This window comes from Cryobacterium sp. M91, assembly GCF_002929615.1.
In the GTDB taxonomy this organism is placed as follows: Bacteria; Actinomycetota; Actinomycetes; order Actinomycetales; family Microbacteriaceae; genus Cryobacterium; species Cryobacterium levicorallinum.
This window is the reverse complement of the sequence record NZ_PJJT01000073.1, coordinates 1-57,441: the sequence shown is the minus strand read 5'-3', so window position 1 is coordinate 57,441 and position 57,441 is coordinate 1. Positions and strand designations below refer to the sequence as shown.

The 57,441-nt window shown below is 65.3% G+C and carries 50 protein-coding genes and 3 pseudogenes; 25 read left to right on the top strand and 28 right to left on the bottom strand.

Annotation, left to right across the window (positions count from 1 at the left end):
- Positions 1-133: 133 nt before the first annotated feature.
- From CXY80_RS04185 to CXY80_RS04155, 7 genes are all read right to left on the bottom strand, one after another.
- Complete coding sequence (locus CXY80_RS04185) at positions 134-1,048, bottom strand: ECF transporter S component (RefSeq protein ID WP_146070674.1); 915 nt, start codon at positions 1,046-1,048, stop codon at positions 134-136.
- Positions 1,045-3,018, bottom strand: coding sequence for an ATP-binding cassette domain-containing protein (locus CXY80_RS04180; RefSeq protein ID WP_104131716.1), 1,974 nt, complete (start codon positions 3,016-3,018; stop codon positions 1,045-1,047). The genes CXY80_RS04185 and CXY80_RS04180 overlap by 4 nt, the downstream gene beginning before the upstream one ends.
- Positions 3,018-3,605 (bottom strand): hypothetical protein, encoded by a 588-nt coding sequence (locus CXY80_RS04175; protein WP_092452195.1) that lies wholly within the window; start codon positions 3,603-3,605, stop codon positions 3,018-3,020. The genes CXY80_RS04180 and CXY80_RS04175 overlap by 1 nt, the downstream gene beginning before the upstream one ends.
- Positions 3,606-3,625: 20 nt before the next feature.
- Positions 3,626-5,068: an O-acetylhomoserine aminocarboxypropyltransferase/cysteine synthase family protein gene (locus CXY80_RS04170; protein ID WP_233194957.1), complete on the bottom strand. Its 1,443-nt coding sequence runs from the start codon at positions 5,066-5,068 to the stop codon at positions 3,626-3,628.
- A complete protein-coding gene (locus tag CXY80_RS04165) occupies positions 5,068-6,240 on the bottom strand; it encodes a MalY/PatB family protein (protein ID WP_092452234.1) in 1,173 nt (390 codons plus the stop codon). The genes CXY80_RS04170 and CXY80_RS04165 overlap by 1 nt, the downstream gene beginning before the upstream one ends.
- Before the next feature lie 338 nt (positions 6,241-6,578).
- Positions 6,579-6,836 (bottom strand): hypothetical protein, encoded by a 258-nt coding sequence (locus CXY80_RS20030; protein WP_233194954.1) that lies wholly within the window; start codon positions 6,834-6,836, stop codon positions 6,579-6,581.
- Between the two features lie 184 nt (positions 6,837-7,020).
- Positions 7,021-7,440 (bottom strand): prevent-host-death protein, encoded by a 420-nt coding sequence (locus CXY80_RS04155; RefSeq protein ID WP_104131715.1) that lies wholly within the window; start codon positions 7,438-7,440, stop codon positions 7,021-7,023.
- 593 nt (positions 7,441-8,033) lie between these two features.
- Between CXY80_RS04155 and CXY80_RS04150 the strand changes: the two genes are divergently transcribed.
- Complete coding sequence (locus CXY80_RS04150; RefSeq protein ID WP_146070673.1) at positions 8,034-8,771, top strand: hypothetical protein; 738 nt, start codon at positions 8,034-8,036, stop codon at positions 8,769-8,771.
- Positions 8,772-8,840: 69 nt separating this feature from the next.
- Here CXY80_RS04150 and CXY80_RS04145 read toward each other — a convergent pair whose 3' ends face one another.
- Complete coding sequence (locus tag CXY80_RS04145) at positions 8,841-9,689, bottom strand: alpha/beta fold hydrolase (RefSeq protein WP_092452181.1); 849 nt, start codon at positions 9,687-9,689, stop codon at positions 8,841-8,843.
- A 229-nt stretch (positions 9,690-9,918) separates the two neighbouring features.
- Here CXY80_RS04145 and CXY80_RS20685 point away from each other — a divergent pair, with 229 nt between their 5' ends.
- From CXY80_RS20685 to CXY80_RS04095, 11 genes are all read left to right on the top strand, one after another.
- Positions 9,919-10,362, top strand: coding sequence for a hypothetical protein (locus CXY80_RS20685; RefSeq protein WP_369828623.1), 444 nt, complete (start codon positions 9,919-9,921; stop codon positions 10,360-10,362).
- A gap of 25 nt (positions 10,363-10,387) precedes the next feature.
- Complete coding sequence (locus CXY80_RS20680) at positions 10,388-10,669, top strand: ANTAR domain-containing protein (RefSeq protein ID WP_369828622.1); 282 nt, start codon at positions 10,388-10,390, stop codon at positions 10,667-10,669.
- A gap of 333 nt (positions 10,670-11,002) precedes the next feature.
- The gene (locus CXY80_RS04135; protein ID WP_104131713.1) at positions 11,003-13,234 is read left to right on the top strand and encodes a UvrD-helicase domain-containing protein; all 2,232 of its coding nucleotides are present in this window, start codon (positions 11,003-11,005) and stop codon (positions 13,232-13,234) included.
- Between the two features lie 221 nt (positions 13,235-13,455).
- The gene (locus CXY80_RS04130; protein ID WP_104131712.1) at positions 13,456-15,060 is read left to right on the top strand and encodes an HNH endonuclease signature motif containing protein; all 1,605 of its coding nucleotides are present in this window, start codon (positions 13,456-13,458) and stop codon (positions 15,058-15,060) included.
- Between the two features lie 62 nt (positions 15,061-15,122).
- Positions 15,123-17,234, top strand: coding sequence for an alpha/beta fold hydrolase (locus tag CXY80_RS04125; RefSeq protein WP_104131711.1), 2,112 nt, complete (start codon positions 15,123-15,125; stop codon positions 17,232-17,234).
- 58 nt (positions 17,235-17,292) lie between these two features.
- The gene (locus CXY80_RS04120) at positions 17,293-18,789 is read left to right on the top strand and encodes a DUF3375 family protein (RefSeq protein ID WP_158251564.1); all 1,497 of its coding nucleotides are present in this window, start codon (positions 17,293-17,295) and stop codon (positions 18,787-18,789) included.
- Positions 18,782-19,441 (top strand): DUF4194 domain-containing protein, encoded by a 660-nt coding sequence (locus CXY80_RS04115; protein WP_104131709.1) that lies wholly within the window; start codon positions 18,782-18,784, stop codon positions 19,439-19,441. The genes CXY80_RS04120 and CXY80_RS04115 overlap by 8 nt, the downstream gene beginning before the upstream one ends.
- Positions 19,438-22,806, top strand: a complete 3,369-nt coding sequence (locus CXY80_RS04110; RefSeq protein ID WP_104131708.1) for an ATP-binding protein — start codon at positions 19,438-19,440, stop codon at positions 22,804-22,806. The genes CXY80_RS04115 and CXY80_RS04110 overlap by 4 nt, the downstream gene beginning before the upstream one ends.
- A gap of 87 nt (positions 22,807-22,893) precedes the next feature.
- Positions 22,894-23,547, top strand: a complete 654-nt coding sequence (locus CXY80_RS04105) for a hypothetical protein (RefSeq protein ID WP_104131707.1) — start codon at positions 22,894-22,896, stop codon at positions 23,545-23,547.
- A 133-nt stretch (positions 23,548-23,680) separates the two neighbouring features.
- Positions 23,681-24,916, top strand: a complete 1,236-nt coding sequence (locus CXY80_RS04100) for an amidohydrolase (RefSeq protein ID WP_233194952.1) — start codon at positions 23,681-23,683, stop codon at positions 24,914-24,916.
- The gene (locus tag CXY80_RS04095; RefSeq protein WP_104131706.1) at positions 24,906-26,243 is read left to right on the top strand and encodes a DUF3100 domain-containing protein; all 1,338 of its coding nucleotides are present in this window, start codon (positions 24,906-24,908) and stop codon (positions 26,241-26,243) included. The genes CXY80_RS04100 and CXY80_RS04095 overlap by 11 nt, the downstream gene beginning before the upstream one ends.
- A gap of 15 nt (positions 26,244-26,258) precedes the next feature.
- On the opposite strand, the gene CXY80_RS04090 is transcribed toward CXY80_RS04095, so the two are convergent.
- The 3 genes from CXY80_RS04090 to CXY80_RS04080 form a co-directional block, all read right to left on the bottom strand.
- Entirely contained in the window at positions 26,259-26,780 is a 522-nt protein-coding gene (locus CXY80_RS04090; protein WP_104131705.1) for a UPF0158 family protein, read from the bottom strand.
- A 130-nt stretch (positions 26,781-26,910) separates the two neighbouring features.
- Positions 26,911-27,444 (bottom strand): GNAT family N-acetyltransferase, encoded by a 534-nt coding sequence (locus CXY80_RS04085; protein ID WP_092452148.1) that lies wholly within the window; start codon positions 27,442-27,444, stop codon positions 26,911-26,913.
- Between the two features lie 33 nt (positions 27,445-27,477).
- Positions 27,478-27,669 (bottom strand): hypothetical protein, encoded by a 192-nt coding sequence (locus CXY80_RS04080; protein WP_104131704.1) that lies wholly within the window; start codon positions 27,667-27,669, stop codon positions 27,478-27,480.
- Positions 27,670-27,733: 64 nt separating this feature from the next.
- On the opposite strand from CXY80_RS04080, the gene CXY80_RS20425 reads away from it, so the two are divergent.
- Positions 27,734-27,859 carry a hypothetical protein gene (locus tag CXY80_RS20425; protein WP_255411828.1) on the top strand — a complete coding sequence of 42 codons (126 nt, stop codon included), beginning with the start codon at positions 27,734-27,736 and terminating at the stop codon, positions 27,857-27,859.
- Complete coding sequence (locus CXY80_RS04075; protein ID WP_104131703.1) at positions 27,856-30,150, top strand: FdhF/YdeP family oxidoreductase; 2,295 nt, start codon at positions 27,856-27,858, stop codon at positions 30,148-30,150. Before CXY80_RS20425 ends, CXY80_RS04075 begins: the two co-directional genes overlap by 4 nt.
- 100 nt (positions 30,151-30,250) lie before the next feature.
- Here the strand turns inward: CXY80_RS04075 and CXY80_RS04070 are convergent, their stop codons facing one another.
- Positions 30,251-30,568: a DUF6457 domain-containing protein gene (locus CXY80_RS04070; protein WP_104131702.1), complete on the bottom strand. Its 318-nt coding sequence runs from the start codon at positions 30,566-30,568 to the stop codon at positions 30,251-30,253.
- Between the two features lie 99 nt (positions 30,569-30,667).
- Positions 30,668-31,156, bottom strand: a complete 489-nt coding sequence (locus CXY80_RS04065; RefSeq protein WP_104131701.1) for a DUF427 domain-containing protein — start codon at positions 31,154-31,156, stop codon at positions 30,668-30,670.
- A 272-nt stretch (positions 31,157-31,428) separates the two neighbouring features.
- On the opposite strand from CXY80_RS04065, the gene CXY80_RS04060 reads away from it, so the two are divergent.
- Positions 31,429-32,262: an aldo/keto reductase gene (locus CXY80_RS04060; RefSeq protein WP_104131700.1), complete on the top strand. Its 834-nt coding sequence runs from the start codon at positions 31,429-31,431 to the stop codon at positions 32,260-32,262.
- Positions 32,263-32,473: 211 nt separating this feature from the next.
- Positions 32,474-33,345 (top strand): annotated as a pseudogene (locus tag CXY80_RS04055) (DNA polymerase domain-containing protein).
- A gap of 10 nt (positions 33,346-33,355) precedes the next feature.
- Here CXY80_RS04055 and CXY80_RS04050 read toward each other — a convergent pair.
- Together CXY80_RS04050 and CXY80_RS04045 are read right to left on the bottom strand one after the other, a co-directional pair.
- Positions 33,356-34,357: a glutathione S-transferase family protein gene (locus CXY80_RS04050; protein WP_104131699.1), complete on the bottom strand. Its 1,002-nt coding sequence runs from the start codon at positions 34,355-34,357 to the stop codon at positions 33,356-33,358.
- A 29-nt stretch (positions 34,358-34,386) separates the two neighbouring features.
- Positions 34,387-34,701 carry a hypothetical protein gene (locus tag CXY80_RS04045; RefSeq protein ID WP_134444602.1) on the bottom strand — a complete coding sequence of 105 codons (315 nt, stop codon included), beginning with the start codon at positions 34,699-34,701 and terminating at the stop codon, positions 34,387-34,389.
- Positions 34,702-34,956: 255 nt separating this feature from the next.
- Here CXY80_RS04045 and CXY80_RS04040 point away from each other — a divergent pair, with 255 nt between their 5' ends.
- Complete coding sequence (locus tag CXY80_RS04040) at positions 34,957-35,760, top strand: DUF1206 domain-containing protein (protein ID WP_104131698.1); 804 nt, start codon at positions 34,957-34,959, stop codon at positions 35,758-35,760.
- A 27-nt stretch (positions 35,761-35,787) separates the two neighbouring features.
- Here the strand turns inward: CXY80_RS04040 and CXY80_RS20420 are convergent.
- The 3 genes and pseudogenes from CXY80_RS20420 to CXY80_RS04025 all read right to left on the bottom strand — a co-directional run.
- Positions 35,788-36,234 (bottom strand): annotated as a pseudogene (locus tag CXY80_RS20420) (phosphatase PAP2 family protein); the annotation flags it as partial.
- Positions 36,235-36,506: 272 nt separating this feature from the next.
- A complete protein-coding gene (locus CXY80_RS04030; RefSeq protein WP_233194948.1) occupies positions 36,507-37,214 on the bottom strand; it encodes a phosphatase PAP2 family protein in 708 nt (235 codons plus the stop codon).
- A gap of 70 nt (positions 37,215-37,284) precedes the next feature.
- Complete coding sequence (locus CXY80_RS04025) at positions 37,285-38,601, bottom strand: DNA polymerase ligase N-terminal domain-containing protein (RefSeq protein WP_104131697.1); 1,317 nt, start codon at positions 38,599-38,601, stop codon at positions 37,285-37,287.
- Between CXY80_RS04025 and CXY80_RS04020 the strand changes: the two genes are divergently transcribed.
- Complete coding sequence (locus CXY80_RS04020; RefSeq protein ID WP_369828620.1) at positions 38,591-39,337, top strand: Ku protein; 747 nt, start codon at positions 38,591-38,593, stop codon at positions 39,335-39,337. The genes CXY80_RS04025 and CXY80_RS04020 overlap by 11 nt on opposite strands.
- Positions 39,338-39,558: 221 nt before the next feature.
- Positions 39,559-40,029 carry a hypothetical protein gene (locus tag CXY80_RS04015; protein WP_104131696.1) on the top strand — a complete coding sequence of 157 codons (471 nt, stop codon included), beginning with the start codon at positions 39,559-39,561 and terminating at the stop codon, positions 40,027-40,029.
- Here CXY80_RS04015 and CXY80_RS19395 read toward each other — a convergent pair.
- From CXY80_RS19395 to CXY80_RS04000, 4 genes and pseudogenes are all read right to left on the bottom strand, one after another.
- On the bottom strand, positions 40,000-40,371 hold the full coding sequence (locus CXY80_RS19395; protein ID WP_233194947.1) for a hypothetical protein: 372 nt from the start codon (positions 40,369-40,371) through the stop codon (positions 40,000-40,002). The genes CXY80_RS04015 and CXY80_RS19395 overlap by 30 nt on opposite strands.
- 205 nt (positions 40,372-40,576) lie before the next feature.
- Positions 40,577-40,858 (bottom strand): annotated as a pseudogene (locus tag CXY80_RS20675) (M12 family metallopeptidase); the annotation flags it as partial.
- A 4-nt stretch (positions 40,859-40,862) separates the two neighbouring features.
- Positions 40,863-41,336: a M12 family metallopeptidase gene (locus CXY80_RS20020; RefSeq protein ID WP_233194946.1), complete on the bottom strand. Its 474-nt coding sequence runs from the start codon at positions 41,334-41,336 to the stop codon at positions 40,863-40,865.
- A gap of 147 nt (positions 41,337-41,483) precedes the next feature.
- Positions 41,484-43,046 (bottom strand): phosphotransferase, encoded by a 1,563-nt coding sequence (locus CXY80_RS04000; RefSeq protein WP_104131695.1) that lies wholly within the window; start codon positions 43,044-43,046, stop codon positions 41,484-41,486.
- A 243-nt stretch (positions 43,047-43,289) separates the two neighbouring features.
- On the opposite strand from CXY80_RS04000, the gene CXY80_RS03995 reads away from it, so the two are divergent.
- A complete protein-coding gene (locus tag CXY80_RS03995; protein ID WP_233194944.1) occupies positions 43,290-43,937 on the top strand; it encodes a GntR family transcriptional regulator in 648 nt (215 codons plus the stop codon).
- 87 nt (positions 43,938-44,024) lie between these two features.
- Here CXY80_RS03995 and CXY80_RS19390 read toward each other — a convergent pair whose 3' ends face one another.
- The 3 genes from CXY80_RS19390 to CXY80_RS03985 all read right to left on the bottom strand — a co-directional run bounded on the left by CXY80_RS19390 (position 44,025) and on the right by CXY80_RS03985 (position 45,841).
- The gene (locus CXY80_RS19390; protein ID WP_158251562.1) at positions 44,025-44,201 is read right to left on the bottom strand and encodes a hypothetical protein; all 177 of its coding nucleotides are present in this window, start codon (positions 44,199-44,201) and stop codon (positions 44,025-44,027) included.
- Between the two features lie 134 nt (positions 44,202-44,335).
- A complete protein-coding gene (locus CXY80_RS03990) occupies positions 44,336-44,839 on the bottom strand; it encodes a GNAT family N-acetyltransferase (protein WP_092452112.1) in 504 nt (167 codons plus the stop codon).
- Positions 44,840-44,884: 45 nt separating this feature from the next.
- Complete coding sequence (locus tag CXY80_RS03985) at positions 44,885-45,841, bottom strand: ornithine cyclodeaminase family protein (protein WP_233194943.1); 957 nt, start codon at positions 45,839-45,841, stop codon at positions 44,885-44,887.
- 106 nt (positions 45,842-45,947) lie between these two features.
- Between CXY80_RS03985 and CXY80_RS03980 the strand changes: the two genes are divergently transcribed.
- On the top strand, positions 45,948-47,666 hold the full coding sequence (locus tag CXY80_RS03980) for an AMP-binding protein (RefSeq protein ID WP_104131692.1): 1,719 nt from the start codon (positions 45,948-45,950) through the stop codon (positions 47,664-47,666).
- Positions 47,667-47,747: 81 nt separating this feature from the next.
- Entirely contained in the window at positions 47,748-48,272 is a 525-nt protein-coding gene (locus CXY80_RS19065; RefSeq protein WP_146070671.1) for a pyruvate formate lyase family protein, read from the top strand.
- Here the strand turns inward: CXY80_RS19065 and CXY80_RS03965 are convergent.
- Both CXY80_RS03965 and CXY80_RS03960 read right to left on the bottom strand, forming a co-directional pair.
- On the bottom strand, positions 48,269-49,123 hold the full coding sequence (locus CXY80_RS03965; protein WP_233194942.1) for a TIGR00645 family protein: 855 nt from the start codon (positions 49,121-49,123) through the stop codon (positions 48,269-48,271). The genes CXY80_RS19065 and CXY80_RS03965 overlap by 4 nt on opposite strands.
- 130 nt (positions 49,124-49,253) lie before the next feature.
- Positions 49,254-50,021 carry a BTAD domain-containing putative transcriptional regulator gene (locus CXY80_RS03960; RefSeq protein ID WP_104131690.1) on the bottom strand — a complete coding sequence of 256 codons (768 nt, stop codon included), beginning with the start codon at positions 50,019-50,021 and terminating at the stop codon, positions 49,254-49,256.
- Between the two features lie 236 nt (positions 50,022-50,257).
- On the opposite strand from CXY80_RS03960, the gene CXY80_RS03955 reads away from it, so the two are divergent.
- Complete coding sequence (locus tag CXY80_RS03955; RefSeq protein ID WP_104131689.1) at positions 50,258-51,115, top strand: caspase family protein; 858 nt, start codon at positions 50,258-50,260, stop codon at positions 51,113-51,115.
- Positions 51,116-51,142: 27 nt separating this feature from the next.
- On the opposite strand, the gene CXY80_RS03950 is transcribed toward CXY80_RS03955, so the two are convergent.
- Positions 51,143-52,945, bottom strand: a complete 1,803-nt coding sequence (locus tag CXY80_RS03950) for a hypothetical protein (protein ID WP_146070670.1) — start codon at positions 52,943-52,945, stop codon at positions 51,143-51,145.
- A 170-nt stretch (positions 52,946-53,115) separates the two neighbouring features.
- Here CXY80_RS03950 and CXY80_RS03945 point away from each other — a divergent pair, with 170 nt between their 5' ends.
- Both CXY80_RS03945 and CXY80_RS03940 read left to right on the top strand, forming a co-directional pair.
- On the top strand, positions 53,116-55,311 hold the full coding sequence (locus tag CXY80_RS03945; RefSeq protein WP_104131687.1) for a caspase family protein: 2,196 nt from the start codon (positions 53,116-53,118) through the stop codon (positions 55,309-55,311).
- 184 nt (positions 55,312-55,495) lie between these two features.
- Positions 55,496-57,172 carry a flotillin family protein gene (locus CXY80_RS03940; RefSeq protein ID WP_158251561.1) on the top strand — a complete coding sequence of 559 codons (1,677 nt, stop codon included), beginning with the start codon at positions 55,496-55,498 and terminating at the stop codon, positions 57,170-57,172.
- Positions 57,173-57,441: the final 269 nt, after the last annotated feature.

Below are 57,441 nucleotides of genomic sequence, written 5' to 3'. Positions count from 1 at the left end.
TGCGCGGGAGATCCGGCCGTGGGGTGGCTTCGGGGGCTCGCGCCACGCGGGAGCTGCGCCAGTGCGCGGGACTTGTAGCCTGGCCAGAACTCCCGCGCAGCGCGAAACGGATGCCTTCGAGCCAGAGAACGAGTCAGCGGGGGCCCAGGCGCGCGCGGCGCAGGGCAGCGAGAACGGCCGGGCCCACCAGGGAGATGCCGACCACAGTGGTGATGGCCCGCACGGTGTCCCAGGTGAGGGTTGACGTGACCAGGGAGTACAACGCGAACGAGGCGAGGTTCTGCCCGGCGTCGGCCCCGGCCGTGTAGGAGATGCCGGTACCGCTACCGACGGCGAACGGCCAGAACCAGAGGTTCATCATGAGGCCGAACAGGTACGACGAGACGACGCCGTAGACGGCCAGCAGCACGATTTCGAGGCTCCCACGCCAGCGCGTCCCTGTCGTGAGCCGCGATTGCGCGTTCAGCCTGGGGAGGTGCCAGCGCTGCGCGGGCTCGCCATACGCGGGTTGGCTTGGCGCTTGTGCGGTCGACGCCGGTTGGGTCCTGGGTGCGGTCGGGGTCGCTTTCGGCCAGTGCGGCAGCAGCCCTGCGCAGGCGCCGACCCAGCCGCAGGCGAACATCTGGAACGGGGTCCAGGGCCCGAAGCCGCCCCAGAGCAGGGAGGACACCGCGATGGTGAGCAGTCCGAGCAGAAAACCGAACCGCGCGCCGTAGACCCGTCCGGCCAGAATCAGCAGCACGAACACCGCCTCAACCCCGCCCATGCCGGCACCGGCGATTCGCACCGCGGCACCGACCGCGGCGAGCACACCGAGCAGCGCCACTGTTTTCGCCGTGTACATTTCCCGGTCGAGGGTGAGCGTGAGGGCCACGATGAGCGCCGGAATGAGCGCGAACGCCACGATCGGCACGGCGACCTGCGCGTCGGCCGGCACCGCCGCGACGAAGAACGGCCAGGCGAAGGCTGCGGCGGCGAGAACGCTGCCGCTGCCCAGAATCCACGACGTCCAGCGGATGCGCCGGCACGCGCTCACAATGACCGTCACGAGTGCACCTCGATAGGGACTTCGAGCCGGCCGGCTTCCATGCGCAGGATTCGGGTGGCGAGACCCCGCGCGAAGTCGTCGTCGTGGGTCGCGAAAATAACCGCAGCGCTGTGGCTCGCGGCCTTGAGCAAAGCGTCGCTCACCAGGGCACGCGACGTGAGGTCGAGGCCGCGAGTGGGTTCGTCGATGAGCAGCAGGGCGGGCCGGGCCGCGAGTTGAATGGCCATCACGAGGCAGAGGCGTTCGCCGGAAGAGAGGTCGCGTGGGTGGCGCTGCAGCAGGTGCGCGGCATCCGCGACGCCATCGAAACCCAGCAGCTGCGCAAATGTCTGTGCCGTATCGGCGCCAGCCAGAGTGCGGTTAGCCCGCCGACACTCCTCGGCCACGGTGATCGCAAACAATAGGTCATCGAAGTTCTCGGGCACCAGCGCCACGGCCTGCCGACGGGTTCGCCGCTTGAGGGAGTGCACGTCATGGCCGGCAACGGTGACGGTGTCGGCAGCCGTCGGCAACGCCATCGCCCGCAACAGGCTACTTTTACCGGCGCCGTTGCTACCCCGAAGCGCGATCAGCGCGCCGGCCTGCACCTTGAAGGACACGTCGTCGACGACCAGACTCGTTCGGTGTCGAACGCTCAGCCGGCGGATGCTTGCCAACAGCACAGCAGGCACGGTTCCGAAATCTCGCGACGCGACCGGCGTCGGCGTAAGAGTCTCGGCGGTCGACAGCGCCTGCATCTCACCGGCGGAGACCTCGTGCAGCTGGCTGCCTCGAATCTGGAGCCAGGCATCCGCTATCGAAGCGAACTCCTTCGTGTTGTGTTCGGCGATGACGACGCAGACGTCGGCCTCGTGGGCGAGCTGGCCAAGCACGGTGCAGACCCGATCTCGGGCGGCTCTATCGAGGTCGGCAAGCGGCTCGTCGACGAGCAACAGGATGGGGTGATTCACGATGGCCGCCGCGATTGCGACGAGGCTGGCCTCGCCCGCTGAGAGCCGCTCGATCGGTCGGTCGACCAAGTGTTCGATTTTCAGCCGAGCGGCGACCTGGAGAATGCGGGCGTGCACGATGGACGGGGTGACGTTGCGCACAGCCAGGGCGAAGCCGATCTCGTCGTGCACGGTTTCCGCCGTGAAGCCGAGCCGAACGTTTTGCGCTATGAGTCCGACGAAACCGGCCGTGTCACGCGGGGGAGTCGAGGCCCGATCGGCACCGCCAATGTTGACGGTGCCGGTCTGAACGCCGTCGTAGAAGTGCTGGAACAGCCCGCTCATGCTGTGCAGCAGGCTGGTTTTGCCTGACCCGGTCGCGCCGACGATAACGGTGAGAGTGCCGGGCTTGAGGGTAGCGTTGAGCTCGTCGAGGTGCCAGCCCGTCTTGTCAGGCGCAGCACCGAAGTTCAATCTGACATCCCGGAGCACCACCGGTTCCTCGCACACGCCGGTTACGACGCGGGTCGCCGCGAATCCGCGGGTTTCCATCGACGCGGCCAGCGCGAGCGCGCGCTCGATTGTCTGCTCGAAGATGGGCACGAGCAGCGACGCGATCGATCGTTCTCCGCGCAGGGAGCGGGCAACCCGCACGTGGCGCACGGATTCCAGCAGTGCCGGAAAGGTCGCCCAGGCGATGACGAGCGAACGAGAGATGGCGCGCAGCGGGCCGCGACCGGCACCGCGCGCAAACAGGGATTGCACATTGATGACCGCGTTCAGCAGGCCGAAGAACACGATGATGGCGGCAACCGGCAGTGCGCTGAGCGCGGCATTGCCGAGACCGACCAAGGTGATCGGGCCCAACAGCGTGATGTGGCTGAACGGCCCGTCGAGTCGGAGCCGGGGAAGCTCCAGGAGCACCGGGCCGGTGCCAGCGCCTGCGCCGCCGAAGACCACGCGGTAGACGACCCGCAGCAGCACGAAGCCCACCGCGAGCACGATTGCCGCGAGAAGCGGGGCCAGGCGCAGGCGAAACACTAGCTGCCGGGCGTCGGCGTTTCAGTGCCGGTCGTGTAGACGAGTCCCACTGACTGGCCGGGTTCGACCTCGAGCGTGCCGATGCCCTCCTGGGCGTACTCCCATTCGGCGTCGGGAGTGGCCTTCACCCAGAGCGCCCAGTAGGCGTAAGCCGGTGGCATCGAGGCGCAGCTCTCGGTGAAGGATTCCTGGCCCTCGACCACGACGGTTTCGTCGGCGGCCGGGCGGTCGTTGACGCGGCAGACGATGGCGTCGCCGTATTCGACGCTGCCCTCGGTCGTGGTGCCCGTCGTTGCGAGGGTCTCGCTCGCAGGGATGGCCTTGGTCGCGTCGACGCACTCGGTGATCGTGGCGGCGTCAAGCAGACCGAAGTCCACGACGACGGCGACGCCGGCACAGTCGGCCGAGGAAGCTTCAGCGGTCGCGGCAGGTGAGGCCGACGAGCCGGAATCAGCGGGAGCGCATCCGCTCAGTGCAGCGAGCAGAACGAGCGCGCCCAATGCAACTGAGGTGCGGGCAGCCGTGCTGCGGAAGCCCGTGTTGCGGGAGAAAATGGGCGCAGAAAAAATTGTTGCGTTGAGGTTCATTGGTTCAGATTACCTAGCGTTTAGAGGATGCCGGCGACTCGGTCGAGCCCCCCGCGGAGATCGAGCAGAAGGTCGTCGAGCGCTTCGATTCCGACTGACAGGCGCAGCATTCCGGCGGTGATGCCGAGGCGGGCGTTGAGGTCGGGGGCAAAGGAGGCGTGGGTGGTGGTCAGCGGATGCAGCACCATCGAGCGGGTGTCGCCGATACCGGTCATGCGGCTGAACACCCGCAGGCCGTTCGTGAAGGCGCGGGCACCCTCGATGCCGCCCCTGACCGTGACGGCGAAGACCGAGCCGGTGCGCCCGTTGTAGTACTGCTGCGCAATGTCGTGCAGGGGGCTGCTCGGCAGGCCGGCGTAGTCGACGACCTCGACCTCCGGCTGCTCTTCGAGCCAGTGCGCGATGGCACGGGAGTTGTCGACGTGGCGTTCCATGCGCAGCGACAGGGTTTCGATGCCCTGGTGCAGCAGAAACCCGTTGAACGGGGAGAGCGCCGGGCCGACGTCGTTGACCACGGCCTCGCGCACATACTGGGCGAAGGCGGCCGGGCCGAACCGGTCGAGCAGCGACGGCAGGCCGGGACGTAGCGAGTCGGTGAGCAGCGGGTAGCGGCGGGAACTCGCCGCCCAGTCGAAGGTACCGCCATCGACGATCGCGCCGGACACACCGGCGCCGTGGCCGCTGAGAAACTTGGTGGTCGAGTGCACGACAATGTCGGCGCCGTGCTCGAACGGGCGAATCAGGTACGGCGTGGCCACGGTGTTGTCGACGACGAGGGGGATGCCGTGGCGGCGGGCGACGGCGGCAATGCGGGCGATATCCACGACGTCGTTGCGCGGGTTGGGGATCGTTTCGGTGAAAATCGCCTTGGTCTCCGGGCGAATGACCGCGTCCCAGGCTTCGTCGGAGTCGGTGTCCCAAACGTAGTCGACCTCGATGCCCATGCGGCGAAAGCTGCGACCGAGCAGAATGCGGGTACCGCCGTAAATGCTCGCGGTCGACACGATGTGTTCGCCCGCTTCCGCCAAGGCGAACAGGGCGGCGCTGATCGCGGCCTGCCCGCTCGACACGGCGACACAGGCGGTGCCGCCCTCGAGCGAGGCGAGGCGCTGCTCGGCGACCGCGTTGGTGGGGTTGCCCTGCCGGGAGTAAATGGGTTCGCGGGAGCCACCGTTGAACCGGGCGGCGCCGTCGTCGAAGGAGTCGAAGACGTAGCCGGCGCTCAGGGTGAGCGGCGGAATGCGTGCGCCGCAGTTTTCGTCGGCGTATTCGCCGACGTGCACCTGGCGGGTGTCGAAGCTGAAGCCGTCCCAGTTGGTAATCGGGTCCACGACCTCACGAGCGTCAGAGTTCAGCGGTGACGACGTGAGTGAAGCGGATACTGGTGCTGGCGTAGCCATGGAACTTCCTGTTGCGTCGGTGTGGGTCGGGAGCGGGGCATCCGTTTGTGTAGAGGTGGTCATCAGGCCGCAGCCTCGGCCGACACTCGGGCGACGAGCGCCGCGATGCGGACGACGGCCTCGCGCAGAGTGTCGGGGGAGCAGGCCAGGTTGAGGCGGGCGAAGCCCTGACCGCCGAGGCCGAAGGACTCACCGCTGTTGAGGGCGACGCGGGCATCGTCGAGAATGCGCTGGTACGGATTGTCCCCGAGACCGACGTGGCGAAGATCCATCCAGGCAAGATAGCTGGCGCGCGGCCGGTGATAGATCACGGCGGGCAGGTGTTCGCGGAGTAGGGAATCCAGGAGAGCATCGTTGCTGACAATTTGGTCGATGGCAGTGTCGAGCCAGTCGGTACAACCGAACGCGGCGATATTCGCGTGCAGGCCGAGAATGCTGGTGCGACAGGCAACTTCCTCGGGCAGGCGGCCCAACAGCTCGTTGGTCGCATCATCGGCCGCGACCATGATGGCGCACTTGAGCCCGGCAATGTTCCAGCCCTTGCTCGCCGAGGTCACGGTCACCGCGCGCGCGCCGGCGGCCACGGCCAGCGGGGCGAACGGAGTGAAGATGGCGCCGGGGTAGGTGAGCGGGGCGTGGATCTCGTCGGAGATCACGAAGACGTCATAGTGGGCCGCGAGCCGTGCGAGCTCCTCGAGTGTGGCCCGCGCCCACACGATGCCGTGCGGGTTGTGCGGGTTGCACAGGAGGAAGGCATCGACGCCGGAAGCGAAACTGCGCTCCAGCGCCGCGAAGTCGAACAGCCAGGTGTCACCGTGCTCGATCAGGGGGGTCTCCACGACGTTACCGAGGGCCTCCTCCACCAGTTCGTAGAACGGCGGGTAGACCGGCGGGGTGATCGCGACGCGGCCGCCAACCGGCACGGCCAGGCGCAGGGCCTCGACGATGCCGACACTGACGTCCGTGGCGAGATGTACGTGGCTCGGGTCTACGTTCCAGCCCCAGCGGTTCAGGGCGAACGCGGCGAAGGCCGGAGCAAGCGGCCCAGGGCCGTCAAGGTAGCCGGTGTCGGAAGCCTGTACGCGCTCCACCAGGGTCGCGACGATCTCTGGTGCCAGGGGGTAATCCATCTCGGCAACGAACAAGGGAAGTACGTCGGCGGGAAACCGAGTCCACTTGATGCTGCTGCGCTCGCGCCGGATATGCTCCAGCGGTGCGGCCTTGATGACTGACATGACCACAGCATGTTCCTGCCGCCCCGAATTAGCGAACAGGTCCGTAAATATTCGACACATGAGAGCGGATGCCGCCGGTGTCCGCTCGCAGCGGCCAAGGGTGTTGTCACCCCTGATTAACGTCCGGGGTAGGCGATAGGAACCGACATGTCAAGCGCTCCGTAAGCCAACGGCTGACGGGACGTTTCTGTATGGCCAGACTGCGAGGATTCGCCGCGTCGGGATTGCGCGTCGGCTGACCTTCTGGTTCCCACCGACGGATGGACGGGTCGTAGTGGCCCTGTTCGCGGGCGAGAAGGCATCAACGGGAGACATGTTCTACGACGGTGTCGAATCACTCATGAACGGCTTTGGTAGCCGTAGCGCTGGGCCATCTTCTCGGCGAGCAGCTGCGCTGCTTCCACCGCGGTCAGTGCCAGGCTCTCGCTTTCGTCAACGCCGAGTTCGCGGAGCGCCCGAACGAGATACAGCGGTAATGGCTCCCTCTGGGTCACGGTTTCGGGTGCCCCGCGGTCCGGCAACTTCTTGTCACGAACACAGGCCCAGAACGCGTCAGCGTCAACGGTGAGTTGGGTTCGCAGGATGTGGGTCCACATCCCGGCAGAGTACGTCGACCGGTCGACGGGCCTGGAGATTCGTGTTCGGAGGATTTGCCCGTCCCAGAGCGCCAACTCATAGGTGCGGTGATGCCTGACAGGCTGTCCTGATGTGCCGCGTACGAGCTGCCACTTCTCCGCCACGCAGAAATCGTCGTGGTCCTCGCGGGTCGTGGCCGGGTGCTTACTCACCGCCGCGCTCAAGCCATTCGAGGAGCTGCTCGTCGGTTGAAAGTTTGATGAGCTGCACAAGTGCCCAGTTGTCGGCGTGATTCGGAGCACGCTCCAGCCGGTCGTCCCAGTCTTCGGCGTACTCACGAAGCGACAGGGCGAGGTCAGCGAGCGCGCCGTCAACATCCGTACCCTCTGACACGAAGGGGCGACCTTCCATCAACGCAATGGTGCGGTCATCTTCCCGAGTGACGCGAACGCGCGGCGATACAGTGCGAGAGAAGTATGTACGGAGCCGATCCACAGGCATGACCGCAGAGAGCTGACCATCGCGCTGCACGGTGACGGTTCGCCCGCGCGCGGTTGCATCGAACACCTCCTTGAGATGTGAGCGCACGTCTGTAAAGGTCCTGTAATCGGCGACAAGTGGCATTTCGACCTTTCTGCGCAGGTGAACCCGCGCGCACATGCGAGCGTACGTTGAGTACGTCATGTACATGTTATCTCGGTGTCACCTCCTCTGGCCACCTCGGCACTTGATGCACAGGGCCGACGCCGTCCGCTCGGCAGCACGACGGGCGCCCACGGTTCGAGTTAGGTCACCATCAACAATGACGAGCTCTGGCGGAACAGCGAGGCTTCTCAGGTGATCGGCTACCTGGACCAACCGATTAGGCGCTTCGAGGTCTTCCATCGCGGTGCGGATCTGACATGTGCGCAATGACCACCATCTGCCACCGCGTTTCACCATGCACTTCACATCGCGCGAGTTGATCGCCACTAGCTGAAAACGGGCATCGTGGTGGCCCGTAACTCTTTCGGGGGGAGCGGTTTGGATTCAAAAATCCGTAATATGAGGATTTGTCACTTCGCTATAACTTTGAAACGTCCTCGCGCTGATGGCTGGATTGCTTGGTTCCCGCGCGACCGCGCGGGTGAGAACCCTGAAACGACGGAGCACTCCATCTCAATGTTGAATCCTGATTTAGTTACCCGATCCGCACACCGCCACCAGATCGCCTTCCGGTGACTTTCAATCCCCCCTCTGAGTCGCGTTTTGCGGCGGCCAGCCGGTTTATGACGGCGCAGACCTGGTGGATTGCCAGCGAATTGGTTCGCCGGCATCCGCATCTACTCATGACGCGCGTCACAGCTGAAGACGACGGACCAGTAGTTCTACTCCACGACGAACAAGATGGCATGCGCATTCAGTTCGATTTGGAACGCGGCATCAGATTTGTGGTTTTGGGTGAGGCCGTCAACATGGAGTGGCGACGCATCGTGAACTCGGATAGTTCGCACGAGATCGTGAAGATGATCGAGTTCGCCACGGGTCTTCAGGCACCCCGAGTCACGCCGAATACCACGCATCGTGCCCTCGTATACAGGCTGATCAGTAGCTTCCTGACGTCGGTTGTGAACGACCCGAATGAGTGGAACGTCGTGCCAGCGACCAGGTCCACTGACGGCACCAACGATCAGAGCGCCGGGCAGTTTCTGCTCTTGTTTCCGTCAACGCGAGCGGCTGTCGCGGCTTACACCGCGCAGACCCATACCCAGGTGGTCAGATGTCAGCGACCACGGCCTGCGTGCTGGGAAAATTCCAGCCCTGACCACTCCAGCCTGCCGTTGACTGCCGCGTCACTTTCTGCGAGTAGACCTTTACATGCGAAGGGGCCAAGCTGCCCACCGACAGTTCTTGGAGGTCATTATCTCGTCGTGCGGGTTCTCGTCCACGTCTGGGGTGACCGGGTGAACAGGTAACGAAAAGCTTGCAGGCTCGCCGCGTACCGACAGGGTCCGGCATCGTGGGTGGGGGCCCGGTCGGGCGTGCTACTTGGCGAGGAACGCGAGTACGTGCCGGTTCCATTCGTCCTTGTGGGAAACGGTGAGACCGTGGGGGGCGTCTTCGATCAATACGAGTACGCTGCCGGAGATGGCCTCGTGCGTGCGCTTGCCGCTGACCTCGAACGGCACGATGATGTCAGAGTCGCCGTGAATCACCAGGGTCGGGATGGTAATTTTCGTCAGGTCATCGCGAAAGTCCGTCGTCGCGAAGGCGGTGGTGCAATCGAGCGTGCCCTTCGGTGAAGCCATCTGGGCGATATCGAGGTTGTACGCAATCTGTTCGGAACTGACCTTCGGCTTGTTGACCAAGGACGGTTTACCCGCCGTGAAGAACATCGTCAGGAACTCGTTCAGGAATGCCGGCCGGTCGCCGGTCAAACCGTCGTGGAACCACTGGGCCAGGTCGGCGTCGACACCGCCGTCAGGGTTGTCCTCAGATTTCCAGAGGTACGGCGGCACCGCGCTGGCGAAGACGAGTTTCGCGATGCGGTCGGTGCCGTAGGTACTGACGTAGCGGGCGAGCTCGCCGCCGCCCATCGAGAATCCGATGAGCGTAACATCCCGCAGGTCCAGGGTATCGAGAACGGTCTTCAGGTCGGCAGCGAACGTGTCGTAGTCGTACCCGTTCCAGGGCTGTGACGACTGGCCGAACCCGCGACGGTCGTAGGTAATCACCCGGTAGCCGGCGTCGACCAGGGCGGGGACCTGACCCTCCCAGGATCTGCCGCTGAGGGGCCAACCATGAATAAGTACGACGGGCTTTCCTGCACCGACGTCGTCGTAATGCAATTCAACGCTCGGATCGTTCTGACCGGTGACGGTGATGAAAGGCATGTTCGCTCCTTGCAATCGGGATGGTTCCTTGGAGGTAATCGGGATGGTTGTTTCGAGGTAACCGGTGTTCGCTGGGAGACGGCTGTAGGCGGCACCATCGGTCGGGCTCGTTTCCCCACATTCGACAGAACTGACTGGGACTGAGGAGGAAGATCGTGCAACCTGCCAAAGCACTGACATTCGACTTTGACGCGCCACCCGCTACGAGTTAAGAGCCACACTAAACCGCATGACGAGCATGACGAGCATGACGAGCATGACGAGCATGACGAGCATGACCCGGGCCGCGCTGGTAAGCGGAGCATTTGTAGAACTAGCTGACGCACTGGTCGGCGAATATGACGTGCTCGATCTCCTGCACACCCTGGTCGACCAATGCGTGGTGTTACTTGACGCCACCGCAGCTGGCATCCTCCTAGCGGACCACAACGGCAATCTGCAAGTTGTCGCCTCCACGAGTGAAGAAAGCCAGATCGTTGAAGTTTTGCAACGTGAAGCCGGAGCAGGTCCCTGCATCGACGCGTATCGGTCAGGAAAGGTCGTCACGCTCAGCGATATCGCCACCAACGGGGATCTCTACCCCACTTTTTTAGGCCGCGGCATTGTCCCAGGGCTTCCAATCCGTTCACGCCATTCCGATGCGTTTTCGTCCCCACCCCATCGGGGCGCTTAATCTGTTTCGAACGAAGAAAGGCGTGTTGAGTGATGAAGACGCGACAATTGGTCAGGCCCTAGCCGACGTCGCGACGATCAGCCTTCTCCATGAACGCACGGCTCGAGAGAATGCAACGGTAAACGAACAGCTACAGCGTGCCCTCAATAGCAGAGTGTTCATTGAGCAGGCCAAGGGAGTCATCGCTGAACGAAACGGCATCAATATGGGTCAAGCTTTCCAGCGGCTGCGCGAGCACGCCCGTTCGCGTCAGGAGCCGATGCACACAAGCGCCGCAGGCGTGATCAGCAGCCGCGTCATGATCTAGGTCGGGTGTCCCGATTCACGCACTGCGTGAGCCATGCATTCCTAGAGGTACTGGCTAGAGTTCCGACCTGGACTGGTCCTCCCGACCCTGCCGAGCAGACCACGAAACCACCGAGCGCGGGACTAATGCAGCCGTGGACTGGACCGTCTGTGCTCGACCAAGCCGACACCGGCTCCCCGTCACCGTCGGTAATACGCCCGAGATGACGTTCACCGATCAAGGTCACAGGGAAAGAAGCGTGCCCGGCCAGGCCGTCCCGAGCGTCCCAATACACACAGCAAGGCCCACACTGACGGCGACTAAACTGGTGACTTCGGTTTAAGGGGTGCGTGCGTGATCGACCAGGAGCTTGTTCGGGAACAGAACTATGTCCAGTCGCTGTATGAGCGGTTGGATGCACTAGCGGAAGAGGCCGAACATCAGCTGATCGAGGTGCGCCGCCTCGACGTGGGCGGCAACCACCAGTCCCGCAGCGAACGCGATACCTTCGCCCGCCTGTACGAGGATCGCATCGTGCAATTGCGCGAGGTCGACGACCGGCTTGCATTCGGTCGGCTCGAGACCATGCCGGACGACTCCGGCGACTCGGTCTACCGCTACATCGGCCGGGTCGGGCTGCGCGACGAAGACCACAAGCCCCTGCTGCTGGACTGGAGGGTACCGCAGGCCAGCGCCTTCTATCAGGCCACGGCCGCCACGCCGCTCGGTGCCCGGGTCCGCCGTCACCTGCTGTCCAAGGGGCGCAGCATCATTCGCATCGAGGACGAAATTCTCGATGCCGCCCTGCTCGCCGACCCGGATGCGACCACGCATCAGGGCGAGGGGGCCCTGCTCGCGGCCCTCACCGCGCAGCGCACCGGGCACATGTCCGACATCGTCTCGACCATTCAGGCGGAGCAGGACCGCATTATCCGCTCGGAGCTGGCCGGAATTCTCGTCGTGCAGGGCGGCCCTGGAACCGGCAAGACCGCCGTCGCTCTGCACCGCGCCGCCTACCTGCTGTACACGCACCGGGATCGCCTGCGCGACAGCGGTGTGCTCATCATCGGCCCGTCACGCGCGTTTCTGCAGTACATCGAGGCCGTGCTGCCGTCGCTCGGCGAGACCGGGGTCGTGCTCGCCTCGGTCGGTCAGTTGTTTCCCAACGTCGAAGCGACCGAAGAGGATGCCCCGGCCGTTGCCGCTCTCAAAGGCCAAGCGTTCATGGCAGACCTCATTGCCCGGGCCGTGCAGTCCCGGCAGCGCACCCCGGCCGCCGCGCAGGTGCTCGTCGTCAACGGCGACCGCATCGTGCTGCAGCCGGAGCTGGTCGCCCAGGCGATCGCGCGCGCTCGCGGCACCGGCAAGACCCACAACGAGGCCAGGGTCACGTTCGTGAAGACGGCCATCAACGCGCTGTCCAGGGTGTGGCTCGAGCATCTGCAGCAGCAGGGCCGGTCGATGGACGATACCGACCTGCCGATGCTGCGCGAAGATCTGCGCCTGGCCGATGACGTGCGCGTAGCGCTGAACACCGCCTGGCTGCCGCTGACCCCGCAGAAACTGCTGCAAGATCTGTATGCGCGGCCGCAGTGGCTGGAGGAGCTGACTCCGCGCTGGCGTTTTGCCCAGCGCAAGCTGCTGGCCCGCGCGCGCGACGCCGAGTTCACGATCGCCGACATTCCGCTGCTCGATGAGGCGGCCGAACTGCTCGGCGAGTACAACGCGGTCGACCAGGCGAAGAAGCGCGCGCTCAAGGAACAGCGTAAGCGTGACGTGGAGAACGCCGAAACGGCCATTGAAAACATGCGGGTGAAGGGGCTGGTCAACGCCAAAGACCTCGCCGCTCGTGCCGGCGAACTCGATGAGCGGGCCACGACCAGTGAGCGTGCCGCGCGGGACCGCAGCTGGACCTACGGCCACGTCGTCATCGACGAAGCGCAGGAACTCTCCCCGATGCAGTGGCGGCTCGTGTTGCGGCGTGGTCCGCGCAGGTCGTTCACGATCGTCGGCGACATCGCGCAGGCGGCGAGCGCTGCGGCATCCGCTAGCTGGAAGGAGGCGCTGCAGCCGGTACTCGAGGGCTCGCCGGAGGCCGACCGCTGGCGGCTCGAAGAGCTCACCGTGAACTATCGCACGCCGAGCCAGATCGCTAGAGCGGCCGAAACCGTCGCGATCTCGCACGGCTTGTCGATCACGCCCTCCCGCACGGTGCGGTCCAGCGAATGGCCGGTCGAGACGGTAGCGGATGCCGCGTCGGCGGTTCGCCGGGACCGGGCGCTCGGCGCTGGCGGCACCCTGGCCGTGATCGTCGTCGATGCCGGTCTCGCCGAGCTCGAAACAACGTTGCGGGCCGAATTCGGCGACCTGCTCGGCGTCGGTGCGCTCGGTTTGAGCCGGGAGATTGCGCTGCTCACCCCGCAGGACGCGAAGGGGCTGGAGTTTGACGCTGTTATCGTTGTCGACCCGGCGGCGATTCTTGCGGCCTCGGAGCGTGGCGCTGGGGCGCTCTACGTCGCGATGACCCGGGCCACGCAGCGGCTGTACCTGGTGGGCGACGCGCCGCTCGGTGATGCGCTCGGCTGACGTCGCTGGTGACGCCGTCGTCAATGCGGATGCCGAGCTGCCCTGATCGAGAAAGTGTTTTCCCAAGGTGCGCAGCGAATTGACCTTGGCTGCTCAAACGAGCTTTGAGCCCCGTTCGCTGATCGTAGACAACTCTTAGAAAATCGCACCATAATACTGAGATTGTCTCGCTTTCACGGGCGTTTCGGAGTATAATTCTGGGTGAAGGAGGCATCGTCGCCATGACCCTCACCGTCCCGCCCGCAGCAGCCGGTTCGATGCCGGAGTTTGAGGGTTCCCGGGTTGCGGTGATTGCTCAGGCCGGTGCATTGTTGGCTTCCGTTGTTGACGGGGTGCGGTTTAGTCATCTTGATGACGGTGAAGCGGTCGCGGTCATGGCCGCGCTGGAGGGCCTCGGGCGCAAGGTCGATGCGGCCAGACTGCGGTCGACCACCGACATTGGAGTTCGCGCGGAGACCGACCTCGGCAACGGATCTTTGGCGTATAAGAACGGATGCCGTAACCGGGTTGAGCTCATCACCCAACTTGCCGGCATCTCAGGCCGTGAAGCCAAGCGTCGCCTGAAACTGGGCGAGACGGCGGTCGAACGCACCCCGCTTGGTTTGCCGGTCGCGGCCCGGTATCCGGTCATTGCCGAGGGGCTCGTGAGTGGGGAGCTTGGGGTGGAGTCGGCGGAGATCATCGCCGGCACCCTGACCGCGTTGCAGGGCCGGGTCTTGCCGGACGACCTCGACCGCGTCGAACGTGCACTGGTGGCGTCGGCGTCCGGGGAGATCACGCCGGAGACGGTGGGGCTGCCGGGCGCGGGCATCCGCTTCGCGCCCGACATGCTGCGGGCACAAGCCCTGGAGTGGCAGGGCCGGCTCGACCCCTACGGCACCGCGCCCAACGACGACGCCGTCGAGGCGAAAAGCACGTTGACCTTCGGCCTGCTGCGCAACGGGCTCTACCCGGTGCACGCCAACGTCACCCCGGAACTGCGCGGCATCATGGACACGTTGTTCGACACGTTCCTATCGGCGCGGTCCCGCACACCGCGATTTGAACCCACCGAACCCGGCAATGACCCCGGCGAGCTGGACGGCGTTTACATCGACGGCCCGAGCACGAAGGGTGAGCGCTTCGGCGCCGAACCGTTCGGCGCCGACCCGTTCAGTGCCGACCCGTTCAGTGCCGACCCGTTCAGCGGCGATACCCGCTTCGACGGGGACCGCCGCACCGGCGGTGAGAAGCGTGCTGACATCCTTCGCTCCGTGTTTGAAGCGGCCGCGCGCGACCCGCAGACCCCGACGATGGGCGGTGCGGCCCCGACCGTCATGATCCACATCAACGCCAGCGACCTCGACCAGGGCCGTGGCGTTGGCTGGATCGACGGTATCGAAGCCCCGGTCTCGTTCCGCCGGGTGAAAGAAGCCATCTGCACCGGCGGCGCCCGAAAGGTACTGTTCGGCGACAACGGCGACGTGCTCTACCTCGGCGACACAGTTCGCTGCTTCACCGCCAAGCAACGCACCGCCATCGCCGCCCGCGACGGAGGCTGCATCATCCCCGGCTGTACCATTCCCGCCCGGTGGAGCGAAGTCCACCACGTTATCCCGTGGCAAAAACACGGCCTCACCAACATCGACAACGGCGTCCTCCTCTGCTGGTTCCACCACCACACCATCGACACCAGCGGATGGAGAATCCGCATGATCAAGGGCCGACCCCACATACTCGGACCATTGCTCTTTGACCCAACCCAAACCTGGCGACCCGCCCACAATCACCGAGCCAACACCCCCAGCCCCGAACCTTACCGGCCCGAACGACCATGGCGCACCTGAGTCTCCGGCGACGCGTGCGCCAGCGGCTAGTCATTCCGGTCGGGTAGCGTTGAAGCATGACAATGGAGTCTCACCCCACGCCCTTTTCCAGTCTCGATGACTACGTGGCGCTGCCGCGGGTGGAGGGCCTCGCGCTCTCGCCCGACGGGCAGCGGGTCGTCCTCACTGTTGCGACCCTCACCCGCGACCAGACGAGCTATGAGCGGGCACTGTGGTCAGTGGCCGCCGACGGCACCGGCGTTCCGACCCGCCTGACCCGGTCGGCGAAGGGCGAATCCGGGGCCGCGTTTACGGCCGACGGAGACGTTTTGTTCGTTTCCACCCGCCTCGACGCGGCTGCTGACAAGGGTGCTGACACGGACGCCGTGGCCGCCCAGCTCTGGCTGCTGCCTGTTGCCGGCGGCGAGGCTCGCGCGATCACCCGCCTGGCGGGGGGAGTATCCGGCATCGCCGCGGTGGCGTCCTCCTCCTCCAACCTCGTGATCGCCGCCGAGCTCCTGCCGAGCGCCGCCGACCTCGAAGCTGAAGGCGCCGCCCGCAAGGAACGCACCGAGAAGAAGGTCGCGGCTATTCTGCACGAGAGCTACCCGGTGCGGTTCTGGGACCACGATCTCGGTCCGGCCGAACCCCACCTGCTGGCGCTCGACCTCGCCGACCTGCAGGACACGATCGCACCTCCCGCCAGCGCCAGCGACACGGTCAGCGAAGCGGATGCCCCCGCTCCTTATCCAGCCGACCTCCCGCGTCCCCGAGACCTCACGGCCGCCCCCGGTCGCACCATGGATACCGCCGGCCAGGCCCTAACCCCGGACGGATCCACGCTAATCGTCGCCCTGCGGGTTGCTGAGCAACGCTCCGGTCGCTATGTGCTGGCCTCCATCGACGTCGCGACCGGCACCCAGACCACCCTGTTCGACGAATTGAAGGTTGACTTCGAATTCCCGGCTGTGAGCCTCGACGGTAGACAGATCGCCTTCGTGCGAACAGCCGTCAGTACCCCGGAGGGTCCGGCCGACCAAGAACTCTGGGCTGCCGACCTGGACGGCCGCCGCCCGCGTCGCCTCGCCGCCGAATGGGACCGCTGGCCGACCAGCCTGGTCTTCGACGCGGACACCGAATCCAACCAGGCCCTTATCGTCACGGCCGACCACGACGGCCGCGGTCCGATCTTTCGCGTACCGCTAGACGGCGGAGCGCCCGAGCAGCTCACCACCGACGACTTCAGCTACACCAACGTCTGCGTCGATGCCCAGACCGGCGACCTCGTGGCCTTGCGCTCCTCCTGGATCGCGCCGGCGCATCCGGTGCGCATCGGCCGCTCCGGTACCGTCAGCATGCTCGCCACACCGGCCGCGCTCCCCGAGGTTCCCGGCACGATCACCGAGGTTGAGACCGTGGCCGAAGACGGAGCGCGAGTACGCGCCTGGCTACTGCTGCCTGCGGGAGCCGGGCAGGAGCATCCGGCCCCGCTTCTATTATGGATTCACGGCGGCCCGCTGAACAGTTGGAACGCCTGGAGCTGGCGGTGGAGCCCGCTGCTCGCCCTAGCCCGAGGTTACGCGGTGCTCTTGCCCGACCCCGCGCTCTCGACCGGCTACGGGCTCGATTTCATCGCTCGTGGCTGGAACGCCTGGGGTTGCAAGCCCTACACCGACCTGCTCGCGATCGTTGATGCAGTCGAAGAGCTGCCCGAGATCGACGAGACCCGCACCGCAGCGATGGGCGGATCATTCGGAGGCTATTTGGCCAACTGGATCGCCGGCCACACCGATCGGTTCCGCGCCATCGTCAGCCACGCGAGCCTGTGGTCGCTCGACCAGTTCAACGGAACGACCGACGACTCGCCATACTGGCAGAGCATATTCTCGGCGCAAGGCATGATCGACAATTCGCCGCACCAGGCGGTGCGCGAGATCGTCACGCCGATGCTCGTCATTCACGGTGACCACGACTACCGGGTGCCGATTGGCGAAAGCCTGCGGCTGTGGTCTGAGCTCGCCGAACACCACGCAGGGGTCGACGGCAGTACCCAGCACAAATTCCTGTTCTTTCCCGACGAGAACCATTGGGTCCTCAAGCCTCAACACGCGGTGGTCTGGTACCAGACCGTGTTCGCTTTTCTGGACCAGCACGTGCACGGCGCCGACTGGAAGCGGCCGCGCCTGCTTGGCTGATCAGGTCAGGGGCGCCCCGCAAGTCGGTTAAAGTGGAGAGCTGGAAAGGAACCAGCTATTGAGTGACATTGCAGGCGAATTGGCGCGGGTGCGCGAAGCCTTCGACAAACCCACCCTTCGACTGCTCGACCGCAAATGGGCGCCGTTCGTGCTCGCTGTGTTCAAGAGTTCATTCAGCCGTGAGCATCGCAGCGTTTCCTGCGAGGCACTGCACACCCAAGTGGATGCCTACCTCGCCGACCTCCGCAGCATCGGCCTGGATGCGCCCGAGAAAACGGGCCGCGCCCTCTGCGTGCAGTGGATGAACGACCTCTGGCTCTACCGGGAGATCAGCGACGCGGGGGAGGAACACTACTCGCTCACCAGCCACGCCCTCGAAGCCCTGCTGCTCGTCGACGGTCTCGCCCGAGATCGGGCGCTGATCAGCGAATCCCGCCTCACCACGATCGTCGACACCGTGCGTCATCGCGCCACCGAAGCCAACCCAGACCGCGAGGAGCGGGTGCGGCGTCTCGACCAGCAGATCCACGAGCTCAGCAGCGAGCGTGACCGGCTCTCTGACGGCGGCGACATTGAGCCGGCCTCCAACGAGCAGATGCACGAGGGCTACGCCAACCTCATCAACCTTATTCAGCAGCTGCCGAGCGACTTCAAACGGGTCGAAGAATCCGTCGCGGCCATGCATCGCCAGATCGTCAACGACTTCCGCGGCGAGGAACGGCCGATCAGCGAGGTTCTCGACGACTACCTCGCCAAAACGGATGCCCTCATGTCGTCGACCGCGGAGGGTCGCGCCTTCGAGGGCGCGTTCACCCTGCTGCGCAACGACGCTCTGCTGCAGGGGCTGAAAGCGGATCTCGAGACGATTCTGCTGCATCCGTTCGCCCTCGAACTCAGTCGCACCGAACGCCGCAGCTTCATGAGCACGGTCACCCTCATTCGCAAGGGCATCGACGACGTGCTGACCCAGCGCAAGGGGCTCACGACCACGCTGCGCGAGCACATCGTCAACCATGACGTCGTGAAAGATCGCGAGCTTGAACGTGTGCTGCGCGACGTCAATCGCGAGCTCGCGACTTGGATGCAGACCGCCGGGCCCCGCTCTACTGTCACCGCCGAACTGATGCCGGGCACCCTCGACGTTGAGCACCTGCCCGAACGGTTCTACGATCCGGTCGCCCACCGTGCTCCGCCCGCGCTGGCCGATGTGTCGGGCGCCGCGCCCGCGGCGCCGAGCCTCGACGCCCTGCGGCAGCAGGGTGGGCCACTGCTCCAAGAACTGCGCGACGCCCTCGTGGTCGCATTCGGGACGGGGGAGGCGGCATCCATTGGCAGCGCCTTCAACGGGCTCGACGCGAGCCTGCGTCGGCCGGTCGAGATCCTCGGCCTGCTGCAGCTCGCCGCCCAGCTCAGCCCGGGCACGGCTGGGCTCGAGAGCTTTGAAACGGTGCGACCGGATGGCTCGGTGCGTTTCTTCGAGGTGCCGCGCCTCATTTTGACCGACGACGACACGGCGGCACTGGCCGCCCAGAATTTGGGTTCCGAGAATGACTGACGACCTGGCTGACGACGACACCGGCATAGACAGCGACCCGGCCAGCCTCTCGCTGTTCGAGGGGGATGAGGGCGGCCTGAGCGTGGAGCAGCGCCGGACGCTCGTGCTGCTGCTCAAGCACCGCTATATTTCGTCGGCACTACAGCCGGCCGAGTGGCAGACCCTGCTAAAGTCGCAGAGCCTGCTCAAATCCCGGCTCAACGACGTCTTTCTCGACCTGCACGTTGACCTGCACTACGAGATCGCCTTCAAGAGGCAGGCCCTCGCCGAGGGCGGCGAACGCTTCCCCACCCTGCTGCACGACGTCGCCTACAGCCGGGAAGAGACCATTCTGCTCGTGCTGCTCCGCCAGCGTTTTCGCAGCGAACGCGCCAACGGTTTGGAAATTGTTCTGGTCGACCGCGACAACCTGGTCGACAACGTTGCCCATTTTCGGCCGGAGCACGCGACCGACCTGTCCGGCGACGCGCGCAAGGCGACGGCCGCCGTCGACAGCCTCGCCAAGGCGCGGGTGCTGCTGAAAACCAGCGACCCCGACCGCTTTCGCATTTCCGCAGTGATCGAAGTGCTGCTGCCGGTGGAGCGCCTGCGTGAGCTGCTCGAGTGGCTGCGCGCCGAAAATAACGAACCGCTGATGGAGCCCCTGGTATGAACGATTCCCCGCTGTTCTATATCAACGGCGCCACCGAGGGCACCACGCAGTGGCGTGCCGAATCGATGCAACTGGTCAATTGGGGCGGCTTTCATGGCCACCACGAGGTCGACTTCAGTGCCTCGGCCACGCTCGTCTCCGGAGCCTCCGGCACCGGCAAGAGCAGCCTGCTCGACGCCTACCTCGCCCTCATGATGCCCTCGGACACCCCGTTCAACGGTGCGTCGAACGACGCCGGCTCCGGCCGGGCCCGCAGCGTCGACCAGCGCAACCTGATGACCTACCTTCGCGGCAAGACCGACGCCAACCGCGAAGCCGGCACCGACGAGCTGACCGACCAGGTGTTGCGCGGCGCAAACGCAGCCACCTGGGGCGCCATCGCCATGACCTTCGTCGACGACAACCAGCGCCGCTTCACCGTGCTGCGGGCCTACTTCGTGCCGCGCGGCGCCCACAAATTCGCCGACGTCACCATGAAAATGGCTACGACAGACGGATGCCTCGACCTGCGCGACCTCGCCGCCATCGCCGGGAATCGGTTCGACAAGCGCGCCCTGAAAGCCCACTTCGACGGCGTCGACGTCTTCGATACCTACGCGGCGTTCGCCCAGACGCTGTATACGCGGCTCGGCATCGGCGCCAACGGTGAGGGCAGCAAAGCGTTGCGCCTGCTCGCCCGCATTCAGGCGGGCCAGCAGGTGAAAACGGTCGATGGACTGTATAAGTCGATGGTGCTCGAAGAGCCGGCCACCTTCGCCGCCGCCGACAAGGCCGTCGACCACTTCGAAGACCTCGAGCGTTCCTACGGCGCCATGGTCACCGAGGCGCAGAAGGCGCAGGTGCTCGAACGCCTGCCCGAGCTCAACGCCGGCTATGAGGCCGCGACGGCCAAGGCCGATCTGGTCGACACCTTCGGCGTGCACCGGGCCGGCGATACCCCGTTCGTGCTGTGGCAGTTGCAGACCGAGCAGGCCCTCCTCGAGACCGCCGCCGACACCAACCGGGTCGCCCGCCGGGATAACCGGGTCGCCCTGAGCCAGGCGCGTGACGGGGAGACCGCTCTGAAAACCCGGGTGGCCGACTTGCAACACCAGCAACGCAACAACGGCGGCGACCTGCTCGAACGCCTGCAGAACGAACTCACCCAGCTACGCCACCGGCACGACGACGTGGCTCGCGAGCGCGCGAGCTTCGACGATCGGGTGCAGAATCTCGCCCTGCAGCTCGATTCGCCCGCATCCTTCGCGGCTGCTCAGCGCGCCGCCGAAGAATTCGCCGCCGCGTTCGCCGCCGCCGAGGCCGCACTGGAAGCGACCCGCTCTGCGCTGCAACGCGAGTCGTACCCGGTGGAGGAGGGCATCCGCTTGCTCAAGCAGGAACGTGCCTTTCTGACCGGACGCGAGAGCCTCGTGCCCCAGCAACTGCATCAGGCCCGGCTGCTGATCTCCGAAGCGGCGAACATTCCGGTCGATGAGCTGCCGTTCGTGGCCGAACTGATCGACCTCGCCGCCGGTGAAGAGCAGTGGCGGCTGGCCGCCGAGGTGACCCTCGCCTCGGTCGTCAAGGTTCTGCTCGTCGATGAGACCCGGATCTCTCAGCTCAGCGCGGCGATCGACCCGCTGCAGCTGCCGCAGCGCATCCACTTTGAGGGTGTTGAGCTGAAGCAGCACGTCGTGGCCGTCGGCGACGCCCGTTACGTCTCGGGCAAGCTCGACGTGAAAGACTCGCCGTTCAGCAGCTGGGTGCAGGCGCGCCTGCGGAGCGCAAACCTCGACGCACTGTGCGTGGCCAGCCCATCCGAGCTGGGTGGCGCAGGCGCACGGGTGACTTCGAGCGGGCAGACTCGCAATGGGTCCCGGGGCGCCCACGGCGCAAACGCGGGTCAGAAATCGATCATCGGATTCTCCAGCCGCGCCCGGCTCGACGACATTGCGTCGGAACTCGCGGCGCAGGGGCGGGTGGCCGATGCTGTCGCTGGACGGGCATCCGCTGTCGCAGACAGCTTGGTCGGACTGCGCGATAACCAGGCCGCTCACCAGCACATTCTCGACACTGACTGGTCGACCATCGACGTTGCGGCGGCTGCCGAGCGCATTGCGGGCAAGAAATCCGAGCAAGAACGCATGCTCGCCGGCAGCGATATCCTGCGCGCCCTGAACGATGAAGAGAGCCGGCTGGCCCTCCAACTCGATGTTGCCGGAAAGCAGAAGCACGCGGCCGACCGGACCGGCGCAACGCTGGCCGAGGAGCAGAGCAGCATCGTCGACGCGCAAGACACGGTGAGCGCGCGGCTGGACCAGATCGACCAGGGCGACGCGCTCGTGCTCGCGGCCGAACATGCCGCGCACCTGAGTGAGCAGTTTGCTCTGGTCACCGACCAGAACGATCTTTCCGGTTTTCCCGCCGGCCTGAAACGCCTGCGCGAGCGGTTGATTGCGCAGTCGGCGCAGGACCGCGACAGCGCGGCACGCGATCGCGCGGCCATGATCGGCATCTTCGAGTCCTTCCAGAGCCGCTGGCCCGACCCGAACATCGGCGTCGCTCTCGAATCGGTCACGAGCTACACCGACATTCTCGACGCGATCCGCACCCTCGGCCTGTCGGAGCGGCGGCAGGAATGGAAGCGCCGACTCTCCGCCTGGAGCGGCCAGGACCTCGTGCCGCTCACCGGCGCGTTCAACTCGGCGATCGAGGAGATCGAAGACCGGCTGCGACCGATCAACGAAATTCTCGCGACCCTGCCGTTCGGCGCGGGCCGGGACCGCCTGCAGATCGCCCTGCGCCGCCTGCACCCGGGTGACGCGACCTCGTTCCGCAAGGAGCTCAAGGTGCTCTCTTCAGGCGCGACGGAGCAATTCACCGATGATGAAACCGAGGACCGCTTCACCCGGCTGCAGCGGTTCATGGCTTTGATTCGCCGGCCCGACGGGCTGAATAACTCCCAGCGGGACCTGCTGCTCGACGTGCGCCAGCATGTCGAAATCACCGCCGTGCGCGTGACGCCCGACGGCGTGGAGGTGAGCACCTATTCCTCGCTCGGCGGCAAGAGCGGTGGCGAGTCGCAGGAACTCGTGGCCTTCGTCGTCGGCGCAGCCCTGCGCTTTCAGCTCGGCGATGAGAGCCGCACCCGGCCGCGTTTTGCCCCGGTCTTTCTCGACGAGGGTTTCGTGAAATCCGATGCCGAGTTCGCCGGGCGTGCGGTCGCCGCGTGGAAGGGCCTCGGATTTCAACTCATCGTCGGTGCTCCGCTCGACAAGGTCACCGCCCTGGAACCGCACATGCAGTTGGTGCTCTCGATCACCAAGAACACCGCCACTGGTTACTCCTACATCACGCCGCTGGCGTCACCGGAGGTCGCTGCCTGACTCACTGAAGTGGATCAACGCTGGCGAACTCTACTCTTCGGACTGCCAGCGGCTTGGGCGTAGCATGTTGGGGGGTCGGCGCGTGGAGTGGCCAACGAGATTGGAGCAGAGGTGATCGGATCGCGGCAACTCCATCGCAACCCCAGCTTTCGTAACCCCACTTTTCTCTCAACCTGGCTGCTCTGGCTCGTCGGTTTCCTCGCTTTTCCCATAGCCAGCCTCGCCGGAACCGCCGTCGGTGGGCGGCTCAGCAACCCCGTATCGGCCCTGATCGGTGGTGCAGTCTGCGGAGTCGTGATCGGCGTTGGACAGGTGCTGGTCAGCCGGCGTCGACTCGATCCGCTGATCTGGGTACCGCTGTCGGCCATCGGAATGGGCCTGGGGCTGCTACTCGGCTCAACCGTTGTTGACTATCGAACCACCCTGGCCGAACTAGCCCTGATGGGCGCGGTCACCGGCCTCGTTCTCGGCACCGCGCAGGCCGTCGCCCTGCCGCGGCGGGCCAGACGCCGCTGGCTGTGGGCACTGGGTGTTGCCGCTCTTTGGGCTCTCGGCTGGACTTTGACCACCCTCGTCGGGGTCGACGTCGATGCCCAGCACACTAATTTCGGCGCCATCGGTGCGGCAGCTGTTACCGCATTGTCGGGGCTGCTGCTGCACTTTTTGCTACCGTATCACCCCGCTTCGGGCGTGTGGCTACCTTCCCGACGGGTCACGACCTCGACGCTTGGACCCCAATGAGGGGGAATGTTTCCGTCCAGTAAAAGCGAGAACGTCCCGACGTAATAGGCCCTGCAGAGCGGATGCCCCGAATCAGTGTCGGCATCGGCGCGACCAGAACCGGCGGCCCGGGGCCGCCAGATCGGAATTACCCGTGGAATTCTCCGCCATGCTCGCCGAGACGACCGGGCTGAGGTCGGACGTCGTCAAACAGGTCGCGTCCGTGGCCGCCGACGTGCTCCAGCTGAGCCGCACCATTCATGCCGACCCGGAGCTGTCCTTTCAGGAGCACCGGGCATCCGTTCTGGTCGCGGCCCGACTTGAAGAAGCGGGATTCGCGGTAGAACGCGGCGTGGCCGACCTTGGGACAGCTTTTGTGGCGACCGCAGGAAGCGGACCGCTGACGGTGGCCGTCTGCGTCGAATACGACTCGCTGCCCAACATCGGCCATGCCTGTGGCCACAACATAATCGCCGGCGCGAGCGTCGCGGCCGCACTCGCCCTGCTCCCGCTCGTGGATGACCTCGACATCACCCTGCGGGTGATCGGAACTCCAGCCGAAGAGCACGGCGGTGGCAAGGTTGTGCTTCTGGAACGCGGCGTGTTCAATGGTGTGGGAGTCGCCATGATGACCCACCCCGTTCAGGACGGAATGTCCTACAACCCGGAAGGAACGACGAGCCAGGCCGTCGGCCGATACCGGGCAACGTTCCGCGGCACAGCCGCTCACGCTGCGGCGGCACCACATCTGGGAGTTAACGCTGCGGATGCCGCAGTGTTGTCGCAGGTGGCGGTGGGGCTGCTGCGTCAGCAGATTCCCAGCGATCACCGAATCGCTCTCTATGTTTCTGAGGCCGGATTTGCGACGAACATCATTCCCGACACTGCGGTGGTGGAATTTGAATGCCGAGCTTTCACCCTGACTCAGTACGAGGCGCTCCTCGTGCGCGTTCGTCGGTGTTTTGAGGCTGGCGCGCTGGCGACGGGGGCGACGCTGGAGTTCGAGCAGACCGAACCCCTCTACGAGCCGCTGCTCCAGGACGCGGTGTTGTGCGCCCATTGGAACGAGGGCATGGCGTTCTTCGGGCGCAACGTTGAACGATCGGCGGGGTTGAGCGGTGGGTCCACGGACATGGGCAACATTTCCCAAATCATCCCCAGCATTCACCCCTGGGTGGGCATCCCAGGGGCTCAGGTTCCCATTCACTCGCACGGATTCGCGGCCGTCGCTGATACTCCGGAGGCCTACGAGATCATGTTCGAATCCGCCATCGCGATGGCGTGGACGGTGCTCGGCGTCAGCACCGACACAGTGCAGCGCGAGACTTTCATCGCCGCAGCACAATCGCGCTCGACCGCGCAGACCACTGGGGAATCCGATGAACACTAGCGTCACGCCGGCCAAGCCCGCCGAGCGGTCGGCATCCGTTCGACTGAAAAATGCCTGGCCGATCCTTGCATTGGCATTTATCATCGCGGTGGGAAGTCAGGCCATCGGTTCCCTGACGATCGACCTCGGCGTTGGAACCATCATCATTTTTCCGATGGTCTGGGCCATTCTGATCGGTGCCGTGGTGTCGGTGCAGACAATCAAGCCGCTCGGGCTGAACCTGCAAAAGATCGCCAACGCGTTCGTTGGCATCGCCGTGATGCTTCTCGTTGCCCGTTTGGCATTCTCGATCGGTCCGAGCCTTCCCCTGCTGCTCGACGCCGGGCCAGCCCTGCTGGTGCAGGAAATCGGTCATCTGCTGGGCACGGTCGCCCTCGCTTTGCCGCTCGCGGTCTTGCTGCGCATGGGCAAATCCACCGTGGGTGCCACATTTTCGCTCGACCGCGAACCGGCCTTCGCTATGGTCAGTGAGAAGTACGGCCCCGATTCCGACCAGTATCGCGGTGTGCTCGCGATGTATGTGTTCGGAACGCTGTTTGGTGCCGTGTACATCAGCCTGCTCGCGTCGCTACTGACCTCAGCCGATATCTTCGACCCCCTTGCCCTCGCCATGGGCGCCGGGGTGGGGTCGGGGTCGATGATGGCCGCGGCCGCAGCGAGCATCGTGGCCCAGTTTCCGGCGCAGGCCGAGCAGATTCTCGCCATGGCCGCGGTGTCCAACCTCATCACCACGGTCCTCGGCGTTTACGTCGGCATCTACATCGCCCTGCCGCTCGCCGACCGGTTCTACCGGCTGTTAACTCGGAAACAGGTCGATCAGCAGCAGGCAGTGGATGCCACCACCGTCGATGAGAACCGTCGGTTCCGGGAAGCCGCTGCGGAGGCCGCCGCGCCGGTGAAACTCCCGATCTGGCTGGCAATGAGCGTGCTCTCCATCGTCGGCATCGCGACGGCGTCGGTGGCCGCAAAGTCCTTTTCCTGGAGCATCGTCGGCGGCTACGCCATCATGGTCGCGCTGATTCTGGTGAGCATGTTTCTGGCGAAGGTCTCGCGAAAGATTTCGGCGATTGTCTGGGCAACGACCATCGGAGCGCTGATCTCCAGCCCTTGGTCTCCGGTCGGCGAGCTGCTCACAGCTCTGGTGACCAGCGTCGACTTTCTGTCCCTGGCGACCGTCGTGCTCGTCAGTGCGGGGCTGAGCCTCGGCAAGGATATGCCCCTGCTGAAGCGGATCGGCTGGAAAATCATTCCCGTTGGACTCGTGGCGATCACGGCCTCGTTCGTGCTCTCCACCGTCTTCGCCGAGTTCTCCCTGGGTTTCTGGTAGCAGTAACGGATGCCGTCAGGAACGGTCCCAGACCCAGCGCGCAGCCTCGCCCAAGGCCCGTTCAGCCTGGTCGGCTCGTTCCTGCACGGCGAGGGCGGCTTCGATTTCATCGCACAGATCGTTGTCGACCAGCCAATCGATCGCCCGTGAAACGGCGCGTGCCTCGGCGAAACGGTGCCAAATCAGGTCGAGCCTGGGCTCTGCCTCCTGCACCGTGTTCGTGAAGCGGCGAAATGCTCCGGCACCGTTTAACGCTCGGGCCAAGCGGTCGGCGATGACGGGATCGGTGACGGCGTCCGCAAAATCGGACATATCCCGGTATTTGTCACGGGAGTCCTCAGCTCCAATTCCAATCCAGGCGGGGTCGTCAAGATCGATGTCTTCGGCGTCGCCCGTGATGACATCGCCGTCCATGATGGTCAGCATGTCCCCGGTCGCGGCGTTGTAGTAGCCACCCTCACCGTTGCCCAAGGTCATCACCAGCAGGTCCAGGTCAATGGTGGCCAGGGTGCGGTGCCGCGGCTGTTCGATAGTCATGCCCCCATAGTGGCCGCAATTCGGCGGGCAGGGGCACAAATAGTGCGATTCCGACTGCCCCCGCCCTGACCGCGCTAACTCCGGGTCGGCGCCCGCCATAGCTGGTGCGCCGAGTATACGGGCGACGTATTTAGCCGCGCCGCAGTCCCTTTTCGAGTACCTCGAGGTGCAGGTCATCGCGCCTGGGCACGCCGAATCGCGTGTCGACGTGGAAGGGTTTCCGCACGCCCGTGCGACGATAGCCGCGTCGTTCATAGAACGCGATGAGGGCGTCGCGCAGGCCAATGACGGTCATGATCATCACGGTCGAACCCCATTCGGCCACGGCCAGGCGTTCGGCCTCGACCAGGATCCGCGTGCCGTCACCCTGACTCTGGCCCGTCGGGCGCACGGCGAACATGCCGAAATAGGCGGTGTCGCCCAGGTCTTTGGCGATGTGGGCGCAGCCGACCAGATCGACGCCGCGTTCAGCGAGAATGACGAGGCTGTTGCGGCGATCGAGGTCCGCGTGCAGCAGGTCAGCGTCGATGCGCTGCCCATCGATGAGGTCGGCCTCTGTAGTCCAGCCGGCCCGGCTGGCCTCGCCGCGGTAGGCGTTCGTCACCAGCTCCAGCAGGGCCGGAATGTCGTCGTTGGTCGCGCGGCGAAACGTCAGGGTGTTCATTGCCCCACGATATCGCCCGCACCCCGGCCTCCCTCACCCCGTCAGCGCGCGCTGATCCAGTGGCCAGGCGAACATTCGCGCGAAGAAGCCGCCGGTGACCTTCTCCTTGACGTGGCCTTCGCAGCGCTGGCTGCGCGGCACATTCTTCATCACCTGGTCGACGTGCTGGCCGCACCCGGCCCGGGTAGTCTTCTGGCCGGTCTTGCAGGTAACCCCTCTGCACATGTTGGTGGCCATTCACTCGGGGATGTGACGTAAATACTTACACCTCGGGGTAACATGCGAATTCATGCAGACTGACCGAAACGGATGCCCCGGGCCCGGCCGGTGTATCGTGCCATCGACGAGCGAGTGGCTGGCCGACAACACGGCCCCGGCGCTCGTGACCCCCGAGGAGAGAGAGGCGCCCCCATGAGCAGCGACCCACCAATCGACGACGTCACCGACGACGACATCGAAGTCACCCATTCCAAGGCCTGGGCGGCTGGCGTTCCGGGCGTGCTGCACTCGATGGAACCGGCGATCACTCAGATGGGCGCCCGGCGGGGGATGCGGGCTCTGCTCGCGATGAACCAGAAGGACGGCTTCGACTGTATGAGCTGCGCCTGGCCCGACCCGGGCCAGCGCAAGGCCTTCGAATTCTGCGAAAACGGTGCTAAGGCCGTCACTTGGGAGGCCACACCGATCACAATTCCCACCACCTTTTGGGCCGAGCACTCGCTGGCCGACCTGCGCGAGAAGAGCGAATACTGGCTCGGCATGCAGGGTCGGCTGATCGAACCCGTGTACAAGCCGGCTGGCAACGACCACTACCGCCCGGTCAGCTGGGCCGAGGCGTTTCGGGTAATTGCGGCCAAGCTCAACGGGCTCGACTCACCCAACCAGGCCGCCTTCTACACCAGCGGCCGCGCGTCCAACGAGGCCGCATTCGCCTATCAACTGTTCGCCCGCGCCTACGGCACCAACAACCTGCCGGACTGCTCCAACATGTGCCACGAGTCCACGGGCTGGGGAATGGGCCAGACCGTCGGAATCGGCAAAAGCACGATCAGTTACGACGACTTCGCGAAATCAGACCTGATCATCATCATGGGCCAAAACCCAGGCACCAACCATCCACGTATGCTCACGGCGCTCGAAGAAGCCAAGGATGCCGGTGCCCAGATCGTCGCCGTCAACCCGCTGCCCGAGGCGGGCCTGCGCCGCTACAAGAACCCGCAACGGGTGCGCGGAATCATCGGTCACGGCACCGACATGGCCGACCAGTTTCTGCAAATTCGCATTGGTGGCGACATGGCGCTGCTGCAGGCGGTTTCCAAGCGGGTACTGGACGCCGATGCGGCCGCCCCCGGCACAGTGCTCGACCAGGCCTTTCTCGACGAACATTGCCACGGGCTGGCCGAGTTGCGGCAACATTTGTCGCAACTTGACGAGCGGATGGTCCTGGCCGCGACAGGCCTGCGTGCGGCCCAAATTGACGAACTTGCGCAGCGCTACCTCAATGCCGATCGGGTGATTATCACTTGGGCGATGGGGCTGACGCAACAGAAAAAGGGCGTCGAGACCATCAAAGAAATCATCAACCTGCTGTTGTTGCGCGGAAACATCGGCAAGCCCGGTGCCGGAGCCTCCCCGATTCGCGGACACAGCAACGTGCAGGGCGACCGCACCATGGGCATCTGGGAGCAGATGCCGCCCGCCTTCCTCGACGCCCTTCAGGCCGAGTTCGGCTTCGATCCGCCACGTGCGCATGGCGTTGACTCCGTCGACGGCGTGCGTGCCATGCGTGACGGAAAAATGAAGGTGTGGATGGGGCTCGGCGGTAACTTCGTCGCCGCCATGTCCGACACCGGCATTGCCGAGGCTGCCATGGCCCGCACCGAAATGAGCGTGCAGATCTCGACTAAGCTCAACCGGTCCCACGCCGTGACCGGCGAGGAAGCCCTGATTCTGCCGACCCTGGGGCGCACGGAAATCGACGAGCAGGCCAGCGGCGAGCAGTTCGTCTCGGTGGAGGACTCAGTCTGCGCGGTGCATCCGTCCTGGGGCAAGCTCACGCCGGTCGCACCGAACCTACTCTCCGAAGTTGCCATCGTCTCCCGGCTGGCGAGTGCCGTCCTGGGCGAGCGGGTTACCGTCGACTGGGCCGGATTTGAGGCCAACTACGATCGCATCCGCGACCACATCGCCCACGTGGTCGGTGGGTGCGAGAACTACAACGAGCGCATCCGGCAAGACGGCGGGTTCGTGCTGCCGAACGGGCCGCGCGATTCGCGCACGTTCACCACCCCTACCGGCAAAGCGATGCTGACCACGAACACCCTCGAACACCTCGAGGTGCCACCCGGGCGCCTGGTGCTGCAGACACTGCGCAGCCACGACCAGTTCAACACCACTATCTATGGCCTCGACGACCGCTACCGCGGGATCAAGAAGGGCCGTCACGTGGTGTTCATCAACAAGAAGGACCTGATCGCCCTCGGGTTCGCCGACGGTGACCTGGTCGACGTGCACAGCGAGTTCAGCGACAACGTCGATCGGGTGCTACGCGGGTACCGGCTGGTCGCCTATCCGACGCCGCGCAGCTGCGCGGCCGCCTACTATCCAGAGGCGAACGTGCTCGTGCCACTCGACAGCGTCGCCGACGGCAGCAATACGCCGGTGTCGAAGGCGGTCATCATCCGATTGGAGCGGTCGGAGGTGTGATGCGGATGGGGCGAGCTCCTGCGCAGTTTGAGCTCCTGCGCGGTTTGAGCTCCTGTGCGGTTTGAGCTACTGTGCGGTTTGAGCTACTGTGCGGTTTGAGCTACTGAGCAGTATTGACCCAGCCGGTTTCGTCGGGTGCCTCATTCTCGGGCTGCCGGCAGACAGCGATCACGATATCCGCTGCCCGGGCGATGGCCGCGTCCGACGCCATCGCCGAGTTGGCGGCGGCCAAACCGGCGGCATAGCCGACGACGAAAGTTGTGATCGGGGCGGCCATCGGGCTGACCGCATGGGCGGCTTCGTCTGCGACATTGAGTACGAGGTGGTTGTCTACGTCAAGGTCTAAAATCTGGAGGGCCTGGCTGAGACGGCGGGTCCACTGGTTGAGAATGTCTGCGTCTACGGCATTGTGGGTCACAGCAGCTCCTTCAGTTGCCTGGTACCTCGGATGCATGGCTGATGAGAGGATACCCGGAACCAGAAAACTGTGTGCGAAGCAACGGTATCGAAGGGCGAACTACCAGCCCACGGTACCAGTAGAGCCCTTGAACGGCCCCACGATTTTCTTAGTGATCCAGCCGCCGTAATAGTCGCCGTCCTGCGCGCGCACCGTCTCACCGTCGACGGTGCAGCGGTCCATCGCGCCTGGGTAGACGGCGATACGTTCAGCCAGAATTTCGTACCCCGGTGACGGTGTGGAATAAAACCAGCCCGCACGGGGGCTGGAGCCGATCGAGAGGTAGCCGGCCACGCCCTTGTATTCGCAGTAGCTGTGGCCCGCTGCCGGCTTCAGCAGACCGGCGGCAAAAGCACTTCGCGGCACGTAGTACACGGGCGGGTGACTGGTTTCCAGCACACGTACGACGTCGCTGGTGTGGACGATCGTCGCGCCGTTCAGCTCGATCGTGACGTGTTCCGTGGTGTGTTCAACCAAAGGTGGGCGCGGGTAATCCCACACTGATTCCTGGCCGAGACGTACCGGGTCGCGTTTCACTGGCTCAATCATGCCCCGATGATAGGGCGGCAAGCTGCGAACTACGTCGGCATTCAGTTTGTGCGTTGCCGCGCCACACTCGTTCAGCGCTCGACGGGGGCTGCTAGTGCGCCCTGCGTTGGGGCAGCCATGGAATAGGCCCGATGATTGCGTGGTTCGGTTACACGTGCCGGCAATTACCACTACCCGTACGCAAGCCGGGACATTCTCGAATTGACAGAGCAACGCGGGGCAGATGTTGGCGATGCCACGACCAAGGCACATTTGAACGAGGAGATCTACCCATGACCACAGTCCCCACACTCACTCTTAACAACGGCACGTCCATACCTCAGCTTGGCTTCGGCACATTTCAGATCACCCCAGAAACGACCAAAGCGGCGACCCTCGCCGCCCTTGAGGCCGGCTACCGACACATCGACACGGCGGAGATGTACGGCAATGAGAAAGAGGTCGGTGAGGCGATTGCAGCGTCCGGTATCGCCCGTGCCGATATCTACGTCACGAGCAAGCTCAACAATGGGTTCCACGACCGCGCCGACGCCCTCGCCGCGTTTGACCGTACCCTCGAAGCACTCGGCTTCGACTACCTGGACCTGTTCCTCATTCACTGGCCGCTCCCGGCCGTCGGCGACTACGTCGCAACCTGGAAGGCGATGGAGGAGATGCAGAGCTCCGGGCGCGTCCGGACGATTGGCGTGAGCAACTTCCAGCAGGCGCACTTGCAGCGCCTGTTCGACGAAACCGACACGGTGCCGGCCGTCAACCAGATCGAGGTACACCCGTACCTCACGCAGGATTCACTGCGTGCATTCAACACCGAGCACGGCATTGCAACCGAGGCCTGGTCGCCGCTCGCGCAAGGGGCGGTTCTCTCTGACCCGGTGATTATCGGGATCGCCGACCGCCTCGGTAAGACCGCCGCGCAGGTTACCCTGCGCTGGCACCTGCAACGGGGCGACATCGTCTTCCCGAAGTCGGTCACCCGCAGCCGGGTCGAGGAAAACTTTGCCCTGTTCGATTTCTCCCTCACCGAAGCGGATATCGCCGCCATCACTGCGCTGAACCGCGACGAGCGCACGGGCCCGAACCCCGACGAGTTCAACTACATCCCGTAGCTTGCCGCAGCTGCGGCCGGAGGCTGCCGCTGCCAATAAATCTGGCTACAGTGTGCGCATGGTGAGCTCGGATGCGCAGGTTTTGATGGTCGACGGCCCGCACGGCGCGCGCGAGGTGCGCGTGTCGAGCCCGAGCCGGGTGCTCTGGCCCGATCCGGGAATCACCAAACTCGACCTCGCCCAGTACTTCATCGAGGTGGGGGAGGCGTTCGTGCGGGCTAACGGCGACCGTCCGGTGTTGCTGCAACGGTTCAGTGGCGGCATCGACGGCGAGCAGTTCTTCTCGAAGAACCCCCGAAGGGGGCTCCCGACTATGTGCGGGCCGTTCCCGTGGTCTACCCGAGCGGGCGCACGCATCCGCAGCTCGTGATCGACGAACCGGCCGCCGCCGTGTGGGCGGTGCAGATGAACACGATCGTGTTCCACCCTTGGCCGTCCCGGGCCGAGCTCTCGGACAATCCCGATGAACTGCGCGTCGATCTGGATCCCCAGCCGGGCACGGACTTCTCCGACACCATTCCGGTCGCTGTCGAACTGAAGAGCCTGCTGGCCGAGGCCGGTCTGATGGCGTTTGTGAAGACATCCGGAAATCGCGGACTGCACGTGTTCGCGCCGATCACCCCGACCCGCGAATTTCTTGAAGTGCGGCACGCGGTCATCGGCGCGGCGCGTGAGCTAGAACGACGGATGCCCACCCGGGTCACCACAAACTGGTGGAAGGAAGAGCGCGGCGAGCGCATCTTCATTGACTACAACCAGGCCAACCGCGATCGCACCATGGCCGGTGCCTACAGTCCCCGGCCGCTGCCGCACGCGCCGGTGTCCTGCCCGCTGGAGTGGAGCGAACTCGCCCAAACCGACCCGCACGCCTTCACGATTCTCACCGTGCCGAACCGACTGCGCGACCAGGGCGACCCGTGGGCGACCATGCATGAGCAGCCCGGCTCGATCGACGTCCTGTATTCGTGGTGGGAGAGCGATTTGGCCGATGGCCTGGGTGAGTTGCCGTTTCCGCCGGACTTTCCCAAGATGCCGGGGGAGCCGCCGCGCGTGCTGCCGAGCCGGGCCCGTCGTCCCGACTAGCGCTACGCGTTCAGTTCACGATGCGCTCGCCGGGCACGGGCGGCTCCGGCGGGGTGCCGGTGCCGAAAGGACGGCCGCCGAGATCGGCGCGAGAATGCGGTGCCAGCCAGGCGGCGGCATCCGGCCCCTTCGGCACTATGCCGCTGGGATTGATATCGACGTGGGTCACGTAGTAATGCTTCTTGATCTGATCGAAATCGATCGTGTCGCCGAAACCCGGAGTCTGGAAGAGGTCGCGGGCATAGGCCCACAGCACCGGCATCTCGCTGAGCTTGTTTCGATTGCACTTGAAATGACCGTGATACACCGCGTCAAAGCGTGCCAGAGTCGTGAACAAGCGGATGTCCGCCTCGGTTATCGTGTCGCCCACGAGATACCGCTGCCCGGCCAGGCGTTCTTCGAGCCAGTCGAGCCGAGCAAACAGGGCGTCGTAGGCCCGCTGGTACGATTTTTGGCTGCCCGCGAAGCCGCACTTGTAGACGCCGTTGTTCACGTCGTGAAAGATTAGGTTGGCGACCTCGTCGATCTGGGTCCGCAGGGCTTCGGGGTAAAGGTCGGGGGCGCCGGCCCGGTGGTGTTCCGTCCACTCGGTCTCAAAATCAAGGGTGATTTGCGGGTAGTTGTTGGTGACGACCTTGCCAGAGGCAACATCGACGATCGCCGGCACGGTGATGCCGCGCGGATAGTCGGGAAAACGGGCGAAGAAGGCCTCCTGCAGGCGTTCGATGCCGAGCACCGGGTCGAGCCCGTCGGGGTCGAGGTCGAAGGTCCAGCTGTTCCTGTCGTGGGTCGGGCCGGGTAAGCCCAGTGAGATGACGCCCTCGAGGCCGAGCAGGCGGCGCACGATCGTGGTGCGGTTCGCCCAAGGGCAGGCCCTGGCTGCGACCAAGCGGTAGCGACCCGCCTCGACCGGCCAGCCGTCCCGGCCGTCCCGTGTGATGCGGTCCTCGATGTAATGGGTGTCGCGGTTGAAGTCCAGGCCGGGCGTGATGTAACTGGGATTCAGGCTCATAGTGCCACGCTACGCGCCTCGGGCCGTTTCTAAACCGCTTCGCCGAGCTGCTCGGCGATTTCGGCGTCGGTGCGGGCGTCGATGATGCCCCACATTATGTGGGTGGGGCCGCTGCTGTCGCTCGGTTCGGTGCGTGGCCGGCTGGCCCAGCCGTGCGCAACGACGGCAGCACCGAGGTATTCGAGGGAGTCGGCGATGCGGGTTTTACGAATCTTGCCGGCCAGTACGCTGCCGTCGGGCGCCTGACGCCAGCCGCGCTTGTGGGCGACGACGCGAGCTATTTCTTCGTTGGTCAGCCAGCGCGAAAAGCTGCGGGTGGGCGGGTCGATGGCAATCAGCTTCATGCCGACACTGTACCCGCCCGGCCCCGGCACCTCGTCACAGGCGCCGATCGGGGCGATAATCACAGGACCACCCGAATCGACAAACTCGGCACCAGTTGGATGGTCAATATCGCCGGTGTCGCTGCCGCGTCTGCGGTTGCCTCCGAGCCCGGTGACGCGGAATTTCGGGACGACGTCACCCGGTGACTTGTCGGTACGTCGGCCAAGAAAAATTTCTGCGCGCGACGGCGTGTGTCGACCTAGGCTGAGCCCGTGATGAATTCACCGGCGACACACATCGCTCGCGACGCGAGCAACAGTTCGGCACTGCAACTGCTGGCACGGCTGGGGTTCGCCGTCAACGGGCTGCTGCACATCCTGATCGGGTCGATCGCGATTACCGTGGCGATCGGTGCGGGCAGCGGCTCCGCCGACCAAAGCGGGGCACTCGCCCAGCTGGCCTCGAGCCCGGGCGGGGTGTTTTTGCTGTGGACCGTCGTGGTCGGCATGTTCGCCCTCGGGCTGTGGCTGGTCGTCTCCGCATTCGTGATGCAGGACGAGCCCAAACGAAAATGGGCGCGTCGTCTGGCCAACATTGCCAAAGCCATCGTTTATATCGCCCTCGGCGTCACGGCGCTGACCTTCGCCCGGGGCGGTACGTCGAGCTCGGCCGGCAGTACGCAGAGCGCCAGTTCGTCGTTGCTGTCCTCGCCGGGCGGCGTCATCGTGCTGTTCCTGGCCGGTGTGGCCGTGCTCGGCGTCGGCGGCTATTTCATCTATAAGGGTGCAGCGCAAAAGTTCCGGTCAGACCTCGCCGTGCCGGGCGGATCGGCCGGCCGCGCGGTCATCGCCCTCGGAGTCGTCGGCTACGTCGCCAAGGGCATCGCGCTCGCCGTGGCCGCGATCCTCATCGGCGTCGCCGCGGTCACCAATGATGCCAGCAAATCCACCGGGCTCGACGGGGCGCTCAAGGCGCTCGCCGCCCTGCCGTTCGGAACCAGTGCCCTGATCCTGATCGGTGTCGGACTGATCGCCTACGGCCTGTACTGCTTCGTTCGCGCCCGCCGCGCCCGGTTGTAGTCCGCGGGACGCATGGCGGGTGTCCCAGGCGATCACCCCGCCGAGCACGACGAGCGAGATCGACAGTGAAGCGAGGGCATCCGTTGCCCAGTGATAGCCGAGATAGAGACGGCTGATCGCGGCGACCCCGATGCAGAGCGCCGCGATGCTGAACCCGACGATGGCAGCACGCCGACCGGGGCGCCGGGACACGACCAGGTAAGTCAGCACCAGTACGAAATCGGCAGCACCGAGAACGTGCCCCGACGGAAACGAGTACGAGTGGTCGGCGCCGAACAGCATCAGCTCGATCGGTGGGCGGCTGCGGGCGATGAGCGGCGCCAGAATCTGCGCCAGAATGACCCCGGTGAGCATGGCTATGGCGAGTAGGAGCGGTCGCCACGCGTGCTTGCCCCAGACCCCCCAGGCGACGGTCAAAACCAGCACGATGATCGGCAACGCGACCGGCCCGAAGATGATGGCCAGGCCGATCATGATCAGCGTCAGGTTCGGCGAGCGGTTGTCGACGAGCCACTCGCGAACCGGCGAATCGTAGAACGACGACCGGTCCGGTTGCAGCACGTCAATGAGCACGCCGATGAAGAGCAGGATGCCGACACCGGCCAGGGCGATGGCGGTCAGGCGCAATTGCCGACGCGTGGCCGTGGACAGCGGCCGGGCGTCGACGACAAACTTTCCGTAGCGGGTGCGCCACACCGTTGCGGACCGGACACCACCCATCTGTTCGTCCTTTCGGTAGAAGAGTGTCAGTGCCGTTTCAAATGTTCGGCGGCGCGCAACCGGCGTTCGCCGTCGAGTTTTGCCGCCAACGGCGCCCAGACTGCAACGGCGATGCCCACGCCGAGCAGTAGGGCGCCGATCGTGTCGGTCAGCCAATGCGCTCCCAGGTAGGTGCGGCTGATCATCATGGCCAGAGTGTAGGCAGCTCCGAGTATCCAGACCCAGCATCGTGAAAATAGGAGTGCGAAAATGGTGGCCATGACGGCCGCGTTTGCTACGTGCCCCGAGGGAAACGACCCAAAATCGACACTCACCAGAATGTCCTGGGGCCGGGTTCTCCCGAACAAATTCTTAAGCACCTGCACGGCGCCGCCGGTGAGTATCGTCGCTGCGAGGTAGAACCCGACCGCCCAATACTGCCGGGCCAGCAGCAGAACGCCCACGATCAGTATGGGAATCAGCAGCGACGCCGTGAGCCCGAAGCCGAGGTAATTCAGCACCAGCGCTGGCGCGTCCAGGGCCGGCCCGCGAAACCGATCCATCCAGGCGAGCCAGGACCGGTCGATGGCGAGTGACCCGGCATCGATGGTGTCAGCGGTGCCACGCAGCAGCACCAGATAGCCGAGGGCGATTGTGAGAGCGAGCGCACCGAGACCGCTGATCAGCGGCCACCGACGCGTGATGCGTTTCGCGCGTGGTGTCGCCGATCCTTCCGGATGCCGATCACTCACCATGGGGTAATTCTAGATCGCGCGTACATCATTCGCTGACAAATTCGCCCGGGGTCTTGTCGGGAAGCCAGCCTCACCAGGACGGCTGACACAGCCGGCCGGTCGCGGTCCATTCGGCGACCTGGGACGGGCGCACCCAGACCGCGCTGGCGGCATCCGCTGGGGGAATGTCACTGAACGGTGTCGTCTTGCGCACCAGTCGCTTCAGACTTGTGTGGATGCTGGCCAGGTCGCGGTCGGCGAACCCGGTGCCGACCCGGCTGACGTAGCGCAAGGCCCCGTCGGTGGGAACCCCGAGCAGCAGGGATCCGATCGTGCCCGACCGGTTTCCTTTGCCGGGCCGCCAGCTGCCGACTCCGACCTCCTGGGTGCGGAAGTGTTTGATTTTCACCCAATCTCGCGACCGGCGCCCCGCGCTGTAACGGCCATCCTGTCGTTTGGCCATGATGCCTTCGAGCTCGAGCTCGAGCTCGAGCAGGTCGAACAGCATGAACTGCACCGGAGTCTTCTTCACCGCAGCGGCCACCTCCCGCGGCTCGGTCAGCCTCAGGCGGGTTTGCAGCAGCCCGAAATCGGGGCGTCCGCCCGGGTCGACGGCCACGATCTCGCCGTCGAGCACCGCGGCATCCGTTTCGGTGGTGGCCAGCGCGGCGAGCAGATCGGTCGTGAGATCGGGATAGGACACGGTCACATCGTGCCCGTTGCGGGTGACCAGACGCACGCCCTGCTCGGCCGGGGAGACGTAGGCGAGGCCCCGCATGCCGTCCCACTTCATCTCGAACGCCCAGTCGTCGTCGCCGAGGTCGGCTGCGGAGCCGTCGGCGGCGAGCATGGGGGAGTAGGTGTTCTTGGGTGGTGCGTGGCCGATCTGCCCGACGGTCGGTCGGGCATTGGTGTGTGAACCGCCAGCCCCGTCGCGTGGCTTCATCCGGTGAATCAGCCAGTTGTTCGCCGCCCCGCGTCCGGCGCTCGTGCGAATCAGGGCGAACCGGGCGGTGCCGCCGAGTCCGGCGTGGGGTTCGCCGTGCAGAGTCACGATCACTTCGTCGTCGCGCCATTTTTCGAGGTCGTAGTCGTCGCGATCCCAGATCTTGACGTCGCCGGCACCATATTCTCCAACCGGAATGTTTCCTTCAAAGCTGCCGTGTTCGAGCGGATGGTCCTCCACGTGAACCGCAAGCCGGTTCTGGGTCGGCGACACCGGCACGCCGCGCGGCAGAGCCCACGACACCAGCACCCCGTCGTGTTCGAGGCGGAAATCCCAGTGCAGGTTGCGGGCGTGGTGCTCCTGAATGACGAAACTCTGCCCGGCGGTCTCGCCCGGATGCAATTCCGGAACGGATGCCGGCACCGGCTCCGGTGTCTTGCTCGCGTCCCTCTTGTCGCGCATCTGGACCGGTGCGATCACCTTCGGACTCGTCAACGTGCCCGTCAAGGTGTACAGCGCCACTGAAGATCACGACGTCTCGCTGCACCAGGTGCACGATGCCGATGGGGGACGCATCCGCTATCAACGTCGGTGTGAAGTGTGTTCCAAGGTCGTTCCGTATGACCACATCGACACGGCCTTCGACAACGGCGAGCAGACCGTGGTGCTCAGCGCCGAGGACTTAGCGTCGTTGCCTTCCGAGCACAGCAAGGAGATTGACGTGGTCGAGTTCGTGCCGAGCGACCAGATCGATCCGATCATGCTCGACAAGAGCTATTTTCTCGAGCCAGACGGCAAATCGTCGAAGGCGTACGTGTTACTTCGCCGCACGCTCGAGGCCAACGATCGTACGGCGATCGTGCACTTCGCGCTGCGGCAGAAGACCCGGCTGGGCGCGCTGCGGGTGCACGGCGACGTGCTGATGCTGCAGTCCCTGCTCTGGGCTGACGAGGTGCGCGAGGCGAAATTCGGGTCCCTCGACATGCGGGTTAACATCAGCTCCAAGGAGCTGGACCTGTCGGCGGCCCTGGTGGAGTCGTTCGCGGCCGATTTTGCGCCGGATGCCTTCAGCGACGACTATCAAGATGAATTACGGGCCCTGATCGAGGCCAAACTGAAGCGCGGCGACGCCGTCGACACCGAGAAGACGCGCGCCCCGATGAAGACGATGGCGAGGGCGGCGAGGTGCTCGACCTGATGGAGGCCTTACGCTGCAGCGTCGAAGCCAGCCGGGATCGCGCCAAGCCGAAAGCGAAGGCGAAGCGGGCTCGTTCCGTCTCCTGACTTCCCGCCACTTCACGATTCGCGGGAGCTGCGCCGCTGCGCGGGAGACGGAACTCCCGCGTACTGGCGCAAGTCCCGCGCGGCACGCTGCCGCGGCGACGAGCACGATGTTCGGGGCGGTGGCACCATGGCGACATGCCAGAACCCACCGAAAGGAACGTCACCGTCACCGGCGTCATCGAGTTCGCACCGGGGGAGCGTCCGACCGGACCGTTCACCGTGACGGTGCTGATTGAAGACGTGTCCAAAGCGGATGCTCCGAGCACCATCGTGGGCCACTCCCGCACCGAGATCCCCGCGCTCGCCGCGGACACGAACTCCGATGCCGCTGCGGGGTTGCCGGTGACCGTGACCGTGCCTGCGGACGCGCTTGCGGGCATCCGTCTGCTGAATTTGCGCATTCATGTGCGGGAGGGATCCCCGGACACAGAAGTGCGCCAGAAGTCCGATTCGCGCGAACCCCTGACGCACGTCGCGGCCGGGGAACGGTCCCAGCCTGACTCGGCCATCGAACGCCCCGACATCACCGAGGGGGATTTCGTCTCGACGCAGTCCCACCCGGTGCTGCCGAAGGGGTCAGTCCGTGTCCCGGTTCAGCGTGTCTGAACCGGCACGCACTTCGGCCTCGTCGAACGACGTGATCACGCCGCCGAGGCTCTCATAGCCGGTGAGCGATGGACCCCACGCAGCGCCGTTGAACCACTTGTGGAACAGCGCGCTGTTGGTGCCGGTGAGGAACACGTCCAGCCGGCAGGGTGCCCAGGACACGACGCGCGGCTGCGAGGTGGCGATGCCGCCCATGTTTTCGTAGCCGGTGACCGATGGCCCCCAGGAGCTGCCGTTCCACCACTTGTGATAGAGCGCGCTGTCGGTACCGGTCACGAACAGGTCGAGCCGGTCTGGCGACCACGCGACCGCCTGCGGAACGCTCTCGGCGATGCCACCCATGTTCTCGTAGCCGGTGATCGAGGGACCCCCCGGCTCCGCTGAACCACTTGTGGAACACGGCCCGGTTGGTACCGAGCACGAACGCATCCAACCGGTTCGCACCCCACGACACCACCGGGCTCGAACTGGCCCGTACGGTTTGCGGATACATGAGGTTGACCGCGGCGATATCACCGGCCGATAGCGCGGTGCGCTGACCGATCTGCGCTCCGGCCTGCACCAGGGTGATCGTCTCAAGCCCATTCTTCGAGAACGCGGTGCGCGGATAGTGCATGATCGAGCCGTAGTCATACCCACCGACATCGTCACCGTCGACGATGTGCTGGTCGAACTGGTTCTCCATACCCGACTCAATGTTGGCCACGTTGATCGTCACGAAGGCGTTGCTATCCTCCCGACTCTGTTCGTGCCAGAGCCCGACCGCGTGGCCGATCTCGTGGATCGCATTACCGGTGCTGCAGCCGGTCCCCAAACTGATGGTTTGCATGCCGTTACCCTGCATACCGAGCATCGACCAGCATCGACCAGCATCCGCCAGAATCGCTGAACTCGATGAAGTTGGAGAATTGCCCCGTATTGGCCGCCGTGCGTTCGGTAAAGCGGATGGGAGTGCTGGCCTCCCAGTGGGAGATCGCGTCGCGCACCCGCTGCTGGTTCGGAAGGGCGGCGTTGATCCGAAACGGAACGTGGGCGTTCGGCCATCGAAAGCGCGCGCCGGTGATGGCCACGCCGCGGGCACGACCGTCGTCGTGGCTTTCGGCATCCTTGGTCTGCTCCAACTCGGCAACCGTGCCCAGCACAATGTCACCTTCGAAGACGGCCAGATTGTTGACCTTGTAGTAGACCACTTCGGTTGGCCCGAAGGTGACGCCGGAGATGAAACCGGATGCCGATTCGCCCGCTTGAAATTCACCCTCACTAACGAATTTCTGGTCGCCCCCGGGGCCGGAAATATTTTCTGCCATGGAACTACTTTCTGTGTGCTCTGTCCCTTGCTGGCACTGTACCGGAACGCGCGTCAGGCTACGCCGCCGGGCGTTATCGGAGCGTTACTCGGGGCCGGTGCACGGAGTCGCGCCCGGCGGCCCACAGTTCGGCATTGCGCACCACGATCAGTCCGGCGTGCCGACCAGCCGTTCGATCGCAGCGAGCGGGATCGGCAGCCAGGCGGGTCGATTGCGACTCTCATAGACAGCCTCGTAGAGAGCTTTGTCGAGCTCGAAGGCCTCGAGCAGGGCAAGCTGCTCGGCCAGTTTGAGGCCGGAGCGTTCCGCGTAACCGTCGAGGAAAGCGCCACGGCAGGCCATTGCCCAATCGGAAATCATCGGCAGATTCTTCGTCATCGCACAGGACGACGAACCGGCTGAGGCGAGGGTGACCGCGGCTTCGGCCGTGGTCGCCGTCATCGCGCCGGACACGTAGGAGAAGGATCGCAGCATGCCGGCGACGTCGCGCATCGGGACATCGGGCCGGGTGCGTTCCCGCAGAGTGCGTAGCGGTTCACCCTCGAAATCCAGCAGCACCCAGCCGCGGCCCTGCACGTCGAGAACCTGCCCGAGGTGAAAGTCACCGTGGATGCGCTGGAGTCTGGGCCACGCCGCGGATTCCGCCCGGGCAAACACCGCTTCGATGGCGCTCTGGTATTTGGCCAACAGCGGGACTTCACGCAGGGTCTGACTGCAGCGCAGTTTGATCTTGGCCATTTCCTCGGCAATGACGTCGGGGCTCGCCTCCAAGGTCGGCAGGGTGCGCGCGAGATCGTGGTGCACGTCGGCGGTGGCCTGCCCCAGCCGGAAGGCCGGGCCGGTGAAATCACTGCCCGCGGCGGCAGCGATCAGGGCCGTGCGCCAGGCATCCGGTGCATCGGGCAGAAACTCCTGGGCAAATGCCAGGTGGCCGACCGCTCTCTGGCCGGGCTCGGCCGGATCGTCCCACTGGCCGAGCACGGCACCGAACGGCAGCGGGATGCGAGTTGAGCCGGCACCGGCCAGCGCAGCCTGCACCGTCACATCCGGATTCTCTCCCGCATGAATAATTCGGAAGACCTTGCAAATAATCGGCACCGCTGGCGAACCGGATGCGTCGACGCGGTCCACGATGATCGAGGTATTGGATTGCTCTCCGCTGAGCACCCGACTCGATATGACGGTTGCGGCCGTCGTGCTGGAAGGGGCGGTGGAGCGCGGGCGCAGGTCCTCGCCCCGCGCGCTGGCGGCGGAGCGGTCGGTCGCCGTTGGTTTGGTGGACACGGACACGTCCTGCCGCTCCATGAATGCCAGCAACGCGGCAGCGAAGGCGGGGTCGTAGGCGGCATCGTAAATGTAGCGGGCGTTGAGCGAGCCCGGTTGGCGCACGGTGATCAGGGCGTTGTCGGCGCCGGGCAATTCCTCGAAGCGTTCAGTGGTCGGCAACTGGTACAGCGTGAGGGTGAGGCTCGCTGTGTCGAGCACGAAATCAACGCGGATGGTGACTCCCGGCTCGGCGCAGTCAAGGGCGAAGTGCCCGATGCTGCGCAGCGCGGGAACTCGCCCCTTGTTGCCGAACCAACGCTGCGTCGACACCCAGGCATTGACGTAGCTGGGCAGTGGGGTGCCGCGATGGTTGGGGGCGAGGTCGGCGGTGTTGTGGGGCTGCGAATCTCGGTCTGGACGGTGAGCGCTGTCTCCATCGATCATGCCGCCAGCGTAGCGTCCCAACCGGGATTCTGTCGGCGCGCCCGAGGACCCGAACTTGGGGCTTGCGGTAGCCTCTGTCAAGCCCCCTAATCGGGACTGCGTCGATCGGGCGAAAATTTCGGCGCCCCAAGTTGCAATTGTAAACAATGGACAGCGTGGTGGGACGCCTTCAGATACTTCTAGACATCCATTCGAGAAAGAACCGTGCAGGGTATGCCCCAGCGATATTCATTGGAACCGGTCGTGCAGGAATCAACTCCGTCGATCATCGCTCGCAAACTGCGCTACGCGATCGCGCACGGCGAGGTCGCTCCCGGGTCGCAACTGGGTGAGGCAGAACTCGCCCGCGAACTCGGTGTCAGTCGAGGCCCTCTGCGCGAAGCCATGCAGCGCCTGACGCAGGAGGGACTCCTGGTCAGCATTCGCAACCGGGGTCTGTTCGTCATCGAGATGACGGACGCTGAGATTCGTGACATGTACGTGCTGCGCACCGCCATCGAGTCGGCGGCCTGCAAGCTGCTGGTGCGGGCGGACCACGTAGCCGCCGGCAAGGAACTGCTGACCCAGGTATCAGAGATGGAGAATGCTGCCGCCATCGGCAATCGTGCCGCCATGAGCGACGCCGACATGGTCTTTCATGAACGCCTCGTCACCCTGAGTGGCAGCCGCCGCCTCGCGCGCATCCACAGCACCCTGATGACGGAGACCCGGATGTGCCTGACCGTACTCCAGGACTCCTATCGGGTCGACGGGGAGTGGATCGCGGAGCATCGCGGTATCGCCGAGGCTGTGTTCAACGGCGACGGGCCGCTGGCCGAGAGTCGGCTCAGCGACCATGCCGAGGCCGCGCTGGCGCGACTGACCGATTCGACGGCATCCATATCGGTGTGACCGGCATCTGAATGCCCGGACCTTTGGGGTCGGGCACAGTCGTTCCAAGCCGGTAGCTTCGCCGTTTTGTTCCCGGAGGCGAACGATTCAGGCCGTGCGCGGCGCCAGGATGACGTGGGGCAGACTGGCCGGTTCGACGCGGATGCTGGTGCGCTCGCAGCCAGTGCACTTGAGGACGTAGAGCGGAAGGGTGATGCGCAGGGCCTGCGCGGGGTTGGGTTTCAAATCAGCGGGTGACTTGCAAAACGGGCAGGTGAGTCGCATCGCGGGGGTTTCCCTTGGCTCAGTTCTGCGCAAGCGGTAGCTCGCGTCAGATTGACCATAGGGTGTTCCGTGTTTCTCTGCTGCCCCTTGAATTCGCCGCCAAACTGTGTGTAAAGAACAGTCTGGCCGCACCGCTAAACGGATGCCGCGAGCAGGCTCACGACGACGGTGTCGTCCTTCGTCGACAGCTGGCCGACCTCGGCGAACCCGAGGCGGCCGTGGAACGCGAGGGATCCCGGATTCGGCGGTTCGAGGTTGACCTCGCACAGCACCTCGGCGAGCAGCTCGCGGCGGGCCGCACCGAAGATGGCATCGTAGAGAACCTGGCCGAGCCCCTGCCCGCGAAAACCGTCGGCCACGACGATGCGGTCGACGTAGAGAAAATCGGTGGATCGCTGGGAGAACCAGCGGTAGTTCTCGCTCGCGTACTCGGCGCCGGCGACAAAAAGGATGGCAAAGCCGAGTACCTCGGCGGCCGCATCGTCGTCGGCGACGACAGCGACCGCGAGGTGGCTGTGTTCGACCAGCGCGACCAGTGCCGGCGCATCCAGCTCATTGACCGCTGGAACGGCGGCATTGTTGAGCGCGAGCAGGCGCGGCAGGTCGGCGGCCACGAGGGAACGAATCGAGTAGGTCACCCACTAACGATAGGCCAACGCCCTGGCCCGCGAACCACGGGCCCGCTACGCCTCCGAGCGCGCTCCGGCCCGGTACACGGCGGTCGCGATGACGAGGTCTTCCCATGACATCCCGGTGCTCTTGAAGACGCGCGGAGTTTCCGCCGTGACGGCGACGGTTCCCGTCACGATGTCACGCAGCGGCACGAGCTCGTGCGGGGCGATGACACCCTCGGCCACCGCGATGATGACGTCGCCGGCCTCCCGCTGCGCCGTGGCCGGGTCTTCGACGACGACCTGCGCGCGGGCGAGGAGCGCTGAGTCGAGCTCACGGGCATCCGTTTCGTGCGAACCGACGGCGACGACGCAGCAATCGGCGGGCACCAGGCTGCCGTCGAACAGCGGAGTACGCGCGGTGGTGGCGCAGACGATCAACTGGGCCGTTGCCACGTCAGCGGCCGTGCCGACCTGGGCCGGCAGGCCGCTGGCGGTCACCCGGGCGGCGAACAGCTCGGCGCGGGGCTGGTCTCGGGCCACGATCGTGACCCGGTCGATCGAGCGGATGGCCCGCATCGCCTCGATATGCCCCCAGGCTTGCGGCCCCGACCCGAACACCACCAGGTGTTCTACGGCGGCCGGAGCCAGGTAGTCGGCGGCCGCGGCCGACACTGCCGGGGTGCGCAGGGTCGTGATCGCGGCGCCGTCGAACAGCGTGATCGGCGTGAGCGTCAGGGCGTCGAGCAGCAGATAGACGCCCTGAATGCGCTCCCGACCAAGGGCCGGGTTGCCCGGCGTGACCGACGCCACTTTGATGCCGACGAAATCCGAAGCTTCAGTGGGCATGAGCAGCAATTGGCCGTTCGCGACCGCCAGAACCTGCCGGGCGAAGTCACGCACCGGATCGAGCCCGGTGGCGAGCGCGTTCTGCACGGCTCGCACCGCCGTACCGTAGTCCACCCGCTCAAAAATTTCTTCGGTGGTGACCATGGTGGTCGGAGCGGGTCTGGAGCTTGTAAATGTCATCCGTCGCAGACTATCGGGCGGCCTGCGTCCGCAGCACTGCCAGAATGGACTGTCGCCGTTTCAGCCTGGCGACACGTTTCACGGTGGCAAGAGGAGACAACGGCGTATGACTCACCAGGTGAGCACGACCAAACCGAGCACGGATAACTACCGGGCCGCCCGCGACCAGTTGCTGGCGCTGCGCAACGATCATTCCCGTGCCGCGCAGGAGTTTGAATGGCCCGACGTGGGGGAACACTTCAACTGGGCCACCGACTGGTTCGACGTGCTCGCACGCGGCAACGACAAAATCGCTTTGTGGATCGTCGAAGAAGACGGCAGCGAGCAGAAGTTCAGTTTCGCCGAGATGGCGCAACGCTCCGACCAGGTGGCCACCTGGCTGGCCCGGCAGGGCGTGCGGCACGGCGACCATGTCATGCTCATGCTCGGCAACCAGCTCGAAATCTGGGAGGCGATGCTCGCCATTATGAAGGTCGGCGCGGTCATCATGCCGACCAGTGCCGTGCTCGCCGCTCATGACCTGACCGACCGGGTGCTTCGCGGCGGCGTCACCCATGTGATCGCGAACTCGTCCGATGCAGCCAAGTTCGACGATGTTCCCGGCGACTACACCCGCATCAGCGTCGGCGCGCCGCGCCCCGGGTGGGCCGACTTCGCGGACGCCTACGCGCTCACCCCGGAACTCATCGCGACGGTCGTGGCATCCGGTGACCCATCGCTGATCTACTTCACCTCCGGTACGACGAGCAAGCCCAAAATGGTGCTGCACTCGCAGACCTCCTACCCGGTCGGCCACCTGTCGACCATGTACTGGCTGGGCCTTCGCCCCGGAGATGTGCACCTCGCCATCAGCTCGCCCGGCTGGGGCAAGCACGCCTGGAGCTGCTTCTTTGCCCCGTGGATCGCCGAGGCGACCGTATTCGTCTACAACTACTCCAAGTTCGCTCCCAGCGCCCTCATCGCCCAGCTGCATCGAGCGAAGGTCAGCACGTTTTGCGCACCGCCGACGGTCTGGCGCATGCTCATTCAAGCGGATGTCGGCCCCCGGCCGGCCGCCCTGCGCGAGTTACTCTCCGCCGGGGAACCGCTTAACCCCGAGGTCATTCGGCAGATCGACAACGGCTGGAAACTGACCATCCGCGATGGCTTCGGCCAGACCGAGACCACCGCCATCGTTGGAAACGGTCCCGGATCGGTGCTGAAGGCCGGGTCGATGGGCCTGCCCCTGCCCGGCGTCTCGATCAAGCTGCTCGACCCGATCACCGAACTGCCCGCCGAGGAAGGTGAGATCTGCCTCGACCTGTCGACGAGCCCGGTCAACTTGATGACCGGCTACCACGGCGAACCCGACCTTACCGCGCACGCCATTCGCGGCGGTTTTTTTCACACCGGCGACGTCGCCACAGTGGATGCCGACGGCTACCTCACCTTTATCGGCCGCACCGACGACGTGTTTAAGTCGAGCGATTACAAGGTGTCGCCGTTCGAGGTGGAGAGCGTGCTGCTCGAACACCCCGCGGTCGCCGAAGCCGCCGTGGTTCCCGCGCCCGATGCCACCCGGCTGAACATTCCCAAGGCGTACATCCACCTCGCCCCGGGCTGGGAGCCGACGGCCGAAACCGCCGAAGCCGTGCTTCGGCATGCCCGTACCGGCCTGCCCGCCTACATGCGGGTGCGCCGGGTGGAATTCTTCGAGCTGCCCAAGACCATCTCCGGCAAGATCCGCCGGGTCGAACTACGCGAGCGCGAAGCCGACGCGGCAAAAGCCGGCACCCGGCTGCCGAATGAATGGCGCGACGACCAGTTTCCGGGGCTCACGCGCTAGCAGCATCCGCTCGAAAAATCTGCGGGAAAGTCGGCGCTTACAGCCCGAGACCGGGCCTGGCCCCCTCGCTAGCGTGGAAGCATGACCCTCCTCGACAACCCGCGTGCCACGACAACCGACGACACAGGCTGGGCTGGCTTCACCGCCGGGCCGTCGCAGCACGGCCATGATGTTCGAGATTTGATCCAACGCAACTACACGCCGTTCACCGATGATGCGAGCTTTCTGACCGGCGCCACCGACCGCACACTGGCGCTCTGGGCCCGGCTGACGGAGATGTTCCCCCGGGAGCGCGCGCTCGGCGTCTACGACGTCGACCCGACCACCCCGGCATCGATTACCGCGCACGCCCCCGGCTACATCGACCAGCCGAGCGAGACCATTGTCGGTCTGCAAACGCATGCCCCGCTCAAGCGCGCCATTATGCCCTTCGGCGGCTGGCGCACACCCGGGTCGAGGTACTGCCCTTTCATCAGATGGGCGAGGACAAGTGGAATCGCCTGGCCATTCCGTATCCGCTGTACGGCGTGCTACCGCCCGATTCCGCGCTGCAGGAGCGGGTGCGGGCCCAGTTCCGCGCCCGCGGCCTCACGACGTTCTGGCTAGAAGCGGGCGAGCAACTCCGTTTTTTTGGCGTGGAATTCGGCATCCGTCACCACGCCGGCCTCGCGCAGCTGACCGAGCTGGGAGAGGTGAAGGGCGATTCCGGTCGCTCCCGCAGGGTGGCCTTCGAGTTCGCGGCGCGCGGGCGCGGGGGCGAGGGCCGCGACCGGTGCCGGTGCCGGGGTGACCGGGTGCACCGCGGCCACCCCTGCGGCGGGTGAGTGACCGGACTGGGACATCCGGTCGATCCAGGCCAGTGCTATCGCCGAGAGAATGAAAACCATGTGAATGATGACCTGCCACAGCACGCCGTCCCAGGTGTAGATATTGCCGGTGATGGTTTCGGTCGGGTTGTTATCGACGGGGGTGCCGCGCGCGGCCAGGTCGCCGACCTCGATGAAGGTCTTGAGCAGGTGGATCGACGAGATGCCGACGATGGCCATGGCGAGCTTGACCTTGAGCACGTTGGCATTGACGTGGGAGAGCCATTCCGGCTGGTCGGGGTGCCCTTCCAAACGGATGCGGGACACAAACGTCTCGTAGCCGCCGATAATGACCATGATCAGCAGGTTCGCGATCATGACGACGTCGATCAGGCCGAGCACCGAGAGCATGATCGCGGCTTCTTCGACGTGGATGCCACCGTCGTCCCCTGGCACGGTCAGCGAGGTCCAGACGTCGCCGCCGAGGTTGATGAGCTCGACCATGAACACGATCACGTAGATGATCTGCGCGATGATGAGCCCGATATAAAGCGGCGCCTGCAGCCAGCGGCTGAAGAAGATCATCAGGCCGACGCTGCGCACCCAGCGCGACTGCGGGCGGAACGGGCGGGGGAACTCGGTTTCAGTCACCGGTTGATCATAAGGGAGGCCCGGGTGAGAACCTCCTGTGCGCCGCAGCGCCTGTGGACGTACGCTGACGTGTTGATGAATCCGGTCACGATGGCCGCGCGCCAGCATTGTGGGCGCCTGGGCGGGACGATCAGGAAGGTCGCAGCGAACGCTCAAGAGCTCTGCGGCCGGTGGGCAGGCCTCCGGACAGATCGGTCGGCTCCAGTCCGAGCAGCGCGGCGAAATGGGCGGATGGTTCGACGCCGAGCTCACGGCCCAGATGGGCGCGAAAACTGCGGTACACCGGCACCGCCGAGGCATAGTTGTCTTCGGCGAGATGGCAGCGCACGAGCAGATGCTGGGTGCTCTCCCGCAACGGATCGACAACCGCAGCGGCACGGGCCGCGCCCAGGGCGCGACTGAAACTGCCGGCCAGCAGATGGGAGCGGGCCAGGGATTCCAGGGCGTCCACCCTCTGATTGAGCAGATGGTCCTGCTGTTCCAGCACCCATTCCTCGTACCAGCCCGGCAACAGGTTGGCCTCCTGCAATACATCGACGGATTCCGGCGGCACCGGCAACCCGCCGGTCAGGGTGATCTCGGTGATCAAATCGCGTACCTTGTGCAGATCCACACGCACCGCCGCGTCGAGCTGCAGCGGATCGGTTGCGTGGAGCAATCGGAGGAGTTCGTGCGAAATACGAAACACGCTCGCTCGCAGGTTGCCGGCCGACTGACGCTCGGAGCTATCCGGCCAGAGCAGCGCGGCCAGCACGTGCCGCGGTTGGGTGTGCAACACGGCGAGGGCCGCGAGCAGCCGCTGCTGGCGGGCACCGACCTCGACTGGCACGCCGCTGTAGCGTAACTGCCAGTAGCCCAGCACGCGAAGATCCCAGCCCGGTGTCACTGAAAATCCCATGAGTGCTCGATCCGCGAAAAAGTACAAAGCTGACCCGCAACCTCAGGCGGGATCCGCTACCGCCCAGAATGGCCACCCCGGGGCGGTTGTCAATGCCGTGTGCGCGCCAAAAAGTGGATGCTCCGCCACCGCCAACGCGTGCCCCCGACAGCTGGCAGTAACCAGCCAGTAACGCCGGGGTTTGTACAGTTGGCCTGCGGCATCCGCTGGCAATCGGCCCTTTTGATCGGATCGTCATGAAGCAATTGGCACTCTGCGTGGGCATCAATCGGTTCGAGAACCTGCCGATGAGCAGTTGGCTGAACGGCTGCGTCAATGATGCCGAAGACCTCAGTGCATTGCTCGGGAGCGCCTTCGGATTTGCCGACTCAAGCATCACCCTGCTGACCGACCAAGCCGCGACCCGGGATGCGGTTTACGGAACGCTGGTCGAGGCGCTCGACCGGGCGAATACCCCGGGGGAGCATCTGGAGCGCATTCTGTTCACCATGTCGAGCCACGGCACGCAGGTGGCCGACACCGATAACGAAGAGCCTGACGGCGTCGACGAGGCCTTTGCCACCTGTGACCTGCGTCAGGTCGGCACCCAGTGGGACCTCGAATCGCTCATCGTCGACGACGAACTGCACACCTTGTTTTCCCGGTTGCCCGAGGGGGTGCTGCTCGACGTAATTTTCGACACCTGCCATAGCGGTAGCGGCCTGCGGGCGATGGACCAACTCCTCCTACCGGATGACCGTCGTCCACGCTTCGTGCCCCCACCGACACCGCTAGGCCGGGACGGCACAGCGGTCGCGGGCGCGAACACCCGCATACTGCGCGATCTGGTGCGTACCTCGTCGGCCGTTGCGAAGCCCGTGTCGCTGGCCGCATGCCAGGCCGACCAGGAAGCGATCGACGCGAACTTTGACGGGCGGTACAACGGCGCGTTCACGCATTTTCTGCTCGAGGAGCTGCGCAGCGGGGCCGGCGCCAGTCGCGCCGACGTCGTCAAGCGCGTCAACAAGAAGTTGCGCGCCCGTAAGTTCGAACAGATCGCGCAGCTCGAGGCACCCGACCCCGGCAAAACAACGGCGTGGGGCACCGCGTTCTGAACGCCGCGCTCGTGCGCAGAAGACGGGTCAGGGGTGAAAGGTCGGCCGACGCAGTTCGGCTACGCCTGGTGCCGGGGTAGCGGGCGCGGCGGCGGGCGGCGGTGCGGGCGACGGTGCGGGGGGCGGCGCGGCAGCCGCTTTCAGCGCCGGGCGAGCGAGGGCGTGCGCGGCGAGTTTAGCCCGCTGCCGATGCAGGTCGAGAATCGGCTTGAGTGCGGCGAAGCTCAGACGACCACCCTCGTCGAAGCGCAGTTGCCCGCCACCGCGAATGAAAACATTCGCCTGGGTGGTCAGCCCGAATCTGCGCGCTTCAGCGACGGTGAACGTGAATTCCTGGGTGAAGGTGGCACCGATCTCCGACACCACGAAGCCGTCCGGCCCAACCCGAAGTGTCGGCCGCACCCGTTCCACTGAAATGGGGCGAGCGGGGTCGATCTTCGCCGCCTCCAGCAATTTCGGGTTCTCCCAGAGAAAACGTACGATCTCTTCCGGGTCGGAGCTGAGGGCGGCCAGCCGAATCGGGTACCGCAGTCCAATGAAGGTCGCAACGCCCGAAAGGTCGTGGTTCGGGGGCAATTTGATGCCGAGCTCGGCGAATGCCTCGGTAACGACGGGACGATACTCCAGGTCGTCGTCGGGCACGACCGCCATGTCGGCGGCGAGGATTCCGCCCAGCAGGTCTTCCCAGGTCACATCCACCGGTGCCATGTAGCCCAGGCTGCGGATGAGCATTCCCAAGACCTGACGGCCAACGTCTGCGCCGGCGCGGGCGATCTGGTACAGGCTCGAGCGGCCTCCGGGCAAGTCGAGCCGCTTCAGCCAGAGTCGCACCACCACGCGCAGCAGTACCTGCACGATCGCGCCGCCGCGAGCGTGCGGGTCGCGCAGGGTGCGCCAGTCGGGCGGACTGTCCTCGCTCAGGGACGACCGAACGGTTCCGCGTTTGAAGAGCTCATCGCCCAAACTGAACAGGTCGCTCCGAAGTACATCCTCGCTGAGGGTATCGAGGTTGAGGGTGTCACCGCCGGACGACGTCAACATTTGTTCGACCAGGGTGCGGGTGGAAAACACGGACAGCAGCGCCACGAGGTCGGCGAACGTTTCATGCAGGGCGAGTTGGTCGGGCTCGGCCTTGGCATCCGCCCATTTCGGCCGGTAGCCATCGACGATGGCGTGGGTCACCTCGTGGGCCACCAGATCGCGAAAGAGGGCCAGCGGCACGGCTTTGCTCGTACGATTGTCACATTTATGCCCGAATCGAATCAGACCCAGGTCGCGGTAGTAGCCGGATTGTCGGTACGACACCGGATCGTAGGCGCTGATGGTCAACCGTCCGCCACCGACCCAGCCCATCCTCCGGCCGAGTGTTGACTCAAACAGGGCGAGAGTGGATGCCGCCACCGCGTACACCTGCTGCGCCAGGAATCGGCTGTCCTCCAGCAGGGCCGCCAGATCATCGGGCGGTTTCTCGTCGACGCTCATCCACGGCGGGGTCGGGGAGCCGATGTCGAGACTGAACGGCTTCTGACGGGGCTTTCGCACGATCACGTCGAACCGGGCGCTGCGCGGCCCCGTGCCGATGCGTTCGGCCGGAACCCGCAGCGTGGTCGTGAGCAGCGGCGCGGGATCGCCCGGGGGCGGATTCGGTGGGACCGTGGTGAACGGCCCCTCGGCCAGAACGGTCAGGCTGACCTGCAGACCGCCCTGCCCGGCGTCGCTCAGCCCGGGATCGCTCAGCCCTGGATCGCTCAGCCCGGGATCGCTCAGCCCTGGATCGCTCGGTTGCGCGAGCGACGCGTCAGCAGACTCGGGATCGATACCAGTTGTCATGGCGGCCCCCACAGCATCCGTTTCTGTGTGCAATATGCAACCGCCGGCGTGGTTTGTCAAGGCTTCGGGTGAAGTAACGCAGCAGTAACGCTGGAGCGACATAATCGCAACGCCCCACCCCTGTTCCAGCATGAATTAGATGACATGAACTGAATGAGAGGAACGGTGCCATGCCCGAACCGATGCCCCCCGCCACACGGCAGCCGCCGCTGTCTCCAAGTGAGCTCGACCGCCTTCGCCCGCACGTGGTCAACCTCAGCGGCGGCAAATTCTCATCGAGTGGAGTGTTCCAGACCACTAAAAAAGATGTCGACGCCGTTTTTGCGACGCATCTGCCGGCCTTTGTTGCCGAGCATGGCGGCGTCGTACCCGTTATGTTCTGCGCCCACGGCGGGCTGGTCGGCGAGCAGTCCGGGCTGCGGATCGCTGCCACCCAGGTGGAGTGGTGGAAGTCCAACGGCGTGTATCCCATTCACTTCGTCTGGGAGACCGGCCTGGCCGGGGCCATCGCTGGTGCGGTGGGGGACTGGGCGCAGGGTCGTCGCGGCTGGCTCGACGAGGCCAAGGACCGCGTGCTTGAACTCGCGGCCCGATTCGGCCAGGGGCAGGCGATCTGGGGGCAGATGAAGCGCGCGGCCGAGGCTGCATCGGCCGGGGACGGCGGCGCCCGCTACGTCGCTGAAGCACTCGGCGCGTACTGCACCGCCCACCCCGACACGATCAGCGTGCACGCCGTTGGGCACAGTGCCGGATCAATTTTTCATCCCTTCTTTATTCCCGCCGCTTTGAAGGCCGGGGTACCGGCCTTCGACACGCTCAGCCTGCTGGCTCCGGCCGTGCGCACCGATGTGTTCGAGAAGCAGCTCGTGCCTCTGTGTGGCCAGGAGGTGAAGTCGCTGGCGTTGTTCACCATGACCGAAAAGCTCGAGCGCGCTGACACTTGCCTCGGCGCCTACGGAAAGTCCCTGCTCTACCTGGTGCGGGCGTCGTTTGAGCCCGAAGAATTTTCGCCCATTCTGGGCCTCGAGGAGTGCCTCCGCGCCGACCCGGTGCTCAGTCGACTGTTCGGGCTGTCCGGCACGAGCGGAGGCATCGCTGACATTATCTGGTCGAAAGCAACGGGCGGCCCCTTGACCAACCGCAGCACCTCGACCAGCCATGGCGGGTTCGACACCGACATCCCGACCATGGACAGCGTCGCGCGCCGGGTCACCGGCAGCTCGCGCATTCAGTCATTCCCGATCACCCGCTCCCGTGGCGACGAGCTCTGGCCGGTACCAGGCCCGGCCACGCCCCGGCGGGCCGGAACCCACCACGCGCTCTGTGTCGGTATCAACGCGTATCCCGGCGGCGATGCCCTCTACGGCTGCGTAGCGGATGCCGAGGCCTGGGCAGCGCAGCTCACCGCGGCCGGTTTCGCGGTGCGCACGCTGCTCGACGCGGAGGCGACCCGGCAGAATATTCTGCTCGGGCTGCTCGACGTGGTGGCGAGCAGCGTCGCGGGCGATGTGCTGGTCTTTCAGTACGCCGGGCACGGCACCTACGTGGACGACCTTGACGGTGACGAGGCGGAGTCCGGCAACGAGGAGAAGCAGTACGACGAAGCGCTCTGCCCGATCGACTTTCGCGAGGGCAATTTGATCATCGACGACGACCTCGGAGAGATCTTCGACCAGCTGCCCGACGGCGTCAGCCTCACCGCCTTCTTCGATTCCTGTCACTCGGGCGACGGCCAACGCCGGTTGCAACTGCTGCCGGTCGATGTGGAGGACCTGAGTACGGCATCCGCTCCCCATGGGCGTCGGGCGCGGTACGTCATCCCCGACAAGGAGACCAGCGAGAAATACCGGGCCAAGCGCGGGGCTCCCGCCCGGGCCGGCAAGCGGGCCTTGGCGCGGGAAGTGCTGTTCAGCGCCTGTAAACCGACCGAGGTGGCGTACGAGACAGGCGGTCACGGCGATTTCACCGTGGCAGCCAGCCTGCTCGTGGTGCCGAGGGCAAATCGGCTGACCAACGGCGAGTTCCTGGCGAAGATCCGGGAGGCATTTTCGAGTCAGCCGCGACAGTACCCCGACTTCAACGGGCCGCGGGCCGCGAAATCACGGGTCTTCCTGGCGCCGCTGGTGGCTGCCGCAGCGGAACCGACTGATCGGCCGCCCGGCACCGCATCTGGCACGATCCCCGCCGCGATAACGGCGCTGCTCGACCCGGCCGCAAGCCCCGGGGGCGGGACCGACGCGCTCGCGGCATCCGCTGGTACCGCCGGATCGGCTGGCGTCGCTGCCAGTCACGAAGCGGATGCTGCGGATCGCGCCCGCGCGGCCGCCGCGTTCCTGCGCGCTGCCGCCGACTTCATCGACGGGTAGTGGCCCGCTGGTGACCCCGAAAGACGGTGGGTGCCGTTGACGACGTGACCGACGGCATCCGCTTATTGTCGACATCTTTCGCATCCATCGCTGTGGCCTGCGACACTGGAGGAACAGCTCTGCGCCGAGGTCGTCGGACCGAATCGCGGAAACGATGTACGCGCCGGCTCCTCGGAAGGACCCCATGCTCGATTTTCTGTTCAGCCCGATCCCCGGGATCATTTTCACGATTGTCGTGGTTCTGCTTATCGGCCTGATTTACGCCAAGACGATCTATAAGAACGCGGGGCCCGATGAGGCCCTGATCATCACCGGCAAGAAGAGCCGCAAGACCATCGTCGATGGCGCCACGCTCGAGGAATCCGGCCAGCGAGTCGTGCATGGCCAGGGTGTGTTCATCACGCCGTTCTTCCAGAAGGCGTTCAAGATCAGCCTGCGCAGCCGGGCGATTGAGATCACGGCCGTCGCGCAGGACCGCAACGGCATCACGCTCTCCGTCGAGGCCGTCGCCATCGTCAAGGTCGGCGACGACCCCGCTGCGATTCGCGCCGCCGCCCAGCGGTTTCTTGGGCAGGACAAGAACATTGACGGCTTCGCGCAGGAGGTGCTGAGCGGTTCGCTGCGTTCGTCGATCGGTGCGACCGACGTCATGACCGTTATTCAGAAGCGCGATGAGCTCGGTTCCTCGGTGCTCGCCACGGCTCGCGAATCACTCGCCAACCAGGGCCTCGACGTTGACTCCTTCGAGATCAAGGGCATCACCGATGAGAACGACTACATTCGTGACATCGGTCGTGCCGAGCAGGCGAAGGTGCGTCGCCAGGCCGAGGTGGCCGAGCACGTTGCGAACCGCGAGTCGCAGGAAGCCCTGATTACCGCCGAGCAGGCCATCGCGGAAGCGCAGAATACGCTCGCGCTGCGTAAGGCCGCGCTGCAGCTTGACACCGACAAGGCGTCCGCCGAGGCCGCCGCGTCGAAGCCGCTCGCCGAGGCGAAGGCGCAGCAGGCCATCGTGCAGGAGCAGGAACTGACCGCCCAGCGCCGGGCCAGCCTGCGCAAGGCCGAGCTCGAGTCCGAGGTCAACGCGATCGCCGACGCCGATGCCTACCGCATCCGGGTCACCGCGATCGCGGCGGCCGAGGCATCCGTTGCCAAGGCCACCGCCGATCGCGACAGCCGTGTCGCCAACGCCGACGCTACCCGCGCGGAGGGCCAGGCCGAGGCCGACGCCATTCTCGCCCGAGGAACCGCCGAAGCGACGGCCACGCGCCTCTCCGCCGAGGCCGTCGCCCAGCAGTCCGAGGCGCTCATTCAGCTGCGCCTGATTGAAATGCTCCCGCAGATCGCGCACGAACTGGCCGCACCGATGGGTAACATCGACCAGCTCACCGTCATTTCAACGGATGGCGCCAGCCAACTCTCCAAGAACGTCGCGTCCGGCTTCAGCGAGGTCGACGCCGTGCTCGGCTCCACCATGGGAATCGGCATCAAGGACCTGCTCGGTGGGCTGCTTGGCGGCACTGCGGGAGCCGCTTTGCGGAACGCGACGCCCAGCCACAGCGGCGCATCCGCGTCGACCACTGGTGCTGCGCCGACTCACTCGAGCGCAACCGGCGCTGCGTCACAGCAGTCCGGGGCGGCGCCAACGTCGGCGTCGGCCGCCGCTGCGCCTTCGACAACGTCGGTGGCCTCGTCCGCAGCGACGGCTGGCGCAGCGGCGCGATCAGCAGCCCAAACATCCGTTTCGCAGTCGATCGACGGCGTTGATTTCGATGCTGTCGCCGACGAAGCTGCTGCCGCAATTACCCGTGCGGCGGCGGCCCGGCTGCCCAAGAAAGCTGGGGATCGCCTGCTCCCGTAGCTGGCAGAAGCGCGGGAGATTCGCTCCCACGGCCCCGGTGCAGCTGGCGTTCGAAGACTGTAACAGTGTCTGGCCAGCGCCCTGGGGGGCGGGGTCACCTGCCCCGTATCCTCCGGCACCGAAGTGCGACCCCCGACCTCGTCAGCAGCCGGGGCCGTGGGAGTTGGCGAGGCAGTCTTTGGCGACGAGTACGGTGGATTCGTTTGCGGCCATGACGGTGAATGGGGCGGAGGGCATGGTGATGGTGCCGTCGACTGGGCGCCAGCCTT

Excerpts from the sequence above, each read along its gene's own strand:
- CXY80_RS04175 (WP_092452195.1), bottom strand. The coding sequence starts at position 3,605 with ATGAACCTCAACGCAACAATTTTTTCTGCGCCCATTTTCTCCCGCAAC.
- CXY80_RS04170 (WP_233194957.1), bottom strand. The coding sequence starts at position 5,068 with ATGACCACCTCTACACAAACGGATGCCCCGCTCCCGACCCACACCGAC.
- CXY80_RS04165 (WP_092452234.1), bottom strand. The coding sequence starts at position 6,240 with ATGTCAGTCATCAAGGCCGCACCGCTGGAGCATATCCGGCGCGAGCGC.
- CXY80_RS20030 (WP_233194954.1), bottom strand. The coding sequence starts at position 6,836 with ATGTGGACCCACATCCTGCGAACCCAACTCACCGTTGACGCTGACGCG.
- CXY80_RS04155 (WP_104131715.1), bottom strand. The coding sequence starts at position 7,440 with ATGCCACTTGTCGCCGATTACAGGACCTTTACAGACGTGCGCTCACAT.
- CXY80_RS04145 (WP_092452181.1), bottom strand. The coding sequence starts at position 9,689 with ATGCCTTTCATCACCGTCACCGGTCAGAACGATCCGAGCGTTGAATTG.
- CXY80_RS20685 (WP_369828623.1), top strand. The coding sequence starts at position 9,919 with ATGACGAGCATGACGAGCATGACGAGCATGACGAGCATGACGAGCATG.
- CXY80_RS04130 (WP_104131712.1), top strand. The coding sequence starts at position 13,456 with ATGACCCTCACCGTCCCGCCCGCAGCAGCCGGTTCGATGCCGGAGTTT.
- CXY80_RS04125 (WP_104131711.1), top strand. The coding sequence starts at position 15,123 with ATGGAGTCTCACCCCACGCCCTTTTCCAGTCTCGATGACTACGTGGCG.
- CXY80_RS04115 (WP_104131709.1), top strand. The coding sequence starts at position 18,782 with ATGACTGACGACCTGGCTGACGACGACACCGGCATAGACAGCGACCCG.
- CXY80_RS04110 (WP_104131708.1), top strand. The coding sequence starts at position 19,438 with ATGAACGATTCCCCGCTGTTCTATATCAACGGCGCCACCGAGGGCACC.
- CXY80_RS04095 (WP_104131706.1), top strand. The coding sequence starts at position 24,906 with ATGAACACTAGCGTCACGCCGGCCAAGCCCGCCGAGCGGTCGGCATCC.
- CXY80_RS04090 (WP_104131705.1), bottom strand. The coding sequence starts at position 26,780 with ATGACTATCGAACAGCCGCGGCACCGCACCCTGGCCACCATTGACCTG.
- CXY80_RS04085 (WP_092452148.1), bottom strand. The coding sequence starts at position 27,444 with ATGAACACCCTGACGTTTCGCCGCGCGACCAACGACGACATTCCGGCC.
- CXY80_RS04080 (WP_104131704.1), bottom strand. The coding sequence starts at position 27,669 with ATGTGCAGAGGGGTTACCTGCAAGACCGGCCAGAAGACTACCCGGGCC.
- CXY80_RS20425 (WP_255411828.1), top strand. The coding sequence starts at position 27,734 with ATGCAGACTGACCGAAACGGATGCCCCGGGCCCGGCCGGTGTATCGTG.
- CXY80_RS04075 (WP_104131703.1), top strand. The coding sequence starts at position 27,856 with ATGAGCAGCGACCCACCAATCGACGACGTCACCGACGACGACATCGAA.
- CXY80_RS04065 (WP_104131701.1), bottom strand. The coding sequence starts at position 31,156 with ATGATTGAGCCAGTGAAACGCGACCCGGTACGTCTCGGCCAGGAATCA.
- CXY80_RS04060 (WP_104131700.1), top strand. The coding sequence starts at position 31,429 with ATGACCACAGTCCCCACACTCACTCTTAACAACGGCACGTCCATACCT.
- CXY80_RS04050 (WP_104131699.1), bottom strand. The coding sequence starts at position 34,357 with ATGAGCCTGAATCCCAGTTACATCACGCCCGGCCTGGACTTCAACCGC.
- CXY80_RS04045 (WP_134444602.1), bottom strand. The coding sequence starts at position 34,701 with ATGAAGCTGATTGCCATCGACCCGCCCACCCGCAGCTTTTCGCGCTGG.
- CXY80_RS04040 (WP_104131698.1), top strand. The coding sequence starts at position 34,957 with ATGAATTCACCGGCGACACACATCGCTCGCGACGCGAGCAACAGTTCG.
- CXY80_RS04030 (WP_233194948.1), bottom strand. The coding sequence starts at position 37,214 with ATGGTGAGTGATCGGCATCCGGAAGGATCGGCGACACCACGCGCGAAA.
- CXY80_RS04025 (WP_104131697.1), bottom strand. The coding sequence starts at position 38,601 with ATGCGCGACAAGAGGGACGCGAGCAAGACACCGGAGCCGGTGCCGGCA.
- CXY80_RS04015 (WP_104131696.1), top strand. The coding sequence starts at position 39,559 with ATGCCAGAACCCACCGAAAGGAACGTCACCGTCACCGGCGTCATCGAG.
- CXY80_RS19395 (WP_233194947.1), bottom strand. The coding sequence starts at position 40,371 with ATGGGTGGCATCGCCGAGAGCGTTCCGCAGGCGGTCGCGTGGTCGCCA.
- CXY80_RS20020 (WP_233194946.1), bottom strand. The coding sequence starts at position 41,336 with ATGGCAGAAAATATTTCCGGCCCCGGGGGCGACCAGAAATTCGTTAGT.
- CXY80_RS04000 (WP_104131695.1), bottom strand. The coding sequence starts at position 43,046 with ATGATCGATGGAGACAGCGCTCACCGTCCAGACCGAGATTCGCAGCCC.
- CXY80_RS19390 (WP_158251562.1), bottom strand. The coding sequence starts at position 44,201 with ATGCGACTCACCTGCCCGTTTTGCAAGTCACCCGCTGATTTGAAACCC.
- CXY80_RS03985 (WP_233194943.1), bottom strand. The coding sequence starts at position 45,841 with ATGACATTTACAAGCTCCAGACCCGCTCCGACCACCATGGTCACCACC.
- CXY80_RS03980 (WP_104131692.1), top strand. The coding sequence starts at position 45,948 with ATGACTCACCAGGTGAGCACGACCAAACCGAGCACGGATAACTACCGG.
- CXY80_RS19065 (WP_146070671.1), top strand. The coding sequence starts at position 47,748 with ATGACCCTCCTCGACAACCCGCGTGCCACGACAACCGACGACACAGGC.
- CXY80_RS03960 (WP_104131690.1), bottom strand. The coding sequence starts at position 50,021 with ATGGGATTTTCAGTGACACCGGGCTGGGATCTTCGCGTGCTGGGCTAC.
- CXY80_RS03955 (WP_104131689.1), top strand. The coding sequence starts at position 50,258 with ATGAAGCAATTGGCACTCTGCGTGGGCATCAATCGGTTCGAGAACCTG.
- CXY80_RS03950 (WP_146070670.1), bottom strand. The coding sequence starts at position 52,945 with ATGACAACTGGTATCGATCCCGAGTCTGCTGACGCGTCGCTCGCGCAA.
- CXY80_RS03945 (WP_104131687.1), top strand. The coding sequence starts at position 53,116 with ATGCCCGAACCGATGCCCCCCGCCACACGGCAGCCGCCGCTGTCTCCA.
- CXY80_RS03940 (WP_158251561.1), top strand. The coding sequence starts at position 55,496 with ATGCTCGATTTTCTGTTCAGCCCGATCCCCGGGATCATTTTCACGATT.